This window comes from Kocuria coralli (assembly GCF_008831305.1).
Classification (GTDB): domain Bacteria; phylum Actinomycetota; class Actinomycetes; order Actinomycetales; family Micrococcaceae; genus Kocuria; species Kocuria coralli.
In genome coordinates this window covers 227,586-284,763 of record NZ_ML708610.1, presented here as the reverse complement: position 1 = coordinate 284,763, position 57,178 = coordinate 227,586, and the positions used below count along the sequence as shown (strand labels likewise).

Annotated in this window: 51 protein-coding genes and 1 tRNA gene (2 of these 52 only partly in view); 11 read left to right on the top strand and 41 right to left on the bottom strand. The window is 69.9% G+C overall.

Going from position 1 to position 57,178, the window contains the following annotated elements:
* On the top strand, positions 1–1,050 hold the 3' portion of the coding sequence (locus FCK90_RS01270) for an ADP-ribosylglycohydrolase family protein (protein WP_158032480.1). The gene continues 246 nt to the left of window position 1, outside the view; only the last 1,050 of its 1,296 coding nucleotides appear in the window; the start codon falls outside the window, past its left edge; the stop codon is at positions 1,048–1,050.
* On the opposite strand, the gene FCK90_RS01265 is transcribed toward FCK90_RS01270, so the two are convergent.
* The 7 genes from FCK90_RS01265 to clpS form a co-directional block, all read right to left on the bottom strand.
* Positions 1,040–1,909, bottom strand: coding sequence for a phosphotransferase family protein (locus FCK90_RS01265; protein ID WP_158032479.1), 870 nt, complete (start codon positions 1,907–1,909; stop codon positions 1,040–1,042). The genes FCK90_RS01270 and FCK90_RS01265 overlap by 11 nt on opposite strands.
* On the bottom strand, positions 1,903–2,628 hold the full coding sequence (rdgB, locus tag FCK90_RS01260; RefSeq protein WP_158032478.1) for an RdgB/HAM1 family non-canonical purine NTP pyrophosphatase: 726 nt from the start codon (positions 2,626–2,628) through the stop codon (positions 1,903–1,905). Before rdgB ends, FCK90_RS01265 begins: the two co-directional genes overlap by 7 nt.
* Before the next feature lie 4 nt (positions 2,629–2,632).
* Positions 2,633–3,394, bottom strand: coding sequence for a ribonuclease PH (gene rph / locus FCK90_RS01255; RefSeq protein WP_158032477.1), 762 nt, complete (start codon positions 3,392–3,394; stop codon positions 2,633–2,635).
* Between the two features lie 52 nt (positions 3,395–3,446).
* The gene (locus tag FCK90_RS01250) at positions 3,447–4,292 is read right to left on the bottom strand and encodes an MBL fold metallo-hydrolase (RefSeq protein ID WP_158032476.1); all 846 of its coding nucleotides are present in this window, start codon (positions 4,290–4,292) and stop codon (positions 3,447–3,449) included.
* Positions 4,289–5,257 carry a glutamate racemase gene (gene murI / locus FCK90_RS01245; protein WP_158032475.1) on the bottom strand — a complete coding sequence of 323 codons (969 nt, stop codon included), beginning with the start codon at positions 5,255–5,257 and terminating at the stop codon, positions 4,289–4,291. Before murI ends, FCK90_RS01250 begins: the two co-directional genes overlap by 4 nt.
* 77 nt (positions 5,258–5,334) lie before the next feature.
* Complete coding sequence (locus tag FCK90_RS01240) at positions 5,335–5,955, bottom strand: DUF2017 domain-containing protein (RefSeq protein ID WP_181954150.1); 621 nt, start codon at positions 5,953–5,955, stop codon at positions 5,335–5,337.
* Entirely contained in the window at positions 5,955–6,311 is a 357-nt protein-coding gene (gene clpS / locus FCK90_RS01235; protein ID WP_425481676.1) for an ATP-dependent Clp protease adapter ClpS, read from the bottom strand. The genes FCK90_RS01240 and clpS overlap by 1 nt, the downstream gene beginning before the upstream one ends.
* 178 nt (positions 6,312–6,489) lie before the next feature.
* On the opposite strand from clpS, the gene FCK90_RS01230 reads away from it, so the two are divergent.
* Both FCK90_RS01230 and FCK90_RS01225 read left to right on the top strand, forming a co-directional pair.
* Positions 6,490–7,827 carry a nicotinate phosphoribosyltransferase gene (locus FCK90_RS01230; protein ID WP_425481675.1) on the top strand — a complete coding sequence of 446 codons (1,338 nt, stop codon included), beginning with the start codon at positions 6,490–6,492 and terminating at the stop codon, positions 7,825–7,827.
* A gap of 94 nt (positions 7,828–7,921) precedes the next feature.
* On the top strand, positions 7,922–8,605 hold the full coding sequence (locus FCK90_RS01225; protein WP_158032472.1) for an isochorismatase family protein: 684 nt from the start codon (positions 7,922–7,924) through the stop codon (positions 8,603–8,605).
* An 88-nt stretch (positions 8,606–8,693) separates the two neighbouring features.
* On the opposite strand, the gene FCK90_RS01220 is transcribed toward FCK90_RS01225, so the two are convergent.
* The 5 genes from FCK90_RS01220 to FCK90_RS01200 all read right to left on the bottom strand — a co-directional run bounded on the left by FCK90_RS01220 (position 8,694) and on the right by FCK90_RS01200 (position 14,717).
* Positions 8,694–10,475: a DEAD/DEAH box helicase gene (locus FCK90_RS01220; RefSeq protein WP_158032569.1), complete on the bottom strand. Its 1,782-nt coding sequence runs from the start codon at positions 10,473–10,475 to the stop codon at positions 8,694–8,696.
* A gap of 161 nt (positions 10,476–10,636) precedes the next feature.
* Entirely contained in the window at positions 10,637–10,966 is a 330-nt protein-coding gene (locus tag FCK90_RS01215) for a DUF3039 domain-containing protein (RefSeq protein ID WP_246179872.1), read from the bottom strand.
* A 33-nt stretch (positions 10,967–10,999) separates the two neighbouring features.
* Positions 11,000–12,661: a hypothetical protein gene (locus tag FCK90_RS01210; RefSeq protein WP_158032471.1), complete on the bottom strand. Its 1,662-nt coding sequence runs from the start codon at positions 12,659–12,661 to the stop codon at positions 11,000–11,002.
* Positions 12,643–13,410, bottom strand: a complete 768-nt coding sequence (locus FCK90_RS01205; protein WP_246179870.1) for an ABC transporter ATP-binding protein — start codon at positions 13,408–13,410, stop codon at positions 12,643–12,645. Before FCK90_RS01205 ends, FCK90_RS01210 begins: the two co-directional genes overlap by 19 nt.
* 332 nt (positions 13,411–13,742) lie before the next feature.
* Entirely contained in the window at positions 13,743–14,717 is a 975-nt protein-coding gene (locus FCK90_RS01200; protein ID WP_158032469.1) for a tetratricopeptide repeat protein, read from the bottom strand.
* Between the two features lie 51 nt (positions 14,718–14,768).
* Between FCK90_RS01200 and nucS the strand changes: the two genes are divergently transcribed.
* Positions 14,769–15,464 carry an endonuclease NucS gene (gene nucS, locus FCK90_RS01195; protein ID WP_158032468.1) on the top strand — a complete coding sequence of 232 codons (696 nt, stop codon included), beginning with the start codon at positions 14,769–14,771 and terminating at the stop codon, positions 15,462–15,464.
* Here nucS and murA read toward each other — a convergent pair.
* From murA to atpB, 9 genes are all read right to left on the bottom strand, one after another.
* Positions 15,461–16,738 (bottom strand): UDP-N-acetylglucosamine 1-carboxyvinyltransferase, encoded by a 1,278-nt coding sequence (gene murA / locus FCK90_RS01190; RefSeq protein ID WP_158032467.1) that lies wholly within the window; start codon positions 16,736–16,738, stop codon positions 15,461–15,463. The genes nucS and murA overlap by 4 nt on opposite strands.
* A gap of 185 nt (positions 16,739–16,923) precedes the next feature.
* A complete protein-coding gene (locus FCK90_RS01185) occupies positions 16,924–17,202 on the bottom strand; it encodes a F0F1 ATP synthase subunit epsilon (RefSeq protein ID WP_158032466.1) in 279 nt (92 codons plus the stop codon).
* A gap of 2 nt (positions 17,203–17,204) precedes the next feature.
* Positions 17,205–18,671 carry a F0F1 ATP synthase subunit beta gene (gene atpD, locus FCK90_RS01180; RefSeq protein ID WP_158032465.1) on the bottom strand — a complete coding sequence of 489 codons (1,467 nt, stop codon included), beginning with the start codon at positions 18,669–18,671 and terminating at the stop codon, positions 17,205–17,207.
* Positions 18,672–18,761: 90 nt separating this feature from the next.
* Positions 18,762–19,673: a F0F1 ATP synthase subunit gamma gene (locus tag FCK90_RS01175; RefSeq protein WP_158032464.1), complete on the bottom strand. Its 912-nt coding sequence runs from the start codon at positions 19,671–19,673 to the stop codon at positions 18,762–18,764.
* A 54-nt stretch (positions 19,674–19,727) separates the two neighbouring features.
* Entirely contained in the window at positions 19,728–21,359 is a 1,632-nt protein-coding gene (gene atpA / locus FCK90_RS01170) for a F0F1 ATP synthase subunit alpha (RefSeq protein WP_158032463.1), read from the bottom strand.
* A 110-nt stretch (positions 21,360–21,469) separates the two neighbouring features.
* Complete coding sequence (locus FCK90_RS01165) at positions 21,470–22,285, bottom strand: F0F1 ATP synthase subunit delta (protein WP_158032462.1); 816 nt, start codon at positions 22,283–22,285, stop codon at positions 21,470–21,472.
* Positions 22,282–22,827 carry a F0F1 ATP synthase subunit B gene (locus FCK90_RS01160; protein WP_158032461.1) on the bottom strand — a complete coding sequence of 182 codons (546 nt, stop codon included), beginning with the start codon at positions 22,825–22,827 and terminating at the stop codon, positions 22,282–22,284. The genes FCK90_RS01165 and FCK90_RS01160 overlap by 4 nt, the downstream gene beginning before the upstream one ends.
* 55 nt (positions 22,828–22,882) lie before the next feature.
* Entirely contained in the window at positions 22,883–23,092 is a 210-nt protein-coding gene (locus FCK90_RS01155; protein WP_123825230.1) for a F0F1 ATP synthase subunit C, read from the bottom strand.
* Between the two features lie 117 nt (positions 23,093–23,209).
* On the bottom strand, positions 23,210–23,947 hold the full coding sequence (gene atpB, locus FCK90_RS01150) for a F0F1 ATP synthase subunit A (RefSeq protein WP_158032460.1): 738 nt from the start codon (positions 23,945–23,947) through the stop codon (positions 23,210–23,212).
* Positions 23,948–24,048: 101 nt separating this feature from the next.
* Here atpB and FCK90_RS15850 point away from each other — a divergent pair, with 101 nt between their 5' ends.
* Positions 24,049–24,183 (top strand): hypothetical protein, encoded by a 135-nt coding sequence (locus FCK90_RS15850; RefSeq protein WP_281347432.1) that lies wholly within the window; start codon positions 24,049–24,051, stop codon positions 24,181–24,183.
* Positions 24,184–24,385: 202 nt separating this feature from the next.
* Here FCK90_RS15850 and FCK90_RS01140 read toward each other — a convergent pair whose 3' ends face one another.
* The 4 genes from FCK90_RS01140 to FCK90_RS01125 form a co-directional block, all read right to left on the bottom strand.
* Positions 24,386–24,931 carry a hypothetical protein gene (locus FCK90_RS01140; RefSeq protein WP_158032459.1) on the bottom strand — a complete coding sequence of 182 codons (546 nt, stop codon included), beginning with the start codon at positions 24,929–24,931 and terminating at the stop codon, positions 24,386–24,388.
* On the bottom strand, positions 24,928–26,073 hold the full coding sequence (locus FCK90_RS01135) for an MraY family glycosyltransferase (protein ID WP_158032458.1): 1,146 nt from the start codon (positions 26,071–26,073) through the stop codon (positions 24,928–24,930). The genes FCK90_RS01140 and FCK90_RS01135 overlap by 4 nt, the downstream gene beginning before the upstream one ends.
* Positions 26,070–28,103 carry a polysaccharide biosynthesis protein gene (locus FCK90_RS01130; protein WP_158032457.1) on the bottom strand — a complete coding sequence of 678 codons (2,034 nt, stop codon included), beginning with the start codon at positions 28,101–28,103 and terminating at the stop codon, positions 26,070–26,072. The genes FCK90_RS01135 and FCK90_RS01130 overlap by 4 nt, the downstream gene beginning before the upstream one ends.
* Before the next feature lie 111 nt (positions 28,104–28,214).
* The gene (locus FCK90_RS01125; protein ID WP_158032456.1) at positions 28,215–30,101 is read right to left on the bottom strand and encodes a glycosyltransferase; all 1,887 of its coding nucleotides are present in this window, start codon (positions 30,099–30,101) and stop codon (positions 28,215–28,217) included.
* 201 nt (positions 30,102–30,302) lie between these two features.
* Between FCK90_RS01125 and FCK90_RS01120 the strand changes: the two genes are divergently transcribed.
* Entirely contained in the window at positions 30,303–31,265 is a 963-nt protein-coding gene (locus FCK90_RS01120; RefSeq protein ID WP_158032455.1) for an NAD-dependent epimerase/dehydratase family protein, read from the top strand.
* A 58-nt stretch (positions 31,266–31,323) separates the two neighbouring features.
* On the opposite strand, the gene FCK90_RS15915 is transcribed toward FCK90_RS01120, so the two are convergent.
* From FCK90_RS15915 to argS, 9 genes are all read right to left on the bottom strand, one after another.
* Positions 31,324–32,583, bottom strand: a complete 1,260-nt coding sequence (locus tag FCK90_RS15915; RefSeq protein ID WP_343029881.1) for an L-threonylcarbamoyladenylate synthase — start codon at positions 32,581–32,583, stop codon at positions 31,324–31,326.
* A gap of 5 nt (positions 32,584–32,588) precedes the next feature.
* Positions 32,589–33,506, bottom strand: a complete 918-nt coding sequence (gene prmC, locus FCK90_RS01110) for a peptide chain release factor N(5)-glutamine methyltransferase (protein ID WP_158032453.1) — start codon at positions 33,504–33,506, stop codon at positions 32,589–32,591.
* 17 nt (positions 33,507–33,523) lie between these two features.
* Positions 33,524–34,609 carry a peptide chain release factor 1 gene (gene prfA / locus FCK90_RS01105; protein ID WP_158032452.1) on the bottom strand — a complete coding sequence of 362 codons (1,086 nt, stop codon included), beginning with the start codon at positions 34,607–34,609 and terminating at the stop codon, positions 33,524–33,526.
* Positions 34,610–34,771: 162 nt separating this feature from the next.
* Entirely contained in the window at positions 34,772–36,994 is a 2,223-nt protein-coding gene (gene rho / locus FCK90_RS01100; protein ID WP_158032451.1) for a transcription termination factor Rho, read from the bottom strand.
* A 342-nt stretch (positions 36,995–37,336) separates the two neighbouring features.
* Positions 37,337–38,311, bottom strand: coding sequence for a homoserine kinase (gene thrB / locus FCK90_RS01095; RefSeq protein ID WP_246179869.1), 975 nt, complete (start codon positions 38,309–38,311; stop codon positions 37,337–37,339).
* A 6-nt stretch (positions 38,312–38,317) separates the two neighbouring features.
* Complete coding sequence (thrC, locus tag FCK90_RS01090; protein WP_158032450.1) at positions 38,318–39,427, bottom strand: threonine synthase; 1,110 nt, start codon at positions 39,425–39,427, stop codon at positions 38,318–38,320.
* Between the two features lie 138 nt (positions 39,428–39,565).
* Positions 39,566–40,930, bottom strand: a complete 1,365-nt coding sequence (locus FCK90_RS01085) for a homoserine dehydrogenase (protein ID WP_158032449.1) — start codon at positions 40,928–40,930, stop codon at positions 39,566–39,568.
* Positions 40,931–41,064: 134 nt separating this feature from the next.
* Complete coding sequence (gene lysA / locus FCK90_RS01080; protein WP_158032448.1) at positions 41,065–42,636, bottom strand: diaminopimelate decarboxylase; 1,572 nt, start codon at positions 42,634–42,636, stop codon at positions 41,065–41,067.
* A gap of 2 nt (positions 42,637–42,638) precedes the next feature.
* Positions 42,639–44,291 (bottom strand): arginine--tRNA ligase, encoded by a 1,653-nt coding sequence (argS, locus tag FCK90_RS01075; RefSeq protein ID WP_158032447.1) that lies wholly within the window; start codon positions 44,289–44,291, stop codon positions 42,639–42,641.
* A gap of 118 nt (positions 44,292–44,409) precedes the next feature.
* On the opposite strand from argS, the gene FCK90_RS01070 reads away from it, so the two are divergent.
* Positions 44,410–44,482 (top strand) — tRNA-Arg (locus FCK90_RS01070).
* A gap of 113 nt (positions 44,483–44,595) precedes the next feature.
* Here FCK90_RS01070 and FCK90_RS01065 read toward each other — a convergent pair.
* Both FCK90_RS01065 and FCK90_RS01060 read right to left on the bottom strand, forming a co-directional pair.
* Positions 44,596–46,212: a PTS sugar transporter gene (locus FCK90_RS01065; protein WP_158032446.1), complete on the bottom strand. Its 1,617-nt coding sequence runs from the start codon at positions 46,210–46,212 to the stop codon at positions 44,596–44,598.
* Between the two features lie 108 nt (positions 46,213–46,320).
* Positions 46,321–46,686, bottom strand: a complete 366-nt coding sequence (locus FCK90_RS01060; RefSeq protein WP_158032445.1) for a hypothetical protein — start codon at positions 46,684–46,686, stop codon at positions 46,321–46,323.
* 143 nt (positions 46,687–46,829) lie between these two features.
* Between FCK90_RS01060 and FCK90_RS01055 the strand changes: the two genes are divergently transcribed.
* Complete coding sequence (locus FCK90_RS01055) at positions 46,830–47,693, top strand: fructosamine kinase family protein (protein ID WP_158032444.1); 864 nt, start codon at positions 46,830–46,832, stop codon at positions 47,691–47,693.
* Between the two features lie 26 nt (positions 47,694–47,719).
* The gene (locus FCK90_RS01050; protein ID WP_158032443.1) at positions 47,720–52,036 is read left to right on the top strand and encodes a DUF3418 domain-containing protein; all 4,317 of its coding nucleotides are present in this window, start codon (positions 47,720–47,722) and stop codon (positions 52,034–52,036) included.
* A 53-nt stretch (positions 52,037–52,089) separates the two neighbouring features.
* On the opposite strand, the gene FCK90_RS01045 is transcribed toward FCK90_RS01050, so the two are convergent.
* Positions 52,090–52,518 carry an HIT family protein gene (locus tag FCK90_RS01045; RefSeq protein ID WP_158032442.1) on the bottom strand — a complete coding sequence of 143 codons (429 nt, stop codon included), beginning with the start codon at positions 52,516–52,518 and terminating at the stop codon, positions 52,090–52,092.
* Between the two features lie 116 nt (positions 52,519–52,634).
* The gene (locus FCK90_RS01040; RefSeq protein ID WP_158032441.1) at positions 52,635–53,309 is read right to left on the bottom strand and encodes an MBL fold metallo-hydrolase; all 675 of its coding nucleotides are present in this window, start codon (positions 53,307–53,309) and stop codon (positions 52,635–52,637) included.
* A 237-nt stretch (positions 53,310–53,546) separates the two neighbouring features.
* Here FCK90_RS01040 and FCK90_RS01035 point away from each other — a divergent pair, with 237 nt between their 5' ends.
* Together FCK90_RS01035 and FCK90_RS01030 are read left to right on the top strand one after the other, a co-directional pair.
* Entirely contained in the window at positions 53,547–54,038 is a 492-nt protein-coding gene (locus FCK90_RS01035; protein WP_158032440.1) for a Fur family transcriptional regulator, read from the top strand.
* Entirely contained in the window at positions 54,035–55,087 is a 1,053-nt protein-coding gene (locus FCK90_RS01030) for a diacylglycerol/lipid kinase family protein (RefSeq protein ID WP_181954149.1), read from the top strand. Before FCK90_RS01035 ends, FCK90_RS01030 begins: the two co-directional genes overlap by 4 nt.
* Here the strand turns inward: FCK90_RS01030 and FCK90_RS01025 are convergent.
* The 3 genes in view from FCK90_RS01025 to FCK90_RS01015 are tightly spaced (each overlapping or abutting the next) and all read right to left on the bottom strand, a layout consistent with a single transcriptional unit that may run on beyond the window.
* On the bottom strand, positions 55,009–56,019 hold the full coding sequence (locus FCK90_RS01025; RefSeq protein ID WP_158032438.1) for a metal ABC transporter permease: 1,011 nt from the start codon (positions 56,017–56,019) through the stop codon (positions 55,009–55,011). The two genes, FCK90_RS01030 and FCK90_RS01025, sit on opposite strands and share 79 nt — an antisense overlap.
* Entirely contained in the window at positions 56,016–56,837 is an 822-nt protein-coding gene (locus FCK90_RS01020) for a metal ABC transporter ATP-binding protein (RefSeq protein ID WP_158032437.1), read from the bottom strand. Before FCK90_RS01020 ends, FCK90_RS01025 begins: the two co-directional genes overlap by 4 nt.
* Positions 56,834–57,178: the 3' end of a metal ABC transporter substrate-binding protein gene (locus tag FCK90_RS01015; protein ID WP_246179868.1), read on the bottom strand. The gene runs 717 nt beyond the window's last position; the window shows 345 of its 1,062 coding nt (coding positions 718–1,062); its start codon lies beyond the right edge, outside the window; it ends in the stop codon at positions 56,834–56,836. Before FCK90_RS01015 ends, FCK90_RS01020 begins: the two co-directional genes overlap by 4 nt.

The window sequence follows — 57,178 nt, the reverse complement described above, 5'->3', positions numbered from 1 at the left end:
GACGATGAGACCGCCCAGCCACCGCGGGACCTTCAGGTCTCCGCCGTCACCCAGCTGAACCTCTACACCCTCGACGGTCTCCTAGAGGCGGTCGAATGGGCCAATGCGGGTCAGCCCGCCGACGAGACCGCGTGCCTGTGGCTGGCCTATCTCCGCTGGCTCCGCACTCAGGGCACCGGCTTCCCGGAGACCGCCCCATCGCCCCTGCCCCGGTGGATCGACGCGTTCGAGGGGCTGCACGCGCGCCGCTCACCCGACCGCACCGCGCTGGCGGTGCTGGGCTCAGGTGCGATGGGAGAGGTCGAACGGCCCCTGCTGGCCGATGCCATGGATGCTGGCACGATCATGCGGGCCGCGCCGTTCGGGCTCCTGCCCGTCGGGTGGAAGTCCATCGCCACCATGACCATCAACGCGTCGGCCATCACGCACGGGCATCCCGAGGCACAGGTCGCGGCGGTCGGCTACGCCCTCACGGTCCAGGCGACGGTCAACGCGAGCCGTTCGGAGATACCGGCCCCTATCGCCGCGGGTGCGGCTGCCGCACTGGAGGTCCTGCCCCGGCTCACCCGCCCGGGCGAGCGGAGCATCGCCTTGCTGAGCGCCGCCCTCGACCTCGGACGGCGGCCGATGTCGGAGGATGGCGTACCCGACGGGCTGGGGGACGGGAGCACCGCGCCCAGCGCCCTGGCCAGAGGGGTGTGGGCCGCTGTGGCCGCCGAGCGGCAGAGCCTCACCGCCCACCCGGCAGGACAACCGCAGGGGACGGATTCCGCCTCGCCGGAGCCGGGCGCCGAGGAGGACGGTGCGCCGGGCAGCCGGGACCAGCTGATGCGCGCGGTATCCCTGAGCATCGCGGGAAGGACGAAGACGGAGTATGCCGGTGCCGCCAGCCCGGCCGGGGCTGTGGCCGGGGCCCTGACCGGTGCCGGCCTGGGCACGGCCGCGATCCCGGAAAGCCTGGTCCGGAGACTCGACGTGCTTCCGGTCATCGAGGAAGCCGGCCGCCGCTGGTGCGGCGAACTGGGCTGGACGTCCTCCGCTACCGCTTGAGCACCCGCCGCAGACGGGTGTCGATCCATTCATCGGCCCGGTTGACCGCCTGGTTGACCTGGGCGGTGTCCATCTCCTGGACCAGGGTGTAGGCCACGGACTGCATGGGGACGATCCGGGAGTGCAGCCGGGCCCTGCGCATGACCTCCGGAGGGAGCACCTTGTCCATCGTGTTCCATCCGAAGCACAGCGCCAGCGAGGCCGCGTCCTGGGCGGGGTCGCCCAGGCACGCGTGGTCCCAGTCGATCACGCCCGACAGGTCGTCGCCCTGCCAGAGCATGTTGTTGCTCATCAGATCCGAGTGCACGAGCCGGGGCTCGACCACGTCGAGTTCCGCCAGGTCGCTGATCGCCTCGCGCGCCAGCTCCCTGTTCCGGGGCAGCAGCATGGGGACCACCTCGTCGAGCATCACGTGCCGGCGTTTGTGCCCGCCCCAGTGCTGCCCGGGACGGTCCAGGAACCCGTCGAAACTCGAGGTGTCGGTGTCCCACAGCTGCTCGAGCAGGTTCAGCAGGCTCGAGGCGGGGACGCCCGCGGTTCGGTGCGAACCCTGCACCCAGGTCAGGCCCACGGCGGTGTGGCCTCTCACGGTGCGGGTCCGCGTGAGCGGCCGCGGGATGCCGAAGTCGTAGTCGGGGAGCCGACGCAGGACCTCGGTACGCCGGGCGAGGTTCTTGCGGGCCGCCGGGTTCTTGGCGATCCGCACCGAGATGCGCTTGTCGATCTCGACCACGAGATGCGCGGACCCGGTGGGAACCACGGACCACCGGGTACAGTCGCTCTCCTCGCCGAGCTCCGCCAGCACGGCGTCCACCACGTCCGCGAACGGCATCATCCTGCGCAGTGCCTGGGCTACCATGGCGCGCTCTCGCCTGCGCCTCCGCCGGGATGCTCCGGTACGGGGGCCTCCAGCACCCTGACGATGTACGGGATCAGCGCGCGGATGGCCTGACCACGATGACTGATGGCGTTCTTCTCCTCGCCGGTGAGCTGTGCGCAGGAGACCTCCAGGCCCTCCGGCCGCAGGACGGGATCGTAGCCGAAGCCGCCGTCGCCGACGGGCTCGCGCAGCAGGCTCCCGCGCAGCGACCCGGTTTCCACGTGCTCATATCCTCCGGGGGTGACCAGAGCCGCCGCGCACACGAAGCCGGCGCCCCGGTGCTCGTCGGAGATATCGCCGAGCTGGGCCAGCAGCAGCTCCAGGTTCGCGCGATCGTCGCCGTGCCGTCCGGACCACCGTGCGGAGAAGATCCCGGGAGCCCCGCCGAGCACATCGACGGCCAGACCCGAGTCGTCGGCCACGACGGGAAGGCCGGATGCCGCGGCGGCGGCCCGGGCCTTGATCAGGGCGTTCGCCTCGAACGTCGTCCCGTCCTCCACCGCAGGGTCCACACCCAGCGATCCGAGGTCGACGACGGCGTCCTGGTCCAGGTGCGGCACGGCATCGGCGACCATGCGCCGCAGCTCGGCCAGCTTGCCCCGGTTGTGCGTGGCAAGGACCAGCCGGGCACCGGGCCGGGCCGATGGGGACGGCTCTTCGCCGCCCTGGGGCGGCCCGTCGGTTCGCGGGTCAGGCATCGGGTTACTCCCCCAGCGTCTCGCGTTGGATCTGGGCGAGTTCGGCGCACCCGGCCACCGCCAGGTCCAGCAGGCTGTCCAGCTCGCCGCGGTTGAAGGGGGCTCCCTCCGCGGTGCCCTGGACCTCCACGAATTCCCCGGCTCCGGTGATGACGACGTTCATGTCCGTCTCGGCGCGGACGTCCTCCGGATACGGCAGGTCGAGCACGGGGATACCGTCGATGATCCCCACCGACACCGCCGAGACGGAGTCGGTCAGGGGCTGTCCGGTGACCAGCCCCTCCTTCCGCGCCCACACCATGGCCTCGGCCAGCGCCACGTAGGCGCCCGTGATCGCGGCGGTGCGGGTCCCGCCGTCGGCCTGGAGCACGTCGCAGTCGAGGACCACGGTGTTCTCGCCGAGGGCGCGCAGGTCGATCACCGCCCGCAGCGAGCGGCCGATCAGACGGGAGATCTCATGGGTGCGCCCGCCGATCTTGCCCTTGACCGACTCGCGCTGGGAGCGGGTGGACGTGGCTCGCGGCAGCATGGCGTACTCGGCTGTCACCCAGCCGCGGCCCTCGCCCCGCATCCACCGCGGGACGCCTTCGGTCACGGAGGCCGTGCACAGCACGCGGGTCCCGCCGAACTCGATCAGGGCCGAGCCCTCGGCCTGTTCGGACCAGCCGCGGGTGATGGTGATGGGCCTCAGCTGGTCCACGGCGCGACCGTCCCCCCGGCGGAAATCGGATGAAACGGATGTGGCCGGTACTGCATCAGGGGTCATGTCCCTCAGGATAGTCGCGCGAGCGCCGCCCGCACCAACACGGACATGCGCCTTATACCCAGCGCGAAGCCGGCAGCGGGTTGACGGCACGGCCCGCCTGACGTTCCGCACCCGCCACGATCCGGAACGTGGTGGCCGGCTGCGCCAGGGCAATCGGGCCGTCGTAGACCGAGGCGGCCTCGATCACGGCCTTCGTAGGCGAGTTCCAGACGGGGATATGGGTCAGCATCAGCTCGTCCGCCCCCGCGTCCCTGGCGGCCTCCCCCGCCCGCAGCCCGGTGAGATGAACATCACGGTACTCGTCGCGGCCCTCCTGGTAGGCGGCTTCGCACAGGAACAGGTCGGCCCCCTGCGCTGCACGCACCAGCCCCTCGCAGGCGTCCGTGTCCCCGGAGTAGGTCAGCACGCTGCGTCCCTGGGCGCCGTCGTAGGTCACCCGCAGGGCGTAGGGGTCCTCCACCGGGTGGTTCACCCGGAAGGGCACGACCTGGAAGGGCCCGATCCGGACCGGCTGCTCATCCTCCCATTCGTGGAAGACGAACTCCGTGCTCATCCCCGGCTCCGGTTCGATGGCCTGAGCCGCCGTGAGATAGGCATGCGTGCCCTTGGGCGCCCAGACGGGGATCCGGTCGCCGGGCCAGCCGCGCGGGTCCCATTTGACCGCGACGTGGAGACCGGCCAGATCCACGCAGTGGTCCGGGTGGAGGTGGCTGATGATCACGGCGTCGAGTTCGTGCAGGTCGATATGGCGCTGCAAGGCCCCCATGGAGCCGTTGCCCATGTCCATCAGGATGCGCCAGACCGTGCCCTCATGGTCCGTTCCGGTCAGCAGGTAGCTGGAGGCCGGGGAGTCCGGGCCCGCGAAGGATCCCGTGCAGCCGATGACGGTGAGGTTCATGAGTTCATACCTTCCGTAGCCGCCGGGGGCTGCGCTCCGTTGCGAGCGCCCAGCAGCAGGTCGGGAGTGATCCTGGACAGCGAGCCCGTGGGGAACTGCTCGGACACCGAGCCCACGTGGCGGACGTGCGACACCTCAGGGCCCAGGAAGCGGCGGGCCAGCTCCCCGAACGGCTCCGGGTCGCCCGTGGCTAGGAACTCGTGGGGTTCGCCGGCCGGGGTCGCCCGGGCCAGGTCGTGGCTCATGAGAGCGCGGAAGACGTCCTTGGCGGTCTCCTCGGCGCTGGAGACCAGGGTGACGCCCTCTCCCATGACGTAGGAGATCACCCCCGTGAGCAGGGGGTAGTGGGTGCAGCCGAGCACCAGGGTGTCGATCTCCGATTCCTGCAGGGGGCTCAGGTATTCCTGCGCGGTGGCCAGCACCTCGGGTCCGGCGGTCACGCCCGCCTCGACGAAGGGAACGAACCGGGGGCAGGCCACGGACTGGATTCGCAGGTGCGGGGCGGCGGCGAAGGTGTCCTCGTAGGCCCTCGAACCGACGGTGGCCCGGGTGGCGATCACGCCGATCCTGCCGTTGCGGGTCGACGCCACGGCGCGCCTGACCGCGGGCTGGATCACCTCCACCACGGGAATGCCGTAGGCGGCCGTGTAGCGTTCGCGAGCATCGCGGAGAACGGCCGCCGAAGCGGTGTTGCAGGCGATGACCAGCAGCTTCACGCCGCTGTCGACGAGTTCGTCCATGATCCGCAGGGCGTGGGCGCGCACCTCGGCGATGGGCAGCGGTCCGTAGGGTCCGTTCTGCGTATCGCCCACGTAGACGATCCGCTCATTGGGCAGCTGATCGATGATGGCGCGGGCCACCGTCAATCCGCCGACGCCCGAGTCGAAGACGCCGATGGGGGCGTTCGACTCGGGATGCGCTGCGGGGCGGTCGCCATCGACCGGAATGCTCGTATCGGAGTGCATAGGGCTCCCAGGGTAGCCCGCACCGGACGCGCTTCCCGAAACGAGAGACGGACCTCACGTCATCAATGCGGCGCGCGTCACTCGGGTCGTCCGGCCCCCGGATCCTCCGGGGATTCCTCCGGGAACTCGGGCAGGTCGGGGAGCCCGAGCAGCATGGCTTCCACGAGGGAGTTCTGCAGCCACGAGACGAATCCGTAGACCACGGACATGTAGGTCTCGGCGTCGTCGACGTCGTCCACCGCCACGGAGGCCGCGACCTGCTCGATCCTGTGCGCGTCCTCCTCGGTGTCGATGTGCAGCCGGGTGGCCAGCACGAGCCGCACATCGTTGAGCGCACGGGAGAAGTCGACCGCGGCAGCCTCGTCGAGTCTCACGGGATCGTGCTCGACGGCCATGGCCGCTCTGCGCAATGAGCCGACCTTCTCCTCGCGCAGGCTGCGTTCGGTGAAACGACGGAACTCCTCGGCGCGCCCGGAATCCGGGCTGGCATCGGGGAAGAGCCGGTGGACGGCCGGATCCGGGGGTGTGCCGGTGTCCTCGCTGATGCCCATGAGCTGCTCGAGCGGGTCGTCGGAGGCGACCTGCTCGGGTTCCACCATGGAGACCACGTCCTCGAAGAGCCGCCGCAGCAGCCCTCGTTCCTGGGGTTCCAGCCGGGCGGTCACCCCCTGCGGGGTGGTCCGGAATGGTTGGGCCATCAGAATCTGCCTCCATGACCGTCGTCGTTGGCACCGGAACCGCCCGGCCCGGTGGCCCGTTCGTAGGTCGCCCACAGCCCGTAGCCGTGCAGGGCCGCGACGTGCTTCTCGGCCTGCTCGAGCGTTCCGGAGGCCACCACCGCACGGCCCGCGGTATGCACCTCCATCATCAGAGCGTGGGCCTTGAGCTGGGGGTAGCCGAAGTACGTACGGAATACCCAGGTCACCCAGCTCATCAGATTCACCGGATCGTCCCACACCACCACCTGCCACGGGACGTCGGCGGCGGTGCGCTCCTGCGCCTCCGTGGCCGTCTGCTCGTCCACGGCGGGGTCCGCTACAGCGGAGACCAGCACGTTCCCGGCAGAGGAGTCGGCCACGGGGCCGGCGGTGGATCCGGATCCGGTGAGGAGAGGGGCGGGGAAGGCATGCAGGGTCGTAGCCATGATCCCCCATGGTAGATGCCGGAAAGACGGAAGCCCGAGCGCCCCGGTACCCGGAACCCAGAGGACACCGGGGAGGAGGCCGGTTAGAGTGTCTGACGTGAACCAGAACACTGCCCCGTGGTCCCCTGCACCGACGGCATTGCTGACCGACCACTACGAGCTCACCATGCTGCAGGCTGCGGTGCGCGATGGGACGGCCCAGCGCCGCAGCGTCTTCGAGGTGTTCTCCCGAAGGCTCTCCGCCGGTCGCCGTTACGGCGTGGTGGCCGGGACGGGCCGCTTCCTGGAGGGCCTGGAGCACTTCCGCTTCGAGGGGGACCGCCTCGAGTTCCTGCAGCGCAGCGGTGTGATCGACGCCTCCACCGCGCAGTGGCTGGCCGATTTCCGGTTCAGCGGCCAGATCGACGGCTACGCCGAAGGCGATGCCTGGTTCCCCAACTCGCCCATCCTGCGCATCGAGGGCACGTTCGCGGAGGCCTGCGTCCTGGAGACCTACGTGCTCTCCGTCCTCAACTACGATTCCGCCGTCGCCTCGGCCGCCTCCCGCATGACCTCGGCCGCGGGCGACCGGCCGTGCGTGGAGATGGGCTCCCGCCGTGCCCACGAGGACGCCGCCGTGGCCGCCGCACGGGCAGCCGCCATCGCCGGGTTCACCGGGACCTCCAATCTGGAGGCCGGATACCGCTACGGGCTCAGCACCATCGGCACCGCGGCGCACTCGTTCACCCTGCTGCACGACGACGAAGAGGCCGCCTTCCGGTCGCAGCTGGACTCCCAGGGCCTGAGCACCACGCTGCTCGTGGACACCTACGACGTCGAGGCCGCCGTGCGCAAGGCCGTGGAGCTGGCCGGCCCCGAGCTGGGGGCCGTGCGGCTGGACTCCGGGGACCTGGTCGTGCAGGCGTCCATGGTGCGCGACCTCCTGGATTCGCTGGGCAACCACCGCACCCGCATCACCGTGACCTCCGACCTCGACGAATACGCCATCGCGGGCCTGGCAGCCGCCCCGGTCGACGCCTACGGCGTGGGCACCCGCCTGGTCACGGGGTCAGGTGTGCCGACGTCGTCGATGGTCTACAAGCTCGTCGCCCGGGAGAACCGGGCGGGAGACCTGGAGCCGGTGGCCAAGAGAGCCGCCGGCAAGGGTTCCGTGGGCGGCCGCAAGACCGCGCTGCGCCGCCGCGACACCGACGGGGTGGCCACTCACGAGATCGTGGGGGTGGGCACGGTTCCCCTCGACGACGGCGACGACCGCCCCCTCATGCACGCGTTCGTCCGTGACGGTCAGGTGCTGGACGGGTGGACCGGGCCCGCCGCGGTCGAACGAGCCCGCCGTCGTCATGCCGATTCGATGGCCGAGCTGCCCAGGGCGGCAACCAGGTTGTCAGAAGGCGAAGCCGTGATCCCCACGATTATGGAATCCTGAACCCAGGGCTGCCGTGGCGATGTGGCACAGCCCGTGAGCCGCATCGGGATCGTCGGCAGCGAAGAATAGTGACCCAGGAAGTGGTGGAGCCAAGATGCGTACCGCACTGATCGTCGTCGATGTTCAGAACGACTTCTGCGAAGGCGGAAGCCTGGCCGTGACAGGCGGCGCCGCCGTGGCAGCCGCGATCTCCGAATACGTGGAGGACCACCACGCCGACTATGCGGCGATCGTGGCCACCCAGGACTGGCATGTGGACCCGGGGTCCCATTTCTCCGAGACCCCCGACTACGTGGACTCCTGGCCGGTCCACTGCGTCGCGGAGTCCCCGGGGGCCGAGCCGCATCCGGAGTTCGAGACGGACCGGATCGAAGCGTGGTTCCGCAAGGGCGAGTTCGAGGCCGCCTATTCGGGCTTCGAGGGCGTCCTGGCCCCCGACACCTCCACTCCTCTGGGTGTCTTCGAGGAGGAGACCGCCGACGACGAGGGATTCGCCAATGTCGGCGAATCCGCCGAGGACGAGCTGCGCGGAGTCGGGGCGGCGCATGAGGCCGAGGCGCAGGGCCTCGACGACTGGCTGCGCGACCACGAGATCGAGGCGGTGGACATCGTGGGGATCGCCACGGACCACTGCGTCCGCGCCACCGCCCTGGACGCCAGGGACGCCGGGTACGAGACCCGTGTCCTGGTGGGTTTGACGGCCGCGGTGTCCCCGGAATCGCTCGGCGGGGTCCTCGAGGCGCTCGAGGATGCAGGCGTGGAGATCGTCCAGGACTAGATCGTCGAGGACTAGATCGCGCAGGACCGAGGTGCTGCCGGGCTGAAGTCGTCCGCGGCCGGCAGGCCCCTCGGACCGGGGCCGCCCGCTACTTGCGGCCGATGAACCAGTTCTGCATCTTCGCCAGCCGGGCCTCCAGCTGCTGCTGCGTGGCCTGCGCCACCGCCGGGCCGCCGCAGGCCTGCCGTAGCTCGTTGTGGATCACCCCGTGGGGCTTGCCGGTGCGGGCGGACCACGCCGAGACGTTCTTGGCCAGCTGCTGCCGCAGTTCCTTCATCCTCCGGTGGTCGGGGACGGAGGACGTCGCGGGATCGCCGGGCGCCGATCCGGAACGCCTCCGGGCGTGGGCGGACTGGCGTTCGCGCAGCAGGGTGGTCACCTGATCCGCGTCCAGCAGGCCGGGGATGCCGAGGAAGTCGGCCTCCTCGTCGGAGCCGGCCGCGACTCCCCCGCCGAACTCGCCGCCGTCGAAGAGCACCCCGTGGAACGAGGCGTCCGACTCCAGTGCCTTGAACTTGCCGTCGGCCAGCTCCGAGGAAGCGCTCTCGGAGCGATTGGCCTGCGCCAGTTCGTCGTCGTCCCAGCCGGTCTCCGCCAGGTCGATGATCTCGCCCCCCTCCTGGGCGGGACGGTCCAGGGCGTGGTCGCGCTCCTGCTCCATGGAGTTGGCGTGGCCCATGAGCACCGGGACAGAGGGCAGGAAGACCGAGGCGGTCTCCCCCCGTTTGCGGGCCCGCACGAAACGCCCCACCGCCTGGGCGAAGAACAGCGGGGTGGAGGTCGAGGTCGCGTACACGCCGACCGCCAGGCGCGGGACGTCCACTCCCTCCGACACCATCCGGACGGCCACCATCCACCGCTGCTCGCTCTCGGCGAAGTCCTCGATGCGTTGCGAGGCGGACTTGTCGTCGGAGAGCACCACGGCGGGCTTCTCGCCGGTGATCCGGTGCAGCAGCTCCGCGTAGGCCTTGGCGTCCTGGTGGTCGGAGGCGATGACCAGCCCCCCGGCGTCGGCCACGGTCCGGCGCACCTCGGACAGACGACGGTCCGCACCCTGCAGCACCGCGGGGATCCACTGGCCGTCCGGCGCCAGGGCGGTGCGCCAGGCGTGGCCCGTGATGGACTTGGTGAAGCCCTCGCCCAGTTCAGCCGCCATCTCCTCGCCGGCCGAGGTCCGCCAGCGCATCTGGCCGGAGTAGGCCATGAAGATCACGGGACGCACCACGTGGTCCTTGAGCGCGTCGCCGTATCCGTAGGTGTAGTCGGCCCGGGACCGCCGGATGCCGTCCGCATCCTCCTGGTAGGTCACGAAAGGGATGGGCGCGGTGTCGGACCGGAACGGGGTTCCCGTCAGGGCCAGGCGGCGGGCAGCGGGCTCGAAGGCCTCGCGGAGGCCGTCCCCCCACGACAGGGCATCGCCGGCGTGATGGATCTCGTCCATGATCACCAGCGTGCGGCCCTGCTCCGTCCGGGCCCGGTGCAGCAGCGGCTTCATCCCCACCTGGGCGTAGGTCAGCGCGACGCCGATATACCCCTTGGCGTGCTGGCCGTCCGCATTCTTGAAGTTCGGGTCGATGGCCAGACCCACGCGCGCCGCCGCATCGGCCCACTGCCGTTTGAGGTGCTCGGTCGGGCAGACGACCGTGATGCGGTTGATCGTGCCCCGGTCCACGAGCTCGCGGGCCAGGCGCAGCGCGAAGGTCGTCTTGCCCGCACCCGGGGTCGCGACCGCCATGAAATCGCGGGGCTGGGCCGCGAAGTACTTCTCGAGCGCCTCGGCCTGCCAGGCTCGTAGCTTCCCCGCCGTGCCCCAGGCTGCACGCTCGGGGTAGGCCGGAGGCATCTCGGCGGCGGATCCGCCGAAGAGCATGGGCTCAGTTTCATGGGACAAGGGCGTGCGCGCACCTTTCAAGCAGGGGGATTTCAGGGAACCGCGAGTCGGAGCTGCCGGCTCACGACGGCACGACAGCGGCAACCGGGATGGACCGCGGAAGGGGCTGTGGTACCGGTGCCGCTCAGGCTGCGGAGCGCTCAGTTCGAGGCGTCGTCGCCGCCGTCCTTCGGTGCGCGGAGGCCGTCGTAGATCTCCTTGCAGGTGGGGCAGACGGGGAACTTCTGGGGGTCGCGCCCGGGAACCCAGACCTTCCCGCACAGAGCGATGACGGGCTCGCCCGACACCGCCGACTCCATGATCTTCTCCTTGCGCACGTAGTGGGCGAAGCGCTCGTGATCGCCGGGCTCCTGGAGCTCGCGGGTCTCCTCGCGCTCGATCGTGGAGGTGCCTCCCACGGGCTCGTTCGAGGTACTGCGGGTGAAGGGCCACGGACCGGCCACGGGCGAGTTCTGATCGTGGGAAGTCATGCGCGCCAGTCTACTCGCCATGGCCTTCCGAGCTCAGCGATAGGCGGAGACCGTGTTCAAGAGCTCAGGCGCCCGGGCCTCGATCCAGCGGCCGCCCAGCCAGATGCCGCCCGCGCACAGCAGCGGGCCCGCGATGACGCCGACCAGCAGCGAGATCACTCCCGCTGCTGCTGAACCCGTGACCAGCTGGATGACGAAGGGGATCAGCGCCGGCAGCGTGAGCACGCCCATGAGCGTCAGCGCCACGAACTGGATCAGGACGTTGAGCACCGTGAATCCCTGCGGTGTCTTGAAGGGGGACTGGCCCGGAAGCGGAACCGGGTAGGTGTAGCGGGCGGACATGACCGAGCTCAACCCGGCGCCGCCCAGCAGGGCCAGCGCCGAGACGCCGATCATCGCCGGCAACAGCTCCCAGGCGTCCGAGAACCCCGCGGCGAGCAGCACGCCCAGCGCCGTGAGCGGGATGCCCGGCAGCAGCATGCCGACCACCCGTCCCAGGCGGTCCGCCCATCCCGGGACCCCCGTGAGGATGTGCAGGGCGAATCCCTTGTGGTCATAGGCCACGTCGCCCGAGATCGTGTAGGCCATCAACAGCCCCACGAGCGGCCCGGCGAAGAACCACAGCCCACCGCCGCCGCCGGACATGAACCAGAACAGGACGAACATGACGGGCACCACGACCAGCGATCCCGAGTACCGCGGATCCTTGACCCAGTAGGTCAGGCAGCGCGCCGCCACCGCAGCCCAGGGCCTGGCCGGGAGCCGGTCGAAGAGCCCCGCGCCCTTGACCTGCGAGCGCCCGCCGCCGGAGACCACGGCCCCGGTGGCGTTCTCAAGGGACTTCCCCAGGGCACCGCGCCAGAGCCACAGCAGCGCTGCGAGGGTCACCGCCGCGATGCCCGTGCGGGCCAGCGCCGGCAGCCAGGCACCGGCGGCGACGTCGGCGGGCACCGCCCACAGGGCGCCGACGGGCGTCCAGGCGACGACGTCGGTCACGGTGTAGATCCTGGCCCCCAGGGACTCCACCCCGGTGAACAGGCCCGTCAGGATGGGCCCGGTCAGCATCAGCAGGACCAGCAGCAGCAGGGTGAGGATCTCCCCGACCCTGCGTTTGGCGGCCAGCCGTTCGGCCAGGGCGGTGAAGCATCGGTTGCCCACGACCATCAGCAGCCACCCCGCCGGGAGCAGGACCACCGCCGTCACCCAGGCGGTCGCGTCCAGGCGCCAGACAGCGGTGTAGAGCAGCAGCCCCACGAGGGTGAAGGGCCCCGCGATGCCCACCAGGGCGCCGAGGACCTGGCCCAGGGCGATGCCCTTGCGGGGCAGCGGGAAGAGCGCGAACTGACTCGCGTGCAACGTGGCATCGGCGCGGCCCGAGGCGATCGCGGCGACCCACCACGCCACGGTGGCGGCGGCGCCCACCAGCACCGCGGTGGCCCGCGTGCCCTCGGGCGGAAGGGCCCCGGCAGCGGCGAACAGGCCGGTGCCGATCATGAAGAGCACTCCCAGGCCCCACAGGCCGCCCAGGATGGTGCCCACGATCATGCCCGGGCTGCGGGTCAGGGTGGCCACCGTCAGCCGGGCCTTGAGGCCCGTCATGAGCCTGCCCGTGCGCCAGACCCCCGGTGAGGGGTCCGCGCCGTGCCGGGAGGCCGGTCCGCGAGCGAGGTCCGGTATCAGCGCGGGCTCAGCCATGTCAGCCCCTCCCCCACCTGCGTCCGGCCGCCGACGAGTTCCACGAAGGTGTCCTCGAGGCTCTGGGACCCCCGGACCTGGTCCACGGTTCCCGCGGCCAGCAGCCGGCCGTCGTCGACGACGGCGACGTGGTCGCACATGCGCTGCACCAGGTCCATGACGTGGCTGGAGACGATCACCGTGCCGCCCGCCCGGGCGAAGTCCTGCAGCAGCTCCCGGATATTCGCCGCCGAGACCGGGTCCACGGCCTCGAAGGGCTCGTCGAGGACCAGGAGCCCGGGGGCATGGACCATGGCTGCGGCGAGCATGATCTTCTTGCGCATGCCTGCCGAGTAGTCCTGGACGGCGGTCCCGCCGTCGTTCGTCAGGTCCATCGCGCGGAGGAGGTCGTCGGTGCGCTGGGCCACCGTATCGCGGTCCATCCCGCGCAGCAGGCCCGCGTAGGTGACCAGCTGGCGGCCGCTGAGGCGCTCGAAGAAGGTCATCCCGTCGGGAAGCACGCCCATCGCGTGGCGCGCCTGACGCGACTGGCCCCAGACGTCGATGCCGGAGACCATGGCCCGGCCCTCCGTGGGGCGCAGCAGTCCGGTGAGCATGGACAGCGCCGTGGTCTTGCCGGCGCCGTTGCGTCCCACCAGGCCGTAGAAGGCCCCGTGCGGCACGTCCAGGCTCAGCCGGTTGACCGCCACCTTGGAACGCGACGTGCCCGGGCCGAAGACCTTGGTCAGTCCCCTGAGGCTTACGGCCATCTGGGGATCCGGCTCCGCTGAGGCCAGAACGGGGAGGTGCCCGTGCGAACGCGGCCGGTTCTCCGGCTCCGGCGCTGAAGACGAGGGCGGGGGCGCAGCGTCCCGTTCACCAGGACGCGCGCCGGAGGGGAAATCGGGATGAGGGTCAGGCGCGTGGCTCATACTCCCCAGGCTAGCCAGCGGGAGCGGCTGCCCGTATCCGCCACGGGGATGAGTTCAGCCGGCCGGAGGGAGGAGTGCGACCAGGACGGCCCGGGGAAGACCCCGGGCCGGTCCACGAACCCGGACCCGTTGCGGAGCCCCGGAACCGTGCATCCTGGAACCGTCGAGCCCTAGAACAGAGCCCGCATCAGCTGCGAGCGGGCAGCGACCACGCGCTGGTCCTCCGCCCCCACGACCGCGAACAGGTCGATCAGGCGCTTGCGCACGGTCTCCCTGTCATCGCCGGCGGACCGGCGGACCAGGTTCAGCAGGCGGCGGAAGGCGTCCTCCACGTGCCCGCCGGAGAGGTCGAGATCGGCCGCATCCAGCTGCGCCTGCAGGTCGTCCGGCCGCTCGGCAGCCGCTTCACGGACGGCGGCGGCGTCCATGACGGTCACCCGCTGGAGTAGATGGACCTGGGCGAGGGCGAGCTTGGCGTCGTTGTCCCCCGGGTTCTCCCGGATGGCGCGCTGGTAGGCCTCCTCGGCGCCGTCCAGGTCGCCCGCCTCGAGCTTGTCCACGGCCTCCTGGTGCAGCGGGGGCAGCGGCTCCGGCTCGCTCTCGGCCGGGGCCGCGGGCTCGACGGTGCCCTGGACGCCGTTCTGCTCGGCGAGGGTCAGGAGCTCCTTGAAGACGGGAGCCAGCTGCTCCACCGGAACCGTCGACTGGGCGATCGGGACGGGGCGGCCTCCGATCATGGCGACGACGCTGGGAACGGACTGCACCTGGAGCGCCTGCGCGATCTCCGGGAGCTTCTCGATGTCCACCGCGGTCAGGAGGATCCTGCCGTCGAAGGCGTCGATCTCACCGGCCACCTGGTCCACGAACTGGACGGACTCCTGCGAATAGCCGGCCCACAGTACGAGGACGACGGGGACCTGAGCGGACAGCTCGGCGATCTCCTGGAACTGCTGCACGTTCTCGGCGTCGCGGCGGAAACGCCCCGGCGCGCCGGCGGACGGCGCGCCCGCCCCCGAGGCGCCGGGGGCGACGCCACCGGATCCACCGGCGGGGGCAGCGCCCAGGTCGACGGCTCCGCGGACGGAGGCGGGGACGGCGTCGCGGGGATCGGAACGACTTGAGGGATTCTGCGCGCTCATGCTCATGGGATCGAGTTTAGTGCCGGACGAGCCTGTCCCTGTGGGAGACTGTCGGCCGTGCGTGTTGTGATCGCTGACTGCTCCGTCGACTACCGAGGCCGCCTGACGGCCCACCTTCCACTGGCCCGGCGCCTGCTCATCCTCAAGGCGGACGGGTCGGTCCTGGTGCATTCCGACGGCGGGAGCTACAAACCGCTGAACTGGATGTCACCGCCCGCCCGGCTGGCCACGGCGGAGCCCACTCAGGAGCAGGCCGAGGTGGGTGTCGCCTCCGTCTGGACGGTCTCGGCGGCCAAGTCCGACGACCAGCTGCGCATCCTGATCCACGAGATCCACGAGGACCTCAGCCATGATCTGGGGGTGGACCCGGGGCTGACCAAGGACGGTGTCGAAGCCGACCTGCAGCGTCTCCTGGCCGAGCAGATCGACCTGGTGGGAGCCGGCTCCACCCTGATCAGGCGGGAGTACCCCACGGCCATCGGCCCGGTCGACATCCTGGCCCGCGACGCCGCCGGCGCCACGGTGGCCATCGAGCTCAAGCGCCGGGGCGATATCGACGGCGTCGAGCAGCTCACCCGGTATCTTGACCTGCTCAACCGCGACCCCCGCCTCGCCCCGGTACGCGGGATCTTCGCCGCCCAGCAGATCAAGCCCCAGGCCAAGGTCCTGGCCGCCGATCGCGGCATCGCCTGTCTGACCCTGGACTACGACGCCATGAGGGACGTCGACGACAAGGACTCCCGGCTCTTCTAGAACGCGAGCGAGCCCATGTGCCGCTCGACCGCCGCACCGGCGTTCGTGAGGTTCTCGACGAAGTTCTCGTAGCCCCGGTCGATGTGGCCGATGCCGACCACCTCGGTGGCCCCTTCGGCGCGCATGCCCGCAACCACCAGCGCGGCGCCGGCACGGATGTCCTTGGCCTCCACGGGTGCCCCGGAGAGGCTCTCCACCCCGTCCAGCCAGGCATGGTGCCCGTCCAGCCGGACGTAGGCGCCCAGCCGCTCGAGTTCGGCCGTGAAGCCCCACCGGGCCTCGAAGACGTTCTCCGTGATCATCCCCGAGCCGTCGGCGATCGCGTTCATCGCGGCGGCCAGCGGCTGCAGGTCCGTCGGGAAGCCCGGGTACGGGAAGGTGGAGATGTTCACGGCCTTGGGACGCTCCGGCCCGCGGACCTCGAAACCGTCCTCCGCCACCGTGATCTCGCAGCCCGCCGCGCGCAGCTTGTCCAGCACGATGCTCAGGTGCTCCGCCTCCGCGCCCTTGACGAACACCGTCCCGCCGGTCACCGCGGCCGCGAAGGCCCAGGTGCCCGCGACGATGCGGTCGGGGACGGTCCGGTGCTCCACCGGATGCAGGGACTCCCTGCCCTCGATGGTCAGCGTCGAGGTGCCGATGCCGTCGATCTGCGCGCCCATGCCCACGAGCATCTGGCAGATGTCGACGATCTCCGGCTCACGGGCGACGTTCTCGAGCACGGTCGTTCCCGAGGCCAGCGTGGCCGCGGTCATGAGGTTCTCCGTGGCACCCACGGAGGGGTAGGACAGATGGTATTCCGTGCCCTTCAGCCTGCCGTCCACCGTGGCCTTGAGATAGCCGGCCTCGGTCCGGAAGTGGGCGCCCATCGCCTCCAGGCCCGTGCGGTGCATGTCCAGCCCGCGGGTCCCGATGGCGTCGCCACCGGGCAGGGCGACCTCCGCAGCGCTGCACCGCGCCACCAGAGGCCCGAGCACGGACACCGAGGCGCGCATGGCGCGGACCAGGTCGTAGTCCGCCTGATGGTGCAGCACCTCGGGGACGTCGATATCCACCCATTTGCCGCCGCGGTCGTAGTTGACATGGCATCCCAGACGCCGCAGCAGCTCGGCCATGATCGTGACGTCCTGGATCTCCGGGACGTTGGTGATCCGCGAGCGTCCGACGGCCAGCAACGTCGCCGCCATGAGCTTCAGGACGCTGTTCTTGGCGCCGTACACCGGAAGCGTGCCGTTCACGGCCGTGGGCCCGTGGACGACGATCTTCTCTCCCATAAGTTCTCCTGCCGTAATGCTCGGGGCGTCGCGCTCCGGGCGCCGGGGCTCGTCGCCGGTCCCGGTCGCCGATCGCAGCGCAGAACCCCCGCACGAACTGTACGGGGGTTCTGCCGCTGTGCCCGGCATCGCGGGGCGGCGTTTCCGCCTCCCGGGCGACTGGCACCGCCCGGATTCATCCGACGTCAGTCGTCGGCGGTGCGTGGGCCTTCGTAGTGGTCGGCCACGATGGTCACCCTGTTGCCGTCCACGGAGACGAACCCGCCGTCGACCCTGCCTTCGATGCGTTCGCCGTTCACCGGGTCGATCACGACCCGGCCCGGGACCAGCACACCCGCCGTGGCCACGTGACCCGAGAGGATGCCCAGATCCCCGTCGGTGGTGCGGACGATGACCTGAGTGGCCTCACCGTCCCACAGCGGCTTGGCAAGCTCGACGATCTCGACGATCAGCGGGTCAGCCATGATCACTTCTCTCCGGTGGAGCGCTTGATCTCGTCCCACTTGGCCATGACGTCGTCGAGGCCGCCGACGTTGTAGAACGCCTGCTCGGGAACGTGGTCGAGCTCGCCGTCGCAGATCTTCTGGAACGACTCGATGGTCTCGGCGACCGGGACGGTCGAGCCCTCGACGCCGGTGAACTGCAGCGCGGTGTAGGTGTTCTGGGAGAGGAACTGCTCGATGCGGCGGGCGCGGGAGACCACGACCTTCTGCTCCTCCGAGAGCTCCTCGACACCGAGGATCGCGATGATGTCCTGCAGTTCCTTGTTCTCCTGCAGGATCGACTTCACGCGGGTCGCGACGTCGTAGTGCTCCTGGCCCACGTACTGCGGATCGAGGATACGCGAGGTCGAGGCCAGCGGGTCGATCGCCGGGTACAGGCCACGGGAGGCGATGTCACGCGAGAGGTTGGTGGTCGCATCCAGGTGCGCGAAGGTGGTCGCCGGGGCCGGGTCGGTGTAGTCGTCCGCGGGAACGTAGATGGCCTGCATCGAGGTGATCGAGTGGCCGCGCGTCGAGGTGATGCGCTCCTGGAGCACGCCCATCTCGTCGGCCAGGGTCGGCTGGTAGCCCACGGCGGAGGGGATGCGCCCCAGCAGCGTGGACACCTCGGAACCGGCCTGGGTGAAGCGGAAGATGTTGTCGATGAACAACAGCACGTCCTGCTTCTGCACATCGCGGAAGTACTCGGCCATGGTCAGGCCGGTCAGCGCGATGCGCAGACGCGTTCCGGGGGGCTCGTCCATCTGGCCGAACACCAGGGCGGTGTCCTTGAGAACGCCCGCCTCCTCCATCTCGACCCAGAGGTCGTTGCCCTCGCGGGTCCGCTCGCCCACGCCGGCGAAGACGGAGGTGCCGCCGAAGTTGCGGGCCACACGGGTGATCATCTCCTGGATCAGCACCGTCTTACCCACGCCGGCGCCGCCGAACAGGCCGATCTTGCCGCCCTGGATGTAGGGGGTCAGCAGGTCGATGGACTTGATGCCGGTCTCGAGCATCTCCGTGGAGCCCTCGAGCTCGGCGAAACCGGGAGCCTGGCGGTGGATCGGCCAGCGATCGGTGATCTCGAGCTGATCGGTCTCCACGTCCAGGGGCTGGCCCACGACGTTGAAGATGTGGCCCTTGACCACGTCGCCCACCGGAACGGAGATCGGCGCCCCGGAGTCCTTCACCTCGGTGCCGCGGACCAGTCCGTCGGTCAGCTGCAACGAGATCGCACGCACCAGGTTGTCGCCCAGGTGCTGGGCGGTCTCCAGGTAGATGGTCTTCTTCTCGCCCTCGAAGTTCAGCTCGGTGCTCAGGGCGTTGTAGATATCGGGCATCTGGTTCTCGGGGAACTCGATGTCCACGACGGAGCCCTTGACTCGCGCGACGCGGCCAATGGCACCAGCTGCAGGCTGCACATCCTGCTGCTCATTGATGGTGGCAGTCATAAATCTCACTTCACTTGTCGTGGGTGGCGGGTGTGGGGTGGGCGCTGGTCGCGCGTTGCCGTCGGAAGCGGGGCCGAGCCCCGCCGACGATCACAATGCTTCGGACGCGGAGACGATCTCCGTGAGCTCGGTGGTCACTTCCGCCTGGCGGGCGTTGTTCATCAACCGGGTGAACTTGCGGATCTGGTCATCGGCGTTGTCGCCGGCGGCCTTCATGGCGCGCTGACGCGAGGCCAGCTCGGAGGCCGCCGCCTGGCACACGCACGAGTAGATCCGGGCGCGGATGTACTGCTCCAGGGCCTTGTCCAGGAACTCCTCGGGATCGGGCTCGAATCCGAACTCCTGCGAGTTGGTCTCCAGCTCGGGGTACTCCCGCGAGATCCGGTCGTCCAGGGCGTTGGCGTCCACGACCTCGAGCGGAAGCAGCCGCAGCACCTTGGCCTCCTGGGTGACCATCGAGTGGAAGCGGGTGTAGACCAGGTGGATCTCGTCGATCCCGCCGTCCTCGTAGTCCGTGGTGAACTGCTCGAGCAGCACGTCGGCCACCTCATGGGCGCGATCGCTGCTGGCGTTGTCCGTCTCGCCCTCCCAGTAGCCCTCGTACTCGCGGCCACGGAAGTCGAAGTACTGCTTCGCCTTGCGCCCGATCAGGTAGACCTTCACCTCACGGCCGTCGTTGTGCATCATCTCCAGCAGGCCTTCGACCTTCTTGAGCACGTTGGCCGAGTACGAACCGGCCAGGCCCCGGTCGGAGCTGAACACGACGACGGCGGAACGCCGGACATCGTCGGCGCTGCGCAGGAACGGATGATCGCCCGAGGTCTGGCTGACCACCAGGGACAGCAGACGCGTGAGAGCGTTGGCGTACGGCGATGCAGAGTGGATCCTCTGGCGGGCCTTGTTGATGCGCGAGGTCGCGATCATCTCCATGGCCTTGAAGATCTTCTTCATCGACTCCGTGGAGGAGATCTTGTTCCGGTAGACCCGGATCTGCGCTCCCATGTAGGTTCCTTTCGTTACCGTCCGGGTGCCGCTCGGCGGCACCCGGACGGAGCATCACTTCGAGGCCTGCAGCTGTTCCTGGTCGATGTCGCTCGAGTCCAGCGGCTCGTGCTCCTCGTGCCCCGGTGCGCGGTTGCTCGCACCGTGACCGTGGAAGTCGCGCTTCACCTCGGCGACCGCGGTCTCCAGCGCCTCGACGGTCTCGTCCTCGAGCTTGCCGGAGGAGGCGATCGAGTCCAGGACGTTGGTCGTGCGACGGACCTGGTCCAGCAGCGCGGTCTCGAACTCCAGGACGTTCTCGACCTCGATCTCGTCCAGGTGACCGTTGGTGCCGGCCCAGATGGACACGACCTGATCCTCGATGGCGTACGGGCTGTACTGCTTCTGGCGCAGCAGCTCGGTCAGGCGCGCACCGCGGGTCAGCTGCTGACGGGAGGCGGCGTCCAGGTCGGCGGCGAACATCGCGAAGGCCTGCATCGAGCGGTAGGAGGCCAGCTCGAGCTTGAGCGTTCCGGAGACCTTCTTCATCGCCTTGACCTGCGCGGCACCGCCCACGCGCGACACCGAGATGCCGACGTCGACGGCGGGACGCTGGTTGGCGTTGAAGAGATCCGACTGCAGGAAGATCTGTCCGTCAGTGATCGAGATGACGTTGGTCGGGATGAACGCCGAGACGTCGTTCGCCTTGGTCTCGACGATCGGCAGGCCGGTCATCGAGCCGGCGCCGAGCTCGTCCGAGAGCTTGGCGCAGCGCTCGAGCAGACGCGAGTGCAGGTAGAACACGTCGCCCGGGTACGCCTCGCGTCCCGGGGGACGACGCAGCAGCAGCGAGGTGGCGCGGTACGCCTCGGCCTGCTTGGAGAGGTCGTCGAAGATGATCAGGACGTGCTTGCCGCCGTACATCCAGTGCTGGCCGATAGCCGAGCCGGCATACGGTGCCAGGTACTTCACACCGGCTGACTCGGAGGCAGAAGCGGCCACGATGGTGGTGTACTCCAGGGCGCCGTTGTCCTCGAGGGTCTTGCGCACCGAGGCGATGGTCGAGGCCTTCTGGCCGATGGCCACGTAGACGCAGCGCACCTGCTGGTCCGGGTCGCCGGTCTCCCAGTTGGTCCGCTGGTTGAGGATCGTGTCCACGGCGATCGCGGTCTTGCCGGTCTGGCGGTCGCCGATGATCAGCTGGCGCTGTCCGCGGCCGATCGGGATCATGGCGTCGATGGCCTTGAGACCGGTCTGCAGCGGTTCGTGGACCGACTTGCGCATGGTCACGCCCGGTGCCTGCAGCTCCAGTGCACGGCGTCCCTCGGCCTCGATGGGGCCGAGGTCGTCGATGGGCTGGCCCAGGGTGTCGACCACGCGGCCCAGGAAGCCGTCGCCGACGGGCACGGAGAGGATGTCGCCCGTGCGCTCGACGGTCTGGCCCTCTTCGATCTCCTGGAAGTCGCCCAGGACGACGACGCCGAGGTCACGGGTGTCGAGGTCCTGCGCCAGACCGAGAACACCGTTCTCGAAGCGCAGCAGCTCGTTGGCCATGACCGAGGGCAGGCCCTCGACGCGGGCGATGCCGTCCGCCGCGGAGATGATGCGGCCGACTTCCTTGCGTTCGGTGGTGCCGGGGTCGTAGGACGCTGCGAATTCTTGTAGCGCGCTGCGGACCTCATCGGCATTGATGGTCACTTCGGCCATCTCGTGTCCCTGCTTCCTCGTTCGTGATCATCGTGCCGATGACCAGCTGTTTCGTCTGTAGAACACCTTGTGAGAGCGACTCTTCACGTGTCCTGTGCGTGCTGTGTGGCTCAGGCTCCCAGCTTGAGCTGGAGTTCGTTGAGGCGGGTGGCGACGGAACCGTCGAGCACTTCGTCCCCGACCGTGATCCGCAGCCCGCCGACCAGTGAGCGATCCGCCTCGACGACGACCTTCAGGTCCCGCCCGTAGAGACGGCTCAGGGCCGTCCGGAGACGGTCCAGCTGGGAGTCGTCGAGTGCGACCGGGGTCGCGACCCGAGCGATCCAGCGATCGCGGAGGGCCGCCAGATGGTCGGCGAAGGTTCCCAGCAGACGCTGCGGCAGCGCACCGCGGGGGTGGGTGACGGCCTGTTCGGCCAGCAGCCGCCCCTCCTCGCTCAGCGAGGGCGCGACGCGGCCGAGCAGACGCAGCTTGGCGTCCTCGGTGGCGCGCGAGTCGGTGACGGCCCGCTGCAGCTCGGCGTCGGAGTCCAGCAGAGCCTGGACACCCAGGACATCGTCGATGACGCCGTCCAGGCCCTCGGCGCCCGCGCGGTTCTCCGCGGCCGAACCGGCCAGGAGGACGCCGGCGGCCTCGAGCGTGTCGGTCAGCCCGCGGTCGTGGTGCCGCCGCTGCCTGACGAGGGTGTCGAGGATCTCGCCGGCCTCCTGCGACACGTTGCCGTAGAAGACCCGCCAGCCCAGCTCAGCGCGCTCGCCGTCGGTGTGGGCGGGGTCGGTGAGGGCCCGGCGGAGGCTCCCCTGCTCATCGAGCAGGGCCGCCATGCCGAAGATCTCGCGAGCCAGCCCCGGCTGGGCCGAACCGGTCCAGCGTTCGAGCACGCGGGTCAGGCCTGCCTGGCTTCCGTCGGATCCCGCGGCCGTCACTGGTGAGCACCTGCGTCGGTCGGGGTCTGCTCGAGATCGCTGAGGAACCGGTCCACCACGCGACGCGAACGGTCGTCGTCGGACAGGGACTCGCCCACGATCTTGGAGGACAGCTGGATGGCCAGGCTGCCGACCTCGTTGCGCAGGGAGACCACTGCAGCGGAGCGTTCGGCGGCGATCGCCGTGTGAGCGTTCTCGGTGATGCGGGCGGACTCGACGTTGGCGCGGTCCTTGAAGTCCGCCAGGATCTTCTCGCCCTCGGTGCGAGCCTCCTCGCGGATCCTCTGGGCCTCCAGGCGAGCGGACTCCAGCTGCTGGTTGTACTCGTCGCGTGCTTTGTCCGCCTCGGCCTGTGCGGCCTCGGCCTTGGCCAAGCCACCCTCGATCGCCTCGGTGCGTTCGGCGTAGGTGCGCTCGAACATGGGAACGATCCACTTGATCGCGGCGAACAACAGCAGTGCGAAGCCGATCGCGGTGATCAGCATTTCCCAGCCGTTGGGCAGCAGCGGGTTCTCGCTGGCTGCCAAGATGGTTGTGGTCATGGACGGTGTTCCTGTTCTCTTCGGCTGACCTTTTCCGAGCTTCCCTGAGGGAAGATCAGAAGATCAGTGCCAGGACGAAGCCCAGGATCGCCAGGGCCTCGACCACGGCGAAGCCCATGAAGAGCATCGGCTGGATGATGCGCTGGGTCTCCGGCTGACGGGACACGGCCTGCATGTAAGCCGCGAAGATCAGACCGACGCCGATGCCACCGCCGATGGCTGCGAGACCGAAACCGATGACGGAGAGGGAACCGGTGATGTCCATTCTTGGTGTTTCCTTTCGTACTGCCCTGTCCGGGCCGTGTGCCACGAATGGCGGTTGACGTTGCGGAGGGGTTCTCCGTAGGTCGATCCAGCTTCCACCGGACCAATTTTGTGGGGCTCAGTGGCCTTCTTGCAGGGCGCCGTCCACGTAGACGGCGAACAGCAGGGTGAAGATGTAGGCCTGCAGGACCTGGATCAGGACCTCCAGGAAGTAGATGAAGATGCCCAGGAGCAGTGCGCCGGCACCGCCCAGGATCCCGCCCAGGCCGCCGACGTCGCTGAGAAGGAAGCCCAGCAGGGAGGCGGCGACCATGATCGCCATGTGACCGGCGAACATCGTGGCGAACACACGCAGTGCGTGGGTGACCGGGCGGATGATCAGGTTGGAGATGAACTCGATCGGGATCAGGAAGACGTAGAGCGCCTTGGGGACGTCCGGCGGCATGGTCATCTTGGCCATGAAGTGCCCGAAACCGTGTCGCTTGATGCCGATGAACACCCAGGAGATATAGGCGATACCGGCCAGCACGTAGGCCGATCCCGGATGGGAGAGAGTGGGCAACTGCAGGACGGGAATGGACCCGAACAGGTTGTTGACCAGGATGAAGAAGAAGAAGCTGAACAGCAGCGGAATCCAGGGACGGAATTCCTTCTCGCCGATGATGTCCCGGCCCAGGGAGTTGCGGACGAAGCCGTAGCCCATCTCCCCCAGGAACTGCCCCTTGGCGGGTACCAGTGCCTGCTTGCGGATCGCCCACATGAAGAATCCGGCGATCAGAACGACCGACAGGAAGATCAGTACCGTGTGCTTGGCGAATTCGAAAGAGCCGATCTCGAAGAACGGCGGGAGGTGCATGTCCGAAACCGTAGGCGCCTGGAAGCCTTGTGCCTCAAAAACTGGGGCGACGATCAATGGCGGTCCTTTCTGCTTCCACCCGCAGAGTCATGGTTGTATCCATGCTGGTGCGTATCTACGGGATGGTTCCGGGCGTCATCGCCGGCCGCAGAACCGTCATCGGTCTTCAGTCCGGCTTGGAGGTGGAGGTAGGCAAGCGTGATCCCGGCCGCAAGGCCGAGGCCGCCGCCGAGTAGGACGAGCCACTGCGTCCCCACCAGGTAATCCAGCAAAAACCCTACCAGACTCCAAAACGCCGTCCCAATCACCAGGTAGGCCAGGACGCCCAGCGCTCCGCGGTTGCCCCCGGCCTGAACCAGCTCTCCCACGGTGCTCAGCCGAGGGCGCTGAGACCGTGCATCAGGGGCCGGTTTATGAGCGGTTTCACCCGGTGAAGGGTCATCTGGCGTCATGGTGCCTTCCTGTTGTCGGCTTCCTGCTGTCCGTGCCGGTTGGGCCGGTGTTCGCCTGGAGTTCATCCGCCCTGGGATCGCGGGGTGTTTCCACGTCGAAGACGGGCAGCCTGCTACGACGTAACGCAACCCCACTACCGGTCAGCCACGCAACCAGTTGACCGATGGTTGCCACCCCGATCCAGCCCGGTTCCACCCACCCGGGCGCGCTGGTGGCGAAGAGGATGAGAGCGCCGGCGAAGACCAGGGCGACGTAGAGCACGAGCATGGCCATCGCCGCCACCGGGGCTGGGTAGCGCGAGGCCCACCACAACGACAGGAGCGAGAGCGCGAACACGACGGTCACGATCACGGTGCCCAGCAGGACGCTTCCCGCCGCCGCGGCTCCGGAGACGGCCCAGGCCAGGACGGCGATACCGAGCGCCGCGGCGGCTCCTCCCAGCGCGGAGACTCTGAGCATGCGCTGCCAGACGTTGCCCGCGACCGTGCCGCCGTGCCCGCCGCGGCCCCTGCGACCGGTGCCAGGCATCATGACGCCGTGGGCCTTCCCTGTGCCCGGACCCGGGAACGGCGTCGCCGTTCGAGGATCGATGGGAGGGCCAGGTAGAAGACCAGCAGCAGCACCACGGTGACGCCCGCCGCGATCAGCGCGACGCCGCTCACCCGCAGGCCCCATACCGAGATCAGCGAGACCAGGACCGTGGTTGCCGCGACCACGAGAGACGACCCGACGTGCGAGAGGCCGAGGTCGGTCAGCCGCTGGTAGACGTGCTGGCGGTGCGGTCGCCACCACGGCTCCCCCGCGCGGATCCGGCGCAGCAGGGTCCAGGACGTGTCCGCCAGGTAGACCGACAGGGGCGGTAGCAGGTACTCCACGTACACGCCCGACAGGAAGGCGGCGACGGCGATGAAGATGATGGCCCCGCCCAGCAGGTAGGAGCCGACATCCCCGAGGAAGACGGACCCGCGGGACAGGTTCCAGGGCAGGAAGCCCGCGAACGCGAAGGCGACGACCAGCCCCGCGACCATCATCCAGGGCAGGTCGTTGGAGACCCCCGCCCAGGCGTAGAGCAGTCCGACCACGAGTCCGTGCATCCCGGAGATGCCGTTCACGCCGTCCATGAAGTTGGCGACGTTGACGTAGACGACGACGGCGACGGTGCACAGGATCCACCACAGCAGGTTGGTCTCCAGTGCCCAGACCAGCACCGCCGAGCCGACGCCGCCGATCAGGAGCTGGCATGCCAGCCGCATGCGGACGGAGACGCCCCTGAGGTCCTCGAGCCAGCCCAGCGCGGCGCACGCGGCCGTCCCCGCCAGCACGGTGAGGGCGACGGACCGGTCCGTGTAGACCACCCCGGTCACGAGTCCCGCCAGTTCCACCACGAGCACCGAGCCGGCCACCGCCAGCCCCATGCCGCGGATCACGGTGCGGGTATGCGACGAGCGCTCATTGGGGATGTCCACGACGCCCCACCGGGTGAGCAGCGGCTTGACCGCGAACGGCAGCAGCACGCTGAGGAGGAAGGCGGCCAGGCCGAACGTGGCGGCCAGCACGAGCAGGTGCTGGAGCTCCGCGGCCGTGGGGGTCGCACCGGGGTCGACCGACAGGACCTGAGGCAGGTCGACGGCCCGCCCTGCGTCGACGGAGAGTGCGAGGAGGGCGGCGGTCACGACGCCTGCCCCTGGTGCGAGGTGCCGGTGGAGTCGGCCCGATCCTCGTCCCCTGCCGGCTCCTGGGCCGTGGCCTGCCCGGCCTCACCGGTCTTGCGCGCTCCGTGGAACTGCGTGAGCGCCGGCTGGGTGGACTGCTTGACCACGGGGATCGTGCCCGTAGCCGTCATCCCGCCGCGCAGCTTCCAGGTGTGGCGGTCGAGGTTGACGGGATCCAGCGCATCGGCCCGGGCGTGGGAGATCTTGGGGTGATAGGGGCGGGCATCGGATTCGCCGAGCCCGATGAGCTCTTCGTGCAGCTTCTCCCCCGGCCGCAGCCCGGTGATCACGATCTCGATCCCCTCCTGCCCGGAGAGCGTCCGCAGGCGACGGGCGACGTCGAGGATCCGCACGGGTTCGCCCATGTCCAGGATGAGCACCTCCCCGCCGCTGGCGATGGCACCGGCCTGGACCACCAGCTGGCAGGCCTCCGGGATGGTCATGAAGTACCGCGTGGCGTTCTCGTCCGTCACCGTGATGGGCCCGCCCTGCCGGATCTGCTCCGTGAACAGCGGGAGCATGGACCCCCGCGAGCCGAAGACGTTGCCGAAACGCACCGAGGCGTACCGCTTCCCCGTCTCCTGCGCCATCCATGCCGTGAGCTTCTCCGCGACCCGTTTGGAATGCCCCAGGGTGGTCGTGGGATTGGCCGCTTTGTCGGTGGAGACGTTGACGAACACGCCGACCCCGGCCCCGCGGGCGGCCTCGAGGACGTTCAGGGTGCCCAGGACGTTGGTCTTCCAGGCCTCGTCCGGATAGGTCTCCAGGAGGGACACGTGCTTGAGCGCGGCTGCGTGGAAGACCACTTCCGGGCGACGCTGCTCGAAGAGGCGGGCCAGGTTCTCCCCGTCGCGGATGTCGGCCAGCACGGTGTCCTGGCCGTCGAGCAGGCCGCGGCCGGTGATGGAGATCTGGGTGGCCTGCAGGTTGGTCTCGTCCCGGTCGAGCATCATCAGCTCGGCGGGATCGAAGGCCAGCAGCTGACGGCACAGCTCCGACCCGATGGACCCGCCCGCGCCCGTGACCAGGATGCGCTTGCCCGTGATGTAGTCGGCGATCCCGGGGGCGTCGATGTCCACCGGTGTACGTCCGATCAGGTCCTCGAGGCTGATGTCGCGGATGTCCACGCTGGTGCCCGAGCCCGTGAGCATGTTGCGCACCGGTGGCACCGTCATCACGCGGGTATTGGTACCGGCCACGATGTCGGAGACCCGTTGCATGAGCTTGGCCGAGGCGTTGGACTGGGCCACGAGCAGGATGCTGGACCTGGTCTGGGCGAGGACGTTCGGAGCGTCCGCGATCGTGCCCAGCACGGACACGGACGAGATCCGGAGGTGCTTCTTCCCCGGGTCGTCGTCCAGCAGCGCGACGGGCAGGTACTCGGAGTCCGGGTCCTGCATCATGCGCTGGACGATGAACGTCCCGGACTGGCCCGCCCCGTAGACCACCACGCGCTGGGCATCGGCCTGGGGTTTGGAGGTCGACTCCTGGTACATCCGCTTCAGGTACCGGAAGGCCGCCATGAAGAGAGCGGCGAAGGGGAAGGCGATCAGGGCCACCGACCGCGGCACCCCGATCGCGTTGCCCGCCACGAGCAGCACGATCTGGAGGATCGCCGTGACGATCAGCGTGACGACGATGAGCAGCTTCCCCTCATCGAAGCTGCCGTAGGAGTACCGCCCGCGGTAGAGGGCGAAGGAGAATCCGACCGCCAGCTGGGAGGCCACGGCGATCAGGCACACGATCAGGAGGCTGGGCACGTTGATGAACTGGATGCTCAGCTCGTAGCGGAGCACCATGGCGACGCCCATCGCAGCGACCCATGACACCGAGTCCAGCAGCATCTGGATCCACAGCCACGCCGTGGGACGGTCGGCCTCGGCGCCCTTCCCCTCGCGGGAGACCAGCCGCCCGGATCCGGTGCCGCTGCCCGCGGCAGTGGGCTCGCCCGCTGCGGATCGGGCAGGCCTGCCGGTATGCGGGGTCTGCATCGTGGGGGTCCTTCCGTGGACGACGCCGGGGACGACCGGAGTCCTCCGCCATCTGTCTCGAGCGTACGGGGGGCGGTTCAGCGGTGGCCTGCCATGACCACCGGCGCCGGGCTAGGCGCCGACCATGAACCGGTAGGCGCGTTCTCTCACCCGCCGGGGCACGAACCGGTAACCGCCTCTCACCGCGACGTTCCTGGCCCATTCTAGGAAACTCAGGTGCCCGATCCCGCGAAGGCGGCTCTGCAGCTGCAGCTCGGCGCGGAACACGTACGGCCCGCCCCTGCGCTGGTAGGCGCCGCCGGAGACACGGTAGCCGACCAGGGGCTCGGCGATATTGCGGACGTCCGCACCCGCTCGCATCATGCGCACCCACAGCCAGTAGTCCTCGGCCAGGGGGACGTATTCGTATCCTCCGACGGCCAGCGCCGCGCTACGGCGCATCACCACGGTCGGGTGGGAGACCGGGTTGCGCAGCTTGGCCACGGAACGGATCTTCTCCTCGCCCACGGGAGCCTCCCTGCGGGCGAGCTTGACCGACTCATCGTCGCCGATCTCATCCATGCCGGCGCCCACGACGTCGGCCCCGGCCTCGATGAGCGGCAGCTGCAGGGCGAACCGCTGAGGGTAGGAGACGTCGTCGGCATCCGCCCGGGCCACGATGTCGTGGCTGCACAGCCGCAGGCCCGTCCGCAGGGCATGCGTCAGACCGGTGTTGACCGCCAGGTCCTCGCGCACCACGGCGATGGGCGGGTTGGCGGTCCGCAGGCGGTGGGTCAGCGTGTCGAGTTCCTCCTGCAGCTGCGCCGGGAGCGGGCCGTCGCGAACGATCACGATCTCCGACGGCGGCCGGACCTGCTCCAGCGTCGAGGAGACCACCGCACGATGGAATCTCTCCGGCGTGTCACCGTGGTAGACGGGCATGAGCAGCGAGAACTCAGCGGCCGCGGGGTCCAGCGCCGGGGCATCGTCGCCGGCCTCACCCGCCGTAACCTGGGCCCGGTCAGCGGACTGGGCCCGCGGCGGGCCGGGCTTGACCCGCGATCCCGTCAGCTGCCAGACGCCTGCCAGGACCTCCTGGTTGCTGCGGGGCGGCTTGATCGCATCCCGGGCCCCCGCCAGGAGGCGCCGGACGACGGCGCTCCGATCGTCGGCCCGGCGGAAGGTCCGGATCCACAGGCGTGCCGTGGCGCCGCCGTAGAGCACCTTCTCCCACGGCGCCAGGGAGGTGGACCGGGTGAAGACCCACAGCTTGTTGCGGACGTCGTTGTAGAGGCGCGGGCCCGGGTCCGCGTCCGTGTTGTCGGCCTGCTTGGTGTGATGCATGACGCGGGAGGCGGGGGCCTGGATGGCGTCCTCCCAGCGGGCGAGCCGGGTGGAGAACTCGAAGTCGTCATTCCAAATGAAGTAGTCGGCGATCGGCAGCCCGGCCGCCCGGACGGCGTCGCCGTCCATCAGCAGGGATACGAAGGAGCCGGAGCGGATGGCCCGGCCGTTCACCGCGGCTGCGCGGGCCTTGCGATCCCGGCCCGCGCCGATGCGTTCGATCATCGAGTTCATGGGGTGCTCGCTGCCGTCGGTCCACAGGACCTTGCTGGCGACGAACACGGGCCGGCGGGCGCCCTCGGGATCGTAGTCCCGCCACGCGGTCACGGCGGCGTCGAGGGTCTCGGCCAGGGGCTCGGTGTCGTCGTCCATGACCCAGATGAGATCGGCCCCGTGGACGTTGGCGGCCTGATCGATCCCCACGGTGAACCCGCCGGCTCCGCCGACGTTCCGGGACAGGGTGATCAGCTCGATCCGCCCCGGGGCTCCGGTCGCCTCGTGCTGGGCGGTGAAACTCTTGATGAACTCCACGGAGCCGTCCGAGGACGCGTTGTCGACCACCACGACGGTCTCGGGGACGAGCCTGCCGCCCAGGATCCCGCGCAGCGTGGATTCCAGCAGGACACGCCGGTTGAAACTCACCACGACGGCAACCACCCGAGGCGTTGAACTCATCACCACGCCCAAATCCACCTAGCTCTCCCACTCAGGGTCCGTGCGGACAGCTTCCCGACGCCGCCTGTACCCGGATGTACCGACCAGCAGAGATTAGCACCCGGTCATGGGCCGGTTCTTAAGGCTGCTGTCACAGTGATCTCTGTACGATGATTCGACGGGCACGTGCAGGGACCCGTCTCGATCGAGAGGAGAACGTCTGTGACGTCCAGAGCATGGCGTGTGGTGGGTGCGACGGGATTCGTCGGCTCCGCGGTCACGAAGCGGTTGCGAGCCGAGGGGCACACCGTCCAAGCCGTATCGGCTCCCCGTCTGTCCAGCGGCGCTCGCACCGTCCACCACCTTTTGGGCAGGGCGCAGAACCTCGAGGCGGTGATCGACTACCTCGCGGACTCCTTCGCCGGGGCGGACGTCGTGGTCAACGCCGCGGGCATCGCGGCCCCGGACGGCTCCGACCAGGACTCGCTGGTGGGAGCCAATGCCATGCTCCCGGTGCTGATCCTGGCCGCCGCCGAGCGGACCGGCGTGAAGCGCGTGGTGCAGATCAGCTCCGCCGCCGTCCAGGGCTCGACGGCGTGCCTGGACGAGACCTCCCGGACCTCCCCCTTCTCCCCCTACTCCTTCTCCAAGGCGCTCGGGGAGTCCGCTCTGCAGCGTCTGGCGGCCCGGGACGAGCGCCCCTCGCACCCGGACCTGGTCATCCTCCGGGCCACCTCGGTGCAGGGACCCGACCGCTCGACCACCAAACGCCTGGCCGCCTTCGCCTCCTCCGCGCTGTGCTCGGTGGCCGGCGACGGCAGTGCGCACACGCCGGTGACCTCCATCGACGCGCTGGCGGAATTCACGGTCACGGTGGGCGACCACCGCGGTGACGTACCGCAGATCGTGCTGCTGCCCTGGGAGGGAGCGACGACGGCGTCGATCCTGCGCGACGCGGGACGGCGCAACCCGGTCAGGCTGCCCGCGGCCCTGTGCCGCTGCGCCGTGACAGCCGGCTACTTCGTCTCCGGGCTGGCGGGCAGCCGGTGGCACGGCCTCCTCCGGCGCATCGAGGTGACCTGGTTCGGCCAGAAGCAGATACCCGGATGGGGTCTGGAGCAGGGTCTTCTGCCGGAGCCCAGGATCTCGGAGCTGCTGCGCGAGGTCCATCTGAACCGCAGCTGACCGGCCCGCGCGTGCTCCGCCGCAGCTCCGCGCGGACTCGACCGGGCCCAGCCGGTTATCAGCCGCCAGCCTGATCGGCCGCCTCTGCCCCGACCGTCTCGTCGACCACGCCTCGGGCGACGATCGACGCGGCGGTGGCCCGATCGACCGGCCGGGGCTCCCCTGCCGTCCGCGGGCGCTGCTGACGCCGCCGATCCTGGTCAGGGCTGGCAGCGGTGCCACGGCCGGATACGGCGGCGCCGCTCGCGACCAGTGCAGCGGCCTGATCCAGTCCCGCCGGCCTGCGGGAAGGGCCGGACGACGACCCGTCCGGCACCGCCTCTTGCCGCCCTGGCTCTCCCCGTGCCGGTTCGTCCTGTTCGTCCTGCGCGGCGCGGGTGGGCGCGGGGGCCTCGGGATCCGGATGCAGCACCTCATCGTCGGCGTCCGCCTGCCCCGCCGGCTCTCCGGGCCGCGCGGGCGCCTCCTCCTCCGCAGGCTCCGCGTTCGTCTCCACTACGTCGTTCTCCCCCGCCTGGGGCTCAGTGGAAAAGGTGTCCGGGGTTTCGGCGTCCCCACCGGCCGCGGTCTCCTCCTCGTCGGGTACGGCTGCCCCCAGCCCGATCACGGAGGGCACGACGGCGCGCAGCCGCGCCAGCGAGATCGCCCCGTCGCGGACCACGACGGGGGTCTCACCCGTGCAGTCCACGATCGTCGAGGCCACCGGATGCTGAGCGGGCAGGGTCGATCCCCTGGTACCGGCGTCCAGGTAGACCTCAACCTTGTCCCCGAGCATCTCGCGGGCCTCCCCGGCCGACGTGGCCGCCGGAAGGCCCGTCCGGTTGGCCGAGGAGACGGCGAGGGGTCCGGTCTGGCTCAGCAGCGCGACGGCCACCTCGTCGTCGGGAACCCGTAGCGCCACCGTGCCCCGGGTCTCCCCCAGGTCCCACTGCAGGGAGGGCTGGGCGTGGCAGATCAGGGTGAGCCCGCCGGGCCAGAAGGCCTCGGCCAACGCCCGGGCGGCCTCGGAGACCTCGTCCGCCAGTCCGTCCAGGACACCGGCGTGCGCGATCAGCACGGGCGGCGGCATGGTGCGGTTGCGTCCTTTGGTCTCCAGCAGGTGCCGCACCCCGGCCGCTGAGAACGCATCGGCCGCGATCCCGTACACCGTATCCGTCGGCATGACCACGCACTGCTCCGTGGCCAGGACCTGCTGGGCGTGCTTGATCCCGACGGCGCGCTGCTTCTCCGACGAGCAGTCGTAGACCGTCGTCTCCTGCTGCTCCGCCTCGGGCTCGGAGCCGGATCCGGATGAGTTGTCTTGGGGTGTCTCGTTCACGGCGGTCATTGTCGCACCTCCCGCTGGGTCGGATCATCTGGGTGGCCGGGTACGTCCTGGGCAGAGCGGCCGCTCAGGACGGCGCTGGTGGCTCTCGGACGGTCCGTGAGATCGTCGTGGCCCTCGACCTCGCTGAACCCGTGCCGCGCGAAGGCTTCCGCGACGGCCGCGGCCTGTGATTCGGCGTGCTCGATGGCGCACCACCCGCCCGCCTTGAGCAGGCTCGCAGCGGCGGCGATGATCCGTTCGGGGATCTGCATGCCGTCGGCCCCGCCGCCCATCAAGGCCATCCGGGGGTCGTGGTCGATCACCTCGGGCTCGGTCGGCACCTCGTCGCCGGGGACGTAAGGCGGATTGGAGACCACCACGTCCATCCGGCCGCGCAGGTCGTCCGGGACGCGGGTGGCGTCACCGAGGCGGAGGTCCACCCGGTGTCCCGCCAGATTGCGCTGAGCCCAGGCGTGGGCCTCCTCGGAGAGCTCGACGGCGAAGAGCCTGGCATGCGGCACCTCGTCGGCGAGGGCCGCGGCGATCGCACCCGAGCCGGTGCACAGGTCGATGGCCAGCGGCCGGGGCGTGCCTTCGGCCTGGTCCCTCCGCAGCCGCTCGGCCGCCAGATCGACCAGGAGCTCCGTCTCCGGTCGCGGGATGAACACCCCGGGACCTACCGCCAGCTCGATCCGGCGGAAGGGGGCGGTCCCGGTCAGGTGCTGCAGAGGTTCGCGCCGGGACCGACGGCGCACGAGCTCCTCGAACCCCTCCGGCACCGGGGCGCCGATGATGGCTTTCGCCTGCACCTCGCCACGATCCAGGTTCAGCAGATGAGCGGCGATCAGCACGGCGTCCGCCTCGGCTGAGGCCACCCCTGCCGCTCCGAGCTCGGCCGTGGCCCAGCGCAGGGCTTGTGCCAGTGAGTCGCTCATGATCGTCCGGTCCTCGGTCAGTCGTCGGAAGCCTGGCCCAGACTGGCCAGGCGGTGCTGCTCGTCCAGCTCGATGGCCGAGGCGATCACGGGACCGAGATCGCCGTCGAGCACCTGGTCGAGGTTGTAGGCCTTGTAACCCGTCCGGTGGTCGGCGATGCGGTTCTCCGGGAAGTTGTAGGTCCTGATCCGCTCGGAGCGGTCGACCGTCCGCACCTGGGACTTGCGGGCCGCCGAGGCCTCGGCCTCCTGCTGCTCCCGCTGATGGGCCAGCAGCCGCGCTCTGAGCACGCGCATGGCGGCTTCCTTGTTCTGCAGCTGCGACTTCTCGTTCTGCATGGCCACGACGATGCCCGTGGGGAGGTGGGTGATGCGCACCGCGGAGTCCGTGGTGTTCACGGACTGCCCGCCGGGTCCCGAGGACCGGTAGACGTCGATCTTCAGGTCGTTCTGCTGGATCTCGATCTCCTCGGGGGCCTCGACCTCGGCGAAGGCCAGCACGCCTGCGGCCGAGGTGTGGATGCGCCCCTGGGACTCGGTCGCCGGCACCCGCTGCACCCGGTGCACCCCGCCCTCGTACTTCAGGTGCGCCCAGACCCCTTCCGCAGGGTCCTCCGAACGGCCCTTGACCGCGATCTGGACGTCCTTGTAGCCGCCCAGCTCCGCCGGGGTATCCCCCAGGACCTCCGTCCGCCACCCCTTGGACTCGGCGTAGCGCAGGTACATGCGCAGCAGATCCCCGGCGAACAGCGCGGACTCCGCCCCGCCCTCACCGGCCTTGATCTCCAGGATGGCGTCCCTGGCGTCGTCCGGGTTCCTGGGGATCAGCAGCACCCGCAGCCGTTCCCGGGCCTCCTCGATGCGCGGCCCGAGGGCCTCGGCCTCGCTCGCGAAGTCCGGGTCCTCGTCCGCGAGCTCCTCGGCGGTGGCCTTGTCGTCGCGCAGCCGGGTGAGTTCCTGGTGCGCCTCGACGATCTTGTTCAGCTCGGAGTACCGCCGGTTGAGGCGCTTGGCCAGCAGCGGGTCCGCGTGCACGGAGGGATCGGCCAGCCGCGTCTGCAGGTCGGCGTGTTCGTCCAGTAGCGCCTGGATGGGATCGGCCACGGGGCGGCTTCCTTTCGGGAGGTCATATCGGGCACGGCGGGTAGCACCCGTCCGTGCGTGCCTGGCGACGACGACGGCCCCGGGAACCCTGCGTCGTCCTCCCCTCGTGCACGCTGGGTGCGGGGGAAGACGCGCAGGGCCTCCGGGGCCGGATCGGGTGGGCTAGCGGTCGTCGTCGGTCTTGACGTTGAGCGTGGTCTTCTGGACCTTCATCAGGAACTCCGCGTTCGACTGCGTGTCCCGCAGGCGGTTGGTCAGCAGCTCCAGGGCCTGCTGCTGATCCAGGCTGGAGAGCACCCGGCGCAGCTTCCACATGATCTTCAGCTCGTCGTTGGCCATCAGGTTCTCCTCGCGGCGGGTGCCCGAGGAGTTGACGTCCACGGCCGGGAAGATGCGCTTGTCGGCCAGCTGGCGGGACAGGCGCAGTTCCATGTTGCCGGTGCCCTTGAACTCCTCGAAGATGACCTCGTCCATCTTGGACCCGGTCTCCACGAGCGCCGTGGCCAGGATGGTCAGCGAGCCGCCGCCCTCGATGTTGCGAGCAGCACCGAAGAACCGCTTGGGCGGGTAGAGCGCCGCCGAGTCCACGCCGCCGGACAGGATACGGCCGGAGGCGGGAGCCGCCAGGTTGTAGGCACGACCCAGCCTGGTCATGGAGTCCAGCAGCACCACGACGTCCATGCCGAGTTCCACCAGACGCTTGGCGCGCTCGATGGCCAGCTCGGCCACCGTGGTGTGATCGTCGGCGGGGCGGTCGAAGGTCGAGGCGATGACCTCACCCTTGACCGTTCGCTGCATGTCCGTGACTTCCTCGGGACGCTCGTCCACCAGGACCATCATCAGGTGCACTTCGGGGTTGTTCGTGGTGATGGCGTTGGCGATCGACTGCAGCATGAGCGTCTTGCCGGCCTTGGGCGGGGAGACGATCAGACCGCGCTGGCCCTTGCCGATCGGGGCCACCAGATCGACCACGCGCGGGCCGATCTTCTTGGCCTCGCTCTCCAGCCGCAGGCGTTCCTGCGGGTAGAGCGGGACCAGCTTGGAGAAGTCCACGCGATCCGCCAGTTCCTCGGGCTTCTTACCGTTGACGCTGGTCAGCTGCACCAGTGCGTTGAACTTCTGGCGCTGGTTGCGGTTGTTGTTCTCCTCGCCATCACGCGGGGCGCGGATGGCGCCGACGACGGCATCGCCCTTGCGCAGGTTGTTCTTCTTGACCTGGGCCAGGGAGACGTAGACGTCGTTGGAGCCGGGCAGGTAGCCGGAGGTCCGCACGAACGCGTAGTTGTCGAGCACGTCCAGGATGCCCGCGACGGGCAGGAGGACGTCGTCCTCCGTGGGCTCGGTGTCGTCCACCTCCGGGCCGGAGTTGCGGTTGCGGCGGTTGCGGCGGTCGTTGCGGTCGTTGCGGTTGCGGTTACGGCGGTTGCGGCGCGAGCTGCCGTCGTCGTCCTGACCGCCCTGCTGGTTGCTCTGCTTGTTCTTGTTGCCCTGCTTGTTCTTGCCGCCCTGATCGCCCTTGCCGGAGTCGTCCCCGCCGCGGTCCGAGCTCTTGTCGGCGTTCTTCTCGTTGCGGTCGTTGTTGCCGCGGTCATTGCGGTCGTTGTTGCCGCGGTTGTTCCGCTCGTTCTTCTGGCCGTCCTGCTTCTGGCCGTCCTGGTTGCGACCCTGGCGGTTGCGCTTGCCGCCCCGTGCGGAGTCGTCGTCGTTGCGGTCCTCGCCGCCGCCCTGTCCCTGCTGGGACTTCGAGTCGGCGTTGTCCTGGCCGCCCTGCTCGCCGCCCTGGCCGTCCCGGTTGCGGTTGCGCCGCTGGGAGCGCGAGGGGCGTTCGCGGTTGGAGTCCTGGCCGGACTGGGAGTCATCCGATGTCGAGTCCTCGGTCCGCGACTCGCCGGCCGGGCCGCCCTCGGAGTCCTTGGCGGGCTTGTCGTTGCCGGATCCCTGGGGCTGCGCGGCGCTGGAGTCCGCTGCCTGCTCCCCGCCCTGGGCGGAGGAGGCACGACGGCTCCGGCCACGGCCGGTGCGCGCGGAGACGGCGGGCGCGTCACCGGCGGATTCCGCCGACGCTGCCGGGGAGGTTCCGTTGGAGGATCCCGCGGAGTCGGAGGAGGACTCGTTCGGCGTGGCGCCGGCCTTGGCGGATGCGCGCTGCGCGGTCTGTTCGATCTGGTCGGTGACCTTGCGGTCACGGTCGGCGACGCTGCCGCCGCGCTGATGGGCCTCGATGGCATCCACGAGCAGGGACTTGCGCATCCGGCGGGCTCCGGTGATGCCGAGCTGCGCGGCCAGCGCCTGCAGCTGGGCGAGCTTCAGGCCGGAGAGCCCGGTGCTCTTGGCGTCGGAGGTGGCCTGGTCCGCACCTGTCGTCAGGTCGGTGGTTTCGGTCACGAAGGTTTCCTTTTCCCTCGATGGTGCCCCTGGCCCTCAGACGCCGGGGGCTGTGTCGGTTGGTTCGGGCCGCGTGCGGCGGACCGCACCGCGAGCTTTCAGACAGTCGCGGTGATGGTGATGGGCCCTGGTCCGCTCAGCGGAACCGACGCGCCGAGAGGGCACGCTGGGTTCCGCCATGGGGCGGCGATCATTGCTGGAAGCTGATCCGATCAGAGCGATCACGGAGGCTGTGCCCGTGGGCTGTGAGCCAAGAACCATCAGTTCGGCAGTTGCGCGTACCCGAAGGCCAAAGCCTGAGCCTGGGCCCGATTCGCGTGAACTCCCGATACATCCTAGAGATTACTGCTTCGGATGCGAGACCACCCTAGCACCCTGGCGCGGCACGGTCAGGCGGAGAACACGCCATGTGACATGTTCGCGCTCCTCGTCCGGGTGGGCCGCGAAGTCGGTGATGGCCGCTTCCACGCGGCCGGCGTCCGCCGAGGGTGCCAGGGCGAGGACGGTGGGACCCGCCCCCGAGATCAGCGCGGCGTGGCCGCGGTCTCTCAAATAGCTCACCAGCGCCGCGCTGGGCGGCATCGCAGGAGCGCGGAAAGGCTGGTGCAGGGCGTCGGCCGTCGCGGGCAGCAGCAGCTCGGGGCGGTGCGTCAGGGCCTCCACCAGGAGCGCGGCACGGCCCGCGTTGACCGCTGCCGCGCGGTGCTCGACCTGGGCGGGCAGCAGCGAGCGCGCGAGCGCCGTGGAGACCTCGTAGTTGGGGATGGCCACCACCGGGACGACGTCGTCGTGCACCGTCACCGGGGCGGACTCCCACTCGCCGGGCTCTCCCCAGGAGATGGTCAGGCCGCCGTGCAGGGACGGCGCGACATTGTCCGGATGCCCCTCGATGGCGGCGCACACCTGGAAGACCTGCCGGTCGGTGAGCCGTGCGGATTCAGCCAGCAGCGCATTGGCCGCGACCACACCGGCCACCGCGCACGACGCCGAGGAGCCCATCCCCCGGCCGTGGGGGATCCGGTTGTGCGCCACGACCCTGAGACCGGGCTGATCGGCCAGTCCCGCAGCGGCCCAGGCGGCGCGCGCGCAGCGGACCACCAGGTGGTCCTCGGTGCGGGGGACGGACTCGCACCCCTCCCCGTGCAGCTCGAACTCCAGGCCTGACTCCAGGACGCCGATCTCCACGGTGTCGTAGTGGCCCAGGGCCAGGCCCAGGCTGTCATAGCCCGGGCCGACGTTGCCCGTGGACGCGGGCACCTCGACCTCGATCGACTCGCCCGGCGTCAGGACGTCACGCCACGTTCCCATCTCAGCCATGTGCGCCTACTCGAGGCCCAGCGCGGCGGCGACGGAGACGACGTCGAAGTCAACCCGGCGGGGTTCGGCCGCCGTGGGATCCTCGAGCTCGGCCCCCTTGACGGCCCACTGGGGGTCCTTGAGCCCGTGCCCGGTCACGGTGATCACGATCCTGGCCCCGGTGGGCGCCGTCCCCTCCCGGTGCTTCTTGATCAGTCCGGCCACCCCGGCCGCGGAGCCGGGCTCCACGAACACGCCGTCGCGGGCCGAGAGGAGACGCTGCGCCTCGATGATCTGCTCATCGGTCACGGACTCGATCAGCCCGCCCGATTCGTCGCGCGCGGCGATCGCGGTCTCCCAGGAGGCCGGGTTGCCGATGCGGATGGCGGTGGCGATGGTCTCGGGCTGGTCGATCGGGTGACCGGCCACCAGGGGCGCCGCTCCTTCCGCCTGGAAACCCCACATGACGGGGGTCCTGGTCGCCACGGCGTCCAGGGTGCTGCCGTCGGCGGCGGAGTAGGGCGCGGCGTACTCCTTGTAGCCCTTCCAGTAGGCGGTGATGTTGCCCGCGTTGCCCACCGGCAGGAGGTGGTAGTCGGGGGCGTCGCCCAGGGCGTCCACGACTTCGAAGGCACCGGTCTTCTGGCCCTCGATGCGATAGGGGTTCACGGAGTTGACCAGGAAGACCGGGTAGGACTCGGAGAGCTTGCGCGCGATCTCGAGGCAGTTGTCGAAGTTCCCGTCGATCTGGATGATGTCGGCGCCGTGGGCCACGGCCTGCGCCATCTTGCCCATGGCGATCTTGCCCTCGGGCACCAGCACCGCGCAGCGCAGGCCGGCCTGCTTGGCGTAGGCGGCCGCGGAGGCCGAGGTGTTGCCGGTCGACGCGCAGACGACGGCTTTCGCGCCCTCTTCCTTGGCGCGGGTGATGGCCATGGTCATGCCACGGTCCTTGAACGAGCCCGTGGGGTTCATGCCCTCGAACTTCACCCACACGTCGTTGCCGGTCAGCTCGGACAGAGCGTGGGCGCGGATCAGAGGGGTGCCGCCCTCCCCCATGGTGACCACCGGGGTGGAGGACGTCACCGGAAGGCGGTCGCGGTATTCGTTGATCACGCCTTGCCAGAGGTGTGCCATGGGTTGTTCTCTCCTGAGGGTGCGGGTGGTCGGTTCGGATTCGGTACGGGGTTCGGTCGGGGCGGGATCCGGCCTGGGCAGCCCTGCGGGTGCGGCGCCGGGCACCGCCACCGTGTCAGGGTAGCGCGGGCGGGAGGCTCAGCTGGGGTTCTCCACCCGGATCAGGCCGCGGAGATCCAGCACCACGTCCAGGCCGCGGATCGCCTCCACGGTGTTCACCAGGTCGGCGTTGCGCGCCTGGTGGGTGACGATGCGCAGTTCGGCCAGGCGCTGGCCCGGGTACTGGTCGTCGGCCGGCAGGTCCCGCTGCTGCATGGTGGAGATCGAGACGCCGTGCTCGGCGAAGACCGTGGAGATCGCCGAGAGCACGCCGGTGCGGTCCGGGCACAGCAGGGTCAGGGAGAAGCTGGTCCTGACACCGTCCACGCTGGTCGCGGGGAGATCGGCGTGGAAACTGGGTCCCACGCCCGGGCCGCCGGCCACGCTTCGGCGCAGCGCCGCCACCAGGTCTCCCATCACCGCCGACGCCGTGGGAGCCCCTCCGGCACCCGGGCCGTAGAACATGAGCTCGCCCGCGTTCTCCGCCTCCACGAACACGGCGTTGAACGCACCGTGAACCCCTGCCAGGGGATGCTTCCGCGGAAGCATGGTGGGCACCACGCGGAGGTTGACGCCGCTCGGCTGGCCGGGATCGCCGTCGTCGGCGACCCGCTCGGCCACCCCGAGCAGCTTGATCACGTATCCGGCCTCGCGGGCGGCCTCGACGTCCTCGGCCGTCACGCCGGTGATGCCGCGGCAGTAGACGTCGTCGATCGTGTAGGAGGAGTGGAACGCGATGCCGCCCAGGATGGCGACCTTGGAGGCGGCGTCATGACCCTCGACGTCGGCGGTCGGATCGGCCTCCGCGAAGCCCAGGCGCTGCGCCTCCGCGAGGGCGTCGTCGAAGCTGGCGCCGGTGGTGTCCATCTGGTCCAGGATGTAGTTGGTGGTGCCGTTCATGATGCCCAGAACCCGGTTCACCCTGTCCCCGGACAGCGAGTCCAGCATGGGCCGGACGATGGGGATGGCCCCGGCCACCGCGGCCTCGTAGGAGATGCTGGTTCCCGCGGCCTCGGCGGCGGCGTGCAGTTCGGCGCCGTGGCGGGCCAGCAGCGCCTTGTTCCCGGAGATCACCGGTTTGCCCGCGTTCAGGGCTCGCAGGATCCGGGTCCGGGCGGGCTCCAGCCCCCCGGTGAGCTCGATGACGACGTCGGCGGAATCGATCAGCGCATCGGCGTCGGTGGTGAACAGCTCACGGGGCAGTTCGACGGTCCGGGGGGAATCGAGATCCCGGACCGCGATGCCCACGAGCTCCGGCACGGCACCGATGCGCTCGGTCAGCTCGTCGCGCTCCTCCAGCAGGATGCGGGCGACCTCGGCGCCGACGTTGCCGGCTCCGAGCAGGGCGATGCGGGTGGTGGTCGGGGTGCTCTCGGCCGGGGTACCGGCTGCGGGGTTGGTCACGTCGGGCTCCAGATGTGTAGCGGAAGACAGTGGGCAAGATTCGGGCCGGGGTTCCGGCGGCGGCAGCGACCTGCCGCTGCTCTCGACAACGGCGCGCGGGCAGGCGGAGGCCGGGGGAACGGCGCCGGCGGCGGTCAGGTCATCCGGGCGAACAGGTCCTCGTCGGTCTCTCCCCGGACGATCACCCGGGCCTCCGGCTCGCCGGCGACAGTCCGGACGGCGACGACGGAGGGACGCGGCAGCCAGTTGTAATTGCTGGACAGCGCCCAGCAGTAGGCTCCGGTGGCCGGCACGGCCAGCAGGTCGCCGGCGGCCAGGTCCTCGGGGAGATAGGTGGCCTTGACCACCACGTCCCCGGACTCGCAGTGCTTGCCGACGACCCGGGAGAACACGGGGCGCGCCTGGGCATCGGTCGAGCGCCGGTCGGCGACGACCGCGGAGTAGTCCGCGTCGTAGAGGACCGGGCGCGGGTTGTCCGACATCCCGCCGTCCACGGAGACGTAGCGGCGCTGCCGGCCGGGCTCCACGGTCACGCCCTTGAGAGTTCCGACCGTGTACAGCGTGATCCCGGCGGGCCCCGCGATCGCACGCCCGGGCTCGAAGGACAGATGCGGGATCGGCAGGCCGAGCCGCTCGCACGTGCCGTGCACGGACTCGGCCAGGGCCTGCGCGATCATCCGCGCCGGGCGCGGGGAGTCGGCTGCGGTGTATGCGATCCCGTACCCGCCGCCCAGGTCGATCTGCGGAAGACGGAGGCCGAAGCCGTCGCGGACCTCCGCGATGAAGGTCAGCACGCGCTCGGCGGCCTGCGCGAAGCCTTCCGGAGCGAAGATCTGGGAGCCGATGTGGCAGTGGATGCCCTGGAGGTCGATGTTGGGATGGGCCACGCAGGCGCTCACGGCCCGCATGGCGGGCGAGGTTCCGGACTGCGTTGCGTCCGTCTGCCCCGCCTCGGTCGCATCCTCCGGTGCCAGCGACATCCCGAACTTCTGGTCCTCGTGCGCCGTCGCGATGAAGTCGTGGGTCTCGGCGTGGACGCCCGGCGTGACGCGGAGCATGACGGGGGCCGTCACGCCCAGGGTCCGCGCGAGCCGCCCCACCAGCTCGATCTCCGGAAGGGAGTCGACGACGATGCGCCCCACCCCCGCATCCAGCGCCCGGGTGATCTCCGCGGCGGACTTGTTGTTACCGTGCAGGGCCATCCGGGCCGGCTCCATGCCGCCGCGCAGCCCGCAGGCCAGCTCGCCTCCCGAGGCGGTGTCCAGGTTGAGGCCTTCCTCCCGCACCCAGCGGACGACCTCGGGGGTCAGGAAGGACTTCCCGGCGAAGTACACGGAGACCTCGGCCCCGACTGCGGCGAAGGCCTCCTCGAACGCCTCCCGGAACCCCCGGGCGCGCTGCCGGAAGGTGTCCTCCGAGATCACGTAGAGGGGGGTGCCGTAGGTCTCGGCCAGGGTGGCGACGCTGAGTCCGGACACCGTGAGCTCTCCATCGACGCCGCGGCCGAACGCCTCCGGCCAGATGTCACGGTCGAGCTCCTGCCAGTCTTCGGGAACCTGCAGCCATCGAGGGGCCAGCTCGCTCGGACCGCACTGCCAGGATCCGGTCGCGTCCGTTTCCACGACGGGTACCGGCCGGAGCCGGAAACCGGTCGTGACGACGTCGTTCTCGTCGTCGTACTGGTCGAATTGGTCGAAATTGCTCATGGTCACATCCTCTCGGGTGCGGACACGCCCAGCAATTGCAATCCGTTGGCGAGCACCTGGCGCGTGGCGTCGTTGAGCCACAGGCGGGTGCGGTGGGTGTCGGTGACCTCCTCGCCCGCGTGCGGGGTCACCCGGCAGGCGCCGTACCAGCGGTGGTAGGACCCCGCGAGGGCCTCGAGGTGGCGGGCGACCCGGTGCGGCTCGCGCAGCGATGCGGCTTCGGCGACCACCGACGGGTAGGCGCCCAGTGCGGCCAGCAGCTCGCCCTCGGTCTCGTGACCGAGCAGGGAGGCGTCGAAGCCCTCGCGGGTCACCCCGGCGGCCTCGGCATTGCGGTCGACGGCGCAGGTGCGGGCGTGTGCGTACTGGACGTAGAACACGGGGTTCTCGTTCGAGCGCTTGACCAGCAGGTCGAGGTCGATGTCGATGTTGGAGTCCACGGAGTAGCGGGTCAGCGAATACCGCGCGGCGTCCACGCCGACGGCGCCGACCAGATCCTCCATGGTGACCACGGTGCCGGCGCGCTTGGACATGCGCACGGCCACGCCGTCCTTCACCAGGTTGACCATCTGGCCGATCATGACCTCCACGCGCTGCGGGTCGTCCCCCAGGCTGGCGGCCACGGCCTTCAGGCGGGCGACGTAGCCGTGGTGGTCCGCGCCGAGCATGTAGATGCACAGGTCGGCGCCACGGTCGCGCTTGTTCTTGAAGTAGGCGATGTCGCCCGCGATATAGGCGGCGGCGCCGTCGGACTTGATGACCACCCGGTCCTTGTCGTCGCCGTAGTCGGTGGAGCGCAGCCACCAGGCGCCGTCCTCGAAGTACAGGGAGTCCTGGGCCTTGAGCTGTTCGAGCAGGGTCTCGACGGCGCCGTCCTCGAAGAGCGAGTTCTCGTGGAACCAGACGTCGAATTCGACGCCGAATTCGTGCAGGGATTCCTTGATGTCCCCGAACATGAAGTCCACTCCGGCAGCGCGGAACGCCTCCTGCGGATCCGCGGCCTCCAGCGCCTGCGGGTCCGCGGCAAGAACCCGGTCGGCGATCTCGGCGATGTAGGCGCCTCCGTAGCCGTCCTCGGGGGCGGGCTCGCCCTGGGCGGCGGCCAGCAGTGACCTGGCGAACCGGTCGATCTGCGCGCCGTGGTCGTTGAAGTAGTACTCGCGGGTGACCTGGGCGCCCTGGGATTCGAAGACCCGAGCCAGGGCGTCACCGACGGCGGCCCACCGGGTACCGCCCAGGTGGATCGGTCCCGTGGGGTTGGCGGAGACGAACTCGAGGTTGATCGAGGTACCCGCCATCGCGTCGTTGCGGCCGAACGCGTGGCCCTGCTCGACGACGGTCCGGGCCAGTTCGCCCGCAGCGGCGGTGTCCAGCGTGATGTTGAGGAACCCGGGACCGGCGATCTCCACGGCGGCGATGCCGTCCTGTGCTTCCAGGCGCTCCCGCAGGACCGCGGCCACCTCTCGCGGCGGACGCCCGACCTTCTTGGTCAGCTGCATGGCGATAGTGGTGGCCCAGTCGCCGTGCTCGCGGTTCTTGGGTCGCTCGACCTTCACGGGAGGAAGCTCTGCGCCGTCGGCGAGGGACAACTCCCCCTGGGCGACGGCGTCACGCAGGCATGCTGATACAGCGGCAGTCAGTTCTTCGGGAGTCACCGGGACAGTGTAGCCGCTATGAGGTATCCGATTTGAGCCGCGGGCGCGGGAGGTACAGAACATCGCTCAGCGGGTGATAGAGTCTTGGGGTCCGTCACGGCGATCCCGGGACGGTCCCGCCCGAGTAGCTCAGTGGATAGAGCGCTTGCCTCCGGAGCAAGAAGTCGTAGGTTCGAATCCTATCTCGGGCACTTCTGATGTCTCAGGACATCGGTATAGCCCGGACCCACGGATGGGGGTCCGGGCTTATCGCTTTTCATTGCCTTGTAGCGGAGCGACCGCGGACATCCCGCACGAGAGAAGATCAGGACGAGGCGAGCCGTGCCTTGCGGATCGCGGCCAGGTTCGCCAGCAGGGTGAGGGTGAACGCGAGGGCCGCCGTCACGAGCATGGCCATGACCATGCCCGCGGGGTTCGTGGCGATGAACGGCGCCACGAACGCGGGCAGGTAGGCGGAGGCCTCGGCCCCCACCAGCCCCACGAGCGTGCCGCCAGCGGTCGCGGAGACCAGCGCCGCAGCGAAAACGCGCCTGTCCCCGAACATGAAGGGGTACGAGGACTCCACGAACGTCCCGAAGAAGAAGTTCACGCCCGCACCGGAGCCGGCCAGCGCCCGCTCTCCTGAGGTCCGGGGCTTGACCACGTTGGCCAGGGTGATGCCGAGGGAGACCATCACCAGCGCGACCATGTCGATCGCCCCGAAGAAGCTGTGGCCCTTCTGGCCCATCTCGAGCAGGACCAGCGGGAGGATCACCGAGTGGTAGACGCCGCCGATGATGGCGGGCCACATGGCCAGGCCGGCCAGGGCACCGGCCAGCAGGGGGTTGAAGTCGACGGCCCATTCGATTCCGTTCTTGACCCATTCGCCGAGGAGGCTCGTGAACGGGGCCAGGAGGAAGTAGACGACGAGCCCGGGCAGCAGGCCGGCGAGCGCGCCGGTGACGATGTTCGCCGTCGTCGCGGGGAACCGGAAGGACAGGGTCCACCTGATCAGCCATGCCGCGACCAGGCCGGAGAGGATGCCCCCGACGAGGCCCCCGAGGATGCCGCCCTCCTGGGACAGCAGGCCCGCGATGGCGCCGGCGACCAGGCCGACCTCGTCCAGGCCGCTGACCTTCCGCGCTGCGACGGCGGCGACGACGACCGGAAGACCCGCGATGAGCAGGTCGAAGACCGGGGTCAGCCCCTCGAGGACCGGGATCTTGCTGAAGGCCAGCACCAGGGCCAGGGAGATGAAGGCGGGGATCGAACCGACCATGATGCCCCGGATGCTGATCCGGCGCCACACGCTCCCGTCCTGGGCGGTGGGCTCGCCCTGCCCCGACGGCGCGGAACCGAGCACCGGACGGTATCTGAGCTTCCAGTGCCGGGCCAGGCCGGAGACATAGGAGACAGCGCGGGTGGTGCCGGTGGTGCCGGTGGTCCCCGAAGCCGCGACCAGGTTCACGCCGAGTTGCTGCGCCTTCGCGATGGAGCTCCCGCCGGTGCCGGCGGCCGGGATCCCGGCGTCGGCGGCCGCGGCGATCGTCCGGGCATTGGTGTCACCGGGGTCGGCGCTGACCAGGATGAGCCCGTCGATCTCACCGGCGCGCACCCTGGCGGCCAGGTGCTCGTCGGAGGCCCGGGCGAGTTCGTTGATCTCGCCGAGGGTCCCCGTCGCGACGACCTGCGGGGTGCCGTCCTCGACGCTCCACAGCTGCGCGGGCACCGCCTGCGACACGCCGTCCATCGAGGACGAGGCGCTCACGAACTGGACCTCGCCGAGGGCGAGCCCGGCAGCGGTGAGCTGCTGCTGGACCTCCCGGATGAGCTTGGCGGGGTCGTTTCCGCCATGGCTGAGGAGATTGCCTCCGCTGCTGCCGACGACGGCGATGGTGCGCTCCGTGGTGTCACGATTCGAGCCGGCGTTCTCAGCGGGCATGGGGATGTCCCTTCAAGCAGATGCGGTTCCGGGGCGCGGGCCCGGGAGGATTCGTCCGGGTGAGGCGGCGCCGGCCGGGCGGTCGGCCGATCGGGCCGGCAGTGGTGGCTAGTCCCGGGGACCGTACCGGGTGGGGTGGAAGCTCCCGAGGTCGTAGTCGGTCATGGTCTCCTCACCCCAGGCCTCGTCCAGCATACGGTCCTCCTCCGATGCCGTTTCCCCGTTGGCCTGGCGCATCCCGAACCCGAGGAAGATCAGGACGGCGCTGAGCACCAGCGCGATCGATCCGAAGATGGCGGTGAACCATCCGCGGGCGCTCATCTCGACCGCATCGGGACCGGCACTGGCTCGCGCCACATGGATCAGCCCCTCCGGGAAGGCCCAGCTGGCCACGAACAGGAGCACGATGCCCACGCAGAACATGACTCCGCCCATGCGCTGGCGTCTACGGCGCTGCTCCGGGGTGCGGTTCATGTCTCGGGCTCCGTCACTGATGTCGCTGGCAGGCCCGAGCGGGATGGCCGGAGGCTGCTCGGGCGCATCCATTCTACGGGCCCGTGCGTATTGACAGCATCCGCGGGCGACGGCCTGCCGTCGGGCACGGTAGCGTCGGCGGCATGGCTCGTTCATCGGCAGAGACCACCCCGGGAACCACGTTCGTCAAACGCTCCCCCGACCCTCGGCCGGGGTACTTCCAGCTGGAGGCCGCGGGCCTGGCCTGGCTGGCGGAGGGACCGGCGCGCTGCGCGCGGGTGGTCTCCGTCTCCGATACCCACCTGGAGCTGGAACGGATCGCTCCCGGTGCACCCGATGCCCGGGCGGCCCGGCGATTCGGCGGCGACCTGGCCACCGCCCACGATCTCGGTGCGGATGCCTTCGGAACCGCGCCGCCGCCCTTCGTCGCCGAGACCGGGCGGAACAGCGGGGATGGCAGCCCGGCCCCACCCACGACGAAGGGCTGGTTCGGCCCCCTGGACCAGCCGCTCGGGCTTCCCCTCGAACCCGTTGCCTCCTGGGGCGAGTTCTACGGCGGCCAGCGCATGGACCCCATGGTCCGGCGCCTGCGCTCCTCCGGTGCCCCGGCGTCGTCGCTGGACGTCCTGGAGCGGGTCACGGAGGCGCTGCGCACCGGCCGGTTCGACGACGGCGAGGAGCCCGCGCGGGTCCACGGCGATCTGTGGAGCGGGAACCTGATGTGGGATCGCAGCGGGGCGGTGCTGATCGACCCCGCCGCCCATGGCGACCACCGCGAGCAGGACCTGGCCTTCCTGGCCCTGTTCGGAGCTCCGTATCTCGAGGAGATCGTGGCCGGATACGAATCGGTCCATCGCCTCCGCCCCGGGTGGCGCGACCGCGTCCCGCTGCACCAGCTGTTCGTCCTGGCCGCCCACGCGGCGCTCTTCGACCCGCCCCGAGGCGGAGGCTACCTGCGCCAGACGGAACGCGCTGCACGCTCAGCGCTGAACCTCCTGGCGGGCTGAGGCCGCATCCGTAAAATGGTGCGGTCATGACCAGCACCACTCCCAGCGCCGGGCCGGCCACCGCGACCGGTCCCACGCCACCGGCCCGCCCCAGGATCGTCTACCCCGAGCAGCTCCCCGTGTCGGGGCGGCGGGAGGACATCATGGCTGCCATCCGCGATCACCAGGTGGTGGTGATCGCGGGTGAGACCGGATCCGGCAAGACCACGCAGATCCCCAAGATGTGCCTGGAGCTCGGGCTGGCCGAACGCGGCATGATCGGGCACACCCAGCCACGGCGGATCGCGGCCCGGTCCGTGGCCGACCGCATCGCCGAGGAGCTCGGGGAGGAGATCGGCCGGACGGTCGGCTACCAGGTGCGCTTCACCTCCGAGGTGGGCGCCGACTCCAAGATCAAGCTCATGACGGACGGCATCCTGCTGGCCGAGGTCCAGCACGACCGGCTGCTCGAGAAGTACTCGGTCCTCATCGTCGACGAGGCCCACGAGCGCTCCCTGAACATCGACTTCCTGCTGGGCTATCTCAAGACCATCCTGCCCGAGCGCCCGGATCTGAAGGTGATCATCACCTCCGCCACGATCGACCCCGAGCGTTTCGCGGCCCACTTCCACCAGCCCGTGGCACCGGGCTCCCCCCGGGGCACCCCGCCGGAACCGGCCCCCATCATCGAGGTCTCCGGCCGCACGTTCCCCGTGGAGATCCGCTACCGCCCCCTCTCGGCGCAGGCCTCGGTGTTCGACGGGGACGACGGCGACGCTTACGGACGGGAGCCCGGCGACGATCCGGGTGCCCCCGGCGCACGGCGCGGGAGTTCCCCCGAGAATGCCCGTCAGGAGGACCGCGACCCCATCGACGGCGTGATGGACGCGGTCCAGGAGCTGTCTCGTGAGGCGCCCGGCGACATCCTGGTGTTCTTCGCCGGCGAGCGGGAGATCCGGGACGCCCAGGAGGCCCTGGAGGAGCTGGTCAAGGGCCACCCCCGGCTGGACGGAACGGAGATCCTCCCGTTGTTCGGCCGGCTCACCATGGCCGAGCAGCACCGGGTGTTCTCGCCCTCCGGCAAACGGCGGATCGTGCTGGCCACCAACGTCGCCGAGACCTCCCTCACGGTGCCCGGCATCAAGTACGTGATCGACCCGGGCACGGCCAGGATCTCCCGCTATTCGACCCGGACCAAGGTCCAGCGCCTCCCGATCGAGCGCATCTCGCAGGCCTCGGCCAACCAGCGGTCGGGGCGGTCGGGACGGGTCTCGGACGGCATCTGCATCCGGCTGTACTCCGAGGAGGACTTCCAGCAGCGCCCGGAGTTCACCGACCCGGAGATCCTGCGCACCAACCTGGCCGCGGTGATCCTGCAGATGATCTCGGCGGAAGTGGTGGACCGGCCCGAGGAGATCGGCGCCTTCCCCTTCGTGCAGCCGCCCGAATCCCGTGCCGTCAAGGACGGCGTGAACCTGTTGCGGGAGCTCGGGGCGCTGCGCACCCAGCCATCCGAGGCCGGCCGGCGTGCCAACGCGGGCGGGGAGCGCGAGGGCGACGGCGGTTCGGGACGCCGCGGCGGCAGACGTCCTCGTGGCGGGCGTGAGCGGCGCGGCAGGCGCGGCGCTCCCCGGTCTCCGCTCACGGCGACCGGGCGCGCCCTCGCGGCGCTTCCGGTGGACCCGCGGCTGGGCCGGATGATCGTGGAGGGCAAGCGCCGCGGGTGCGCCCGTGAGGTCATGATCCTGGCGGCTGCCCTGACGGTCCAGGACCCTCGCGAGCGCCCGCAGGACAAGCGGCAGGCAGCCGACGAGTTCCATGCCCGTTTCAAGGACAAGACCTCCGACTTCCTGGGCTACCTGCTGTTGTGGCAGTACCTGCAGCGGCAGCAGAAGGACCTGTCGGGATCGGCGTTCCGGCGCATGTGCAGGCGGGAGTTCCTGAACTACCTGCGCATCCGCGAGTGGCAGGACCTCTTCGCCCAGCTGCGGCAGATGGCCCGGACCGTGGACATCGAGGTCGGCAAGTCCCGGGAGATCAACGCCGGCGCCGCCTCGGACGACGTGCACAAGGCCCTGCTCTCCGGGCTGCTGAGCAATATCGGCGTCCGCGACGAGCGGACCCGCGACTATCAGGGCGCCCGTGGCACCAGGTTCGCGATCTTCCCGGGTTCCGATCTGTTCAAGAAGCGTCCCGACTACGTGGTCTCAGCGGAGCTCGTGGAGACCTCTCGGCTGTGGGCGCGGACCAACGCCGCGGTGGAACCGGGATGGGTCGAAGAGGTCGCGGGCGACCTGGTCAAACGCAACTACGCCGAACCCCACTGGTCCCGCTCCCGCGGAGCCGTCATGGCCAAGGAGCGGGTCACGCTCTACGGCGTCCCCCTGGTCATCGACCGGCCCGTCGGCTACTGGAAGGTGGACCCCGCCGGGGCCCGCGAGCTGTTCATCCGGCACGCGCTGGTCGAGGGCGACTGGCAGACCCGCCATCGCTTCGTGGCGCGCAACCGGACCAAGCTCGCCGAGGTCGAGGAGCTCGAGAACCGGCTGCGCCGCAAGGATCTCCGCGCGGACGATCAGGCGCTCTTCGAGTTCTTCGACGCCCGGGTCCCGGCCGAGGTGGTCTCCCAGCGGCATTTCGACTCCTGGTGGAAGATAGCCCGCCAGGAGGACGAATACCGCCTGGACTTCGAACCCGAGCAGCTCATCGACGACGAAGCCGGCGAGTGGGACGACGCCGCCTTCCCCCGCCAGTGGGTGCAGAGCACCGACGGCGGTCAGCTGAGCCTGGACCTGGACTACGCCTTCGCACCCGCTGCCCCGGGGACGGCCGGACGCGGCGGGAGCCAGCTGCCCGACGGCGTGACGGTACGCGTTCCCGTCCTCTTCCTCCACCAGCTCTCCCCCGCGCCGTTCAGGTGGCAGATCCCCGGGTTGCGCACCGAGCTGATCACCGCCCTGATCAAGTCCCTGCCCAAGGCCGTCCGCAAGAACGTCGTCCCCGCCCCGGACGTCGCGCGCCAGGCCGTCGAGATCCTGGACGCCGAGGCCGATCCCGCCGCCGATGAGCTGGAAACCGCTCTGCCGCTGGCCCTGCGACGTCTGCGCGGGGTGATCATCGAGCCTGACTCCTTCGACTGGTCGCGGGTACCCCAGCACCTGCGCATGCACTTCCAGGTCCGCGACGCCCGCAACAAGGTCCTCGGCGAGAGCGACGACCTGGAGGCCCTGCAGGCCGCGTTGCACGACGACGTCCGCCGCGCACTCGCCGAGTCCCTCGGCACGACCGCCGAGGCGCTTCCGGGTGCTACCGGCCCCTCGCGTCCTCCGGCGGCGGGCGGACGCGGCCCGAAGGCACCGGGCCAGCGGTCCGGGAAGGGCGGACGCGGCCGTCCCGGCAACAGGCCGCAGGCCGCCACGACCGAGAGGTCCGTCTCGCTGGAGCGGGACGGCCTGACCGAATGGCCCGCCGATGACATCCCGCGCCAGGTCGAGACCGTCGTCGCCGGGCAGCGGATCACCGGATGGCCGGCGCTGGAGTCCTCGGCGCACCTCTCCGGCAGCGGGGGCCGGGACACGGAGGGCGCCCAGGGACCGCCGGCGCCCACCGCGAGCGTGCGGGTGTTCGCCGATGAGGCCGAGCAGCAGGCGGCACAGCGCCGCGGAGTCATCGCGCTGCTGCAGCACCGGCTGCCATCGACCCAGCGCTACGTCTCGGATCACCTGAACAACAAGGAGAAGCTCGTCTTCACGCAGAACCCGCAAGGGTCCGTCGACGTCCTGATCCGGGATTGCACGCAGGCGGCGGTGGACAAGCTCCTGCCCGCAACGCCGCCCTGGACGCGGGTGGAGTTCGACCGCGTGTTCGACGAGATTCGGGCGGAGCTGATCGACACCGTATTCGTGGTGACCGCCCTGGTAGCGCAGGTCCTCACCGACGCCAATACGGTGCGCAAGCAGATCAAGCGCCCGGCGTCGATGGCCGCGGTCAATGCGTTCGCCGACCTGCGCGAGCAACTGGACCGCCTGGTCAGCCCCGGCTTCGTCACCCGGACCGGCTGGGAGCATCTCCAGCACCTACCGCGGTACATGAGGGCGATGCAGATCCGCGTGGACAAGCTCGTGGGAACCGCCGCCATCCAGCGCGACACCACCAACATGCTCGAGGTCCAGGCGCTCGAGGACGAGCTGGATGCGGCGATCGGTGCCGTGCCGGCCGGGCGTCCCGTGCCGCAGGCGCTGACCGGGATCGAATGGCAGATCCAGGAGCTGCGGGTCTCCTTCTTCGCCCAGGAGCTCGGCACGGCCTACAGCGTCTCCCCCAAGCGCATCCGCAAGGCCCTGCGGGAGGCCACGACCGGATAGGCGACAGCCGTGGCCCTCACCGGTACGAGGCGGGCGGCCCCGCCCCGGAACGTTCAGCGCTGGGGGACGTACCGCTCCTGCCCGTCGGCGAGCAATGCCTGCCGGATGCGCTCGGCCGACTGCTCCATGAGCTCGCCGGAGGGGTTCTGGTCCACGTTGGCGAAGTCGAACTCCTCGATGGAGTTGGTGGGCCACACGTGGATATGGCAGTGGGGCACCTCGAAGCCCTGGATCATCTGGCCCACGCGCCTGGGGTGCCAGACCTGGTCCTGGGCCTTGCCGATGATCTGCGAGACGCGCATCAGGTGCGCGGCGAGCTCGGGGTCGAGGTCCAGCCAGTGGTCGACCTCCTCCCGGGGGACCACGAGGGTGTGCCCCTGCGACAACGGCGCGATGGACAGGAAGGCCACGCATTTCTCGTCCCGCCAGACGAACCGGCCGGGGATCTCGCCGTCGATGATCTTGGTGAAGATGGTGCTCACGGAGTCTCCTCTGAGATGCGGAGCGGACGGCGGCCTCGGCCGTCGCCCGGTCACGGGTGGGGGTGTATCCAGGAAAGAAGCGATGCGGCGGGCCGGCGTAGGCCGGCCCCGGTGGCTCAGACCTCGACCGTGGTCCCCGGGTCCAGGTGAACGTACTGCGTCCCGTACTTCCCGGCGAAACGAGTCACCTGCTTCTCCACGATGCCGAAGCCGTTGGCGGACAGCAGGGCGTCGTGGATCTGATAGGCGGTGGGGGCGCCCACGGCGATCAGGAAGTCGATCACCTCGGACATCTTGGACCACGGGGCATGCAGCGGGACGAGCACGGTGGTGGGCGTGATCCCATGGGGTACGACGAACGAGTCCCCGGGGTGGAAGAGCTTCCCCTCGATCAGGTAGCCCACGTTGTCCACGGTTCGCACCAGGGGATGGATCAGCGCGTGCTGCCCGCCGAAGGTCTGGACCCGGACTCCTCCGAGATCCAGCTCGCCGTCCGCCTCCACGTCGTGGATCCTCGGCCTCCCCTCGGAGTCCACGGCCGCACCGGCCAGGTCCTCGCGCAGGTGAGCCGCCACGGGCCCCGGGGCCCACACGGTGGTGTCCGGCTGCTCCCGCAGCCGGGCGGGCACCCTCTCGGGGTCCAGATGGTCCGGGTGGGTGTGGGTGATCAGCACATGATCCGCTCCGGTCATCGCCTCCTCGACCTCGGAGAAGTTCCCCGGGTCGATCACGATCACGGTGTCCGCGCACTGGACCCGGACGCAGGAATGGGTGAACTTGGTCAGCTTCATGGCAACCTCCACTTCATGGCGACTTCCAGGGACGAGCGTCCTGCATGACGGCGTTCTCGGGCACAGCCTATCGATCGGGTCCGGCGCGTGACGGGCGTTCGCCCCGGGCACACCGCTGACGGCAGGTTCCCGCTACCCTTTGATGGCCGCGCGTGTCATGGTGAGAGGACCGCATACACGGCATGTCACAACCACCACGGCACCCGTGACGGGTGAGCGAGATCAGGAGAGAAGTTCGTGAGTTCCGCCGACTCCCCCGCATCCAAAGAGGCACGTGGCGAGATCCGCAACACCAGGCAACGTCGCGCGGTCCGCGCCGCACTGGACGCGCAGACCGACTTCATCTCGACCCAGGACCTGCACAACCGCCTGCGCGAGCAGGGCGATTCGGTCTCCCTGGCCACGACCTACAGGGTGCTCCAGTCGATGGCCGATACCGGGGAGGTCGATGTGCTGCGCAACGCGGAGGGCGAGGCCATCTACCGGAAATGCGCGGCGGAGCATCACCACCACCACCTGGTGTGCCGGGTCTGCGGCGCCACGGTCGAGCTGGAGGCCCCGCTGGTCGAGGCGTGGGCCGAGCAGACGGCGAGCGCCTTCGGCTATACGAACCTCGATCACACCATCGAGATCGTCGGGCTGTGCCCGCGATGCCAGGAGCAGGCCGACGCGGACCCGTCGAGCCCCGAACCGGCTACGGCCACGGACGGCGCCGAGGACCTTCGGTGAGCCCTCCGGCGCGGGAGCCGGTGTCCTGTCCCTCGGCCGAGGGGCAGGACGCCGGGGATGACCGCGGTGGCCGTCGCCCGGACACGATCGTCCTGGTGGCGCACCTGAGCGCCAAGGGCGGGCGGATCGCACGCGCGGCCCGGGCTGCCGCCGCGTTGTTCACCGCCAACGGGTTCAGGGCCACGATCCTCTCCACGGAGTCCCCCGCCACCGGTACCGACGAGCCCTCCGGGGCGCAAGGCGCCCGGGCCTGGGGACGGCCGCTGCGGCGCTGCCTCGCCCGGAGCCGGGGCGAGGGCATCGCCGCCGTCGTCGCGGTGGGCGGGGACGGCATGGCCCACCTGGTGCTCAACGCCCTTCTGGAGCACCAGGCCCAGGGAGGAAGGGCGCTGCCTTTCGGGCTGATCGCGAGCGGGTCGGGCAACGATCTGGCCCGCCACTGGAAGACCCCGCATGACGACCCGGAACAGGCCGCCGGGCGGATCCTGCGCCGATTGGACACCGGGCCCGCTTTCATGGACGTGGGTCAGGCCGCGTTCGACGACGGGTCGCGGGCCTGGTTCGCCACCGCCCTGTGCGCCGGCATCGACGCCGCCGTCAACGAGCGCGCCAACCGGTGGAGACGCCCGAGCGGATCCCTCAAGTACCTGATCGCCCTGGTGGTGGAGATCGTGAGGCATCCACCGCACCGCTACGGGCTCGAGGTCACGGAGGCCGGGCGGACGCGACGCCGGGAGATCGAGGCCCTGATGGTCAACGTGGCCAACACGTCCTCGATCGGCGGCGGCCTCAGGATCGTGCCACGGGCCTCGGCCACCGACGGGCAGCTCGAGCTCTTCGTCGTCGATCCCCTGACCCGGCTCAGGTTCCTGAGGCTCTTCCCCTCCATCTACACAGGCGCCCACGTACGCGTCCCGGAGGTGGAGATCAGTCCAGCCACGCGAGTGCGCATGACCGGGAAGCACGTCGTCTACGCCGACGGGGAACCGCTGGGCGAGCTTCCGGTGACCATCACCGTCCTGCCCGCGGCGCTGCCCGTGCTGCTGTGAACCCCGGACCGCGTGCTGCGGTCGTCGTCCTCACCTTCGCCCGGGCCTCCGCCTGTGGCCCCCGCGCCGTCGCGAGCCGCTGAGGAGCGCGGGCGGCTACGGGTCCGGCGGAGGATCCAGGAGAGCACCCAGATCAGGAACGAGATGGTGGTGACGTACGGGCTGATCGGCAGCGCCCCGCCCAGCGCCAGCAGGATGCCGCCGACCATGGAGACCTCGGCGAAGACCACGGAGAGCACCACGATCTTGACCGGTGAGGCGGACAGGTTCATCGCCGCGGCGGCCGGGGAGATCAGCAGGGCCAGGACCAGCAGCGCCCCGATGATCTGGACGGACAGGGCGACGGCGATGCCGAGCAGCAGCATGAAGGCCAGGGACAGCGCCCGGACGGGCAGTCCGCGGGCTCTTGCGACCGCGGGGTCGGTGCTGGCGAAGCTCAGCGGCCGCCAGATCACCAGCAGGCCGGCGATCACGACCGCCGAGAGGATCGCCATGGACACCAGCTGCACCTCGTCGACGGAGACGATCTGGCCCGTGAGCAGCGCGAACCGGTTGGCGGTCCTGCCCTGGTAGAGGGCCAGTGCCAGGATGCCGATGCCCAGCCCGAAGGGCATCAAGACGCCCACCACGGAGTTGGACTCGCGCGATTGGGCGCCCACGATGCCGATGATCACCGCCGCGACGACCGAGCCCATAAGGGAGCCGGTGACGATATCCGCCCCGACCAGCAGGGCGATCGCGCCTCCCGCGAAGGACAGCTCGGCGATGCCGTGGACGGAGAAGGCCATGTCGCGCATCATCACGAAGGTGCCGATCATGCCGCCGACCAGGCCGATCAGCGCCCCCGCCCAGATGGAGTTCTGCAGCAGGTGCAGCAGGTCGCCGTACCGATCGAAGACGAAGACCGAGTCCAGGATGGCTTCCAGGTTCACAGGGCAGCCCCCTCATGGTGGCCCGGGACGTCGCAGTGGTCCACGACCTCGGCACCGACCACGAGCACCCTGCCCGCGACCCTCATGACCTCCACGGACGTCCCGTAGAGATCGGAGAGCACCTCGGAGCGCAGCACCTCGGAGGGCGAGCCGATCCGGAACGAGCCGTTGGCCAGGTAGAGCACACGGTCGACGTCGTCGATGATCGGGTTGATGTCATGCGTGACGAACAGGACAGCGGCGCCGGTGCGGTCGCGCTGCTGCGCGACCAGCTCCGCCAGCTGCTTCTGACGCTGCAGGTCCAGCGAGAGCAGCGCCTCGTCGAAGAGCAGGAGGCTGGGGTCGGTGGCCAGGGCCTGGGCCACCCGCAGGCGTTGCTGCTCGCCGCCGGAGAGCGTACCGACCGGGGCGTCCGCGTACTCCGTGGCGCCCACCCTCTCCAGCAGGGCGTCCACGCGCTCCCGGTAGGCCCTGCGACCCAGCAGCCGCGGTCCCCACCGGTGCCCGTCGACACCCATGCCGACCAGGTCGCGGCCCCGCAGGGGAGTGCGGTCGTCGAAGGCGCGCTGCTGGGGGACGTAGCCGATCTCCGTCGAGCCCCGGCGCACCGGCGCGCCGGCCACCTCGACCGTCCCGGAGCTCAGGGTCTGCAGCCCCAGCAGGACTCGCAGGAGCGAAGTCTTGCCCGTGCCGTTGCCCCCGAGGACCGCGACGTACTCGCCCGGCTGGATATCGAGGTTCAGCCCGCTCCACAGCGTCCGCCGCCCGAAAGCGAGCGCGGCGCCCCGGAAGGACGCCGCGGGCCCACCCGAAGTCACTGACCGCTGCCCCCCATCGCCTGCTCCAGGCTGTCGATGTTCCCGCTCATCCAGTCCAGGTAGCCGGTGTCCTCCGGCAGGTTCTCGGAGAACGACACCACGGGCAGCCCCGCCTGCTCCGCCACGGTGCGCAGGTCCTGGCTCTGGCCCGTCGAAGTCTGCTCGTTGTAGGCCAGCAGCTGGACCTGCTCGTCCTCGACGAGAGTGCGTACCTCGTCGTAGACCAGGGGCGCCGCGTCGGTCCCGTCCTCGACGGCCACCGTGAACTCCGTGGGGGTCACGTCGTGCAGCCCCGCGTCCTCGAGCAGGTAGCCGGCCACGGGTTCGGTGGCCGCGTAGTC

What these genes read in the sequence shown, in the direction of transcription:
- FCK90_RS01220 (WP_158032569.1), bottom strand. Translation starts at nt 10,475, where the DNA reads ATGCTCTTCGGCGGATCCGCCGCCGAGATGCCTCCGGCCTACCCCGAG.
- FCK90_RS01225 (WP_158032472.1), top strand. Translation starts at nt 7,922, where the DNA reads ATGCGTACCGCACTGATCGTCGTCGATGTTCAGAACGACTTCTGCGAA.
- FCK90_RS01175 (WP_158032464.1), bottom strand. Translation starts at nt 19,673, where the DNA reads ATGGGAGCGCAGATCCGGGTCTACCGGAACAAGATCTCCTCCACGGAG.
- FCK90_RS01205 (WP_246179870.1), bottom strand. Translation starts at nt 13,410, where the DNA reads ATGGCCGTAAGCCTCAGGGGACTGACCAAGGTCTTCGGCCCGGGCACG.
- atpD (WP_158032465.1), bottom strand. Translation starts at nt 18,671, where the DNA reads ATGACTGCCACCATCAATGAGCAGCAGGATGTGCAGCCTGCAGCTGGT.
- FCK90_RS01200 (WP_158032469.1), bottom strand. Translation starts at nt 14,717, where the DNA reads ATGAGCATGAGCGCGCAGAATCCCTCAAGTCGTTCCGATCCCCGCGAC.
- FCK90_RS01215 (WP_246179872.1), bottom strand. Translation starts at nt 10,966, where the DNA reads ATGACTTCCCACGATCAGAACTCGCCCGTGGCCGGTCCGTGGCCCTTC.
- lysA (WP_158032448.1), bottom strand. Translation starts at nt 42,636, where the DNA reads ATGAGCAATTTCGACCAATTCGACCAGTACGACGACGAGAACGACGTC.
- thrC (WP_158032450.1), bottom strand. Translation starts at nt 39,427, where the DNA reads ATGGCACACCTCTGGCAAGGCGTGATCAACGAATACCGCGACCGCCTT.
- rph (WP_158032477.1), bottom strand. Translation starts at nt 3,394, where the DNA reads ATGACCCCTGATGCAGTACCGGCCACATCCGTTTCATCCGATTTCCGC.
- prmC (WP_158032453.1), bottom strand. Translation starts at nt 33,506, where the DNA reads ATGAGCGACTCACTGGCACAAGCCCTGCGCTGGGCCACGGCCGAGCTC.
- FCK90_RS01050 (WP_158032443.1), top strand. Translation starts at nt 47,720, where the DNA reads ATGACCAGCACCACTCCCAGCGCCGGGCCGGCCACCGCGACCGGTCCC.
- FCK90_RS01140 (WP_158032459.1), bottom strand. Translation starts at nt 24,931, where the DNA reads ATGATGCCTGGCACCGGTCGCAGGGGCCGCGGCGGGCACGGCGGCACG.
- atpA (WP_158032463.1), bottom strand. Translation starts at nt 21,359, where the DNA reads ATGGCCGAAGTGACCATCAATGCCGATGAGGTCCGCAGCGCGCTACAA.
- atpB (WP_158032460.1), bottom strand. Translation starts at nt 23,947, where the DNA reads ATGCACCTCCCGCCGTTCTTCGAGATCGGCTCTTTCGAATTCGCCAAG.
- FCK90_RS01240 (WP_181954150.1), bottom strand. Translation starts at nt 5,955, where the DNA reads ATGGCCCAACCATTCCGGACCACCCCGCAGGGGGTGACCGCCCGGCTG.
- FCK90_RS15850 (WP_281347432.1), top strand. Translation starts at nt 24,049, where the DNA reads ATGCTGGTGCGTATCTACGGGATGGTTCCGGGCGTCATCGCCGGCCGC.
- FCK90_RS01055 (WP_158032444.1), top strand. Translation starts at nt 46,830, where the DNA reads ATGGCTCGTTCATCGGCAGAGACCACCCCGGGAACCACGTTCGTCAAA.
- FCK90_RS01060 (WP_158032445.1), bottom strand. Translation starts at nt 46,686, where the DNA reads ATGAACCGCACCCCGGAGCAGCGCCGTAGACGCCAGCGCATGGGCGGA.
- FCK90_RS01040 (WP_158032441.1), bottom strand. Translation starts at nt 53,309, where the DNA reads ATGAAGCTGACCAAGTTCACCCATTCCTGCGTCCGGGTCCAGTGCGCG.
- FCK90_RS01210 (WP_158032471.1), bottom strand. Translation starts at nt 12,661, where the DNA reads ATGGCTGAGCCCGCGCTGATACCGGACCTCGCTCGCGGACCGGCCTCC.
- rdgB (WP_158032478.1), bottom strand. Translation starts at nt 2,628, where the DNA reads ATGCCTGACCCGCGAACCGACGGGCCGCCCCAGGGCGGCGAAGAGCCG.
- thrB (WP_246179869.1), bottom strand. Translation starts at nt 38,311, where the DNA reads ATGGCTGAGATGGGAACGTGGCGTGACGTCCTGACGCCGGGCGAGTCG.
- FCK90_RS01065 (WP_158032446.1), bottom strand. Translation starts at nt 46,212, where the DNA reads ATGCCCGCTGAGAACGCCGGCTCGAATCGTGACACCACGGAGCGCACC.
- murI (WP_158032475.1), bottom strand. Translation starts at nt 5,257, where the DNA reads ATGCACTCCGATACGAGCATTCCGGTCGATGGCGACCGCCCCGCAGCG.
- FCK90_RS01155 (WP_123825230.1), bottom strand. Translation starts at nt 23,092, where the DNA reads ATGGACATCACCGGTTCCCTCTCCGTCATCGGTTTCGGTCTCGCAGCC.
- FCK90_RS01250 (WP_158032476.1), bottom strand. Translation starts at nt 4,292, where the DNA reads ATGAACCTCACCGTCATCGGCTGCACGGGATCCTTCGCGGGCCCGGAC.
- FCK90_RS01125 (WP_158032456.1), bottom strand. Translation starts at nt 30,101, where the DNA reads ATGAGTTCAACGCCTCGGGTGGTTGCCGTCGTGGTGAGTTTCAACCGG.
- FCK90_RS01265 (WP_158032479.1), bottom strand. Translation starts at nt 1,909, where the DNA reads ATGGTAGCCCAGGCACTGCGCAGGATGATGCCGTTCGCGGACGTGGTG.
- FCK90_RS01160 (WP_158032461.1), bottom strand. Translation starts at nt 22,827, where the DNA reads ATGACCACAACCATCTTGGCAGCCAGCGAGAACCCGCTGCTGCCCAAC.
- murA (WP_158032467.1), bottom strand. Translation starts at nt 16,738, where the DNA reads ATGGGAGAGAAGATCGTCGTCCACGGGCCCACGGCCGTGAACGGCACG.
- FCK90_RS01185 (WP_158032466.1), bottom strand. Translation starts at nt 17,202, where the DNA reads ATGGCTGACCCGCTGATCGTCGAGATCGTCGAGCTTGCCAAGCCGCTG.
- FCK90_RS01130 (WP_158032457.1), bottom strand. Translation starts at nt 28,103, where the DNA reads ATGCAGACCCCGCATACCGGCAGGCCTGCCCGATCCGCAGCGGGCGAG.